The sequence below is a fragment of the Maritalea porphyrae genome, from assembly GCF_030159895.1.
Lineage (GTDB): Bacteria > Pseudomonadota > Alphaproteobacteria > Rhizobiales > Devosiaceae > Maritalea > Maritalea porphyrae.
Genome location: NZ_BSNI01000002.1, coordinates 113,923 through 168,348, shown reverse-complemented (window position 1 = coordinate 168,348; position 54,426 = coordinate 113,923). Strand labels below are relative to the sequence as shown.

General features: G+C 50.4%; 65 protein-coding genes and 1 tRNA gene (2 of these 66 cut by a window edge). 33 read left to right on the top strand and 33 right to left on the bottom strand.

Features of this window, described 5'->3' with window-relative positions:
• Positions 1-996 carry the 5' portion of a multidrug effflux MFS transporter gene (locus QQL65_RS04280; protein WP_284362282.1) on the bottom strand. The gene continues 201 nt to the left of window position 1, outside the view, so the window shows 996 of its 1,197 coding nt (coding positions 1-996); the start codon lies at positions 994-996; the stop codon falls past the left edge of the window.
• 276 nt (positions 997-1,272) lie between these two features.
• Here QQL65_RS04280 and ispG point away from each other — a divergent pair, with 276 nt between their 5' ends.
• Positions 1,273-2,493, top strand: a complete 1,221-nt coding sequence (gene ispG / locus QQL65_RS04275; RefSeq protein ID WP_284362281.1) for a flavodoxin-dependent (E)-4-hydroxy-3-methylbut-2-enyl-diphosphate synthase — start codon at positions 1,273-1,275, stop codon at positions 2,491-2,493.
• On the opposite strand, the gene QQL65_RS04270 is transcribed toward ispG, so the two are convergent.
• Together QQL65_RS04270 and QQL65_RS04265 are read right to left on the bottom strand one after the other, a co-directional pair.
• The gene (locus QQL65_RS04270; RefSeq protein ID WP_284362280.1) at positions 2,490-3,053 is read right to left on the bottom strand and encodes a class I SAM-dependent methyltransferase; all 564 of its coding nucleotides are present in this window, start codon (positions 3,051-3,053) and stop codon (positions 2,490-2,492) included. The two genes, ispG and QQL65_RS04270, sit on opposite strands and share 4 nt — an antisense overlap.
• Positions 3,054-3,953 carry a polyprenyl synthetase family protein gene (locus tag QQL65_RS04265; RefSeq protein WP_284362278.1) on the bottom strand — a complete coding sequence of 300 codons (900 nt, stop codon included), beginning with the start codon at positions 3,951-3,953 and terminating at the stop codon, positions 3,054-3,056. It abuts the gene before it with no gap.
• A 213-nt stretch (positions 3,954-4,166) separates the two neighbouring features.
• On the opposite strand from QQL65_RS04265, the gene rpmF reads away from it, so the two are divergent.
• From rpmF to fumC, 3 genes are all read left to right on the top strand, one after another.
• Entirely contained in the window at positions 4,167-4,349 is a 183-nt protein-coding gene (gene rpmF, locus QQL65_RS04260) for a 50S ribosomal protein L32 (protein ID WP_284362277.1), read from the top strand.
• A gap of 939 nt (positions 4,350-5,288) precedes the next feature.
• Positions 5,289-5,696 carry a hypothetical protein gene (locus QQL65_RS04255; protein WP_284362276.1) on the top strand — a complete coding sequence of 136 codons (408 nt, stop codon included), beginning with the start codon at positions 5,289-5,291 and terminating at the stop codon, positions 5,694-5,696.
• Positions 5,697-5,710: 14 nt separating this feature from the next.
• Positions 5,711-7,102: a class II fumarate hydratase gene (gene fumC / locus QQL65_RS04250; RefSeq protein ID WP_284362275.1), complete on the top strand. Its 1,392-nt coding sequence runs from the start codon at positions 5,711-5,713 to the stop codon at positions 7,100-7,102.
• Here fumC and QQL65_RS04245 read toward each other — a convergent pair.
• Both QQL65_RS04245 and gloB read right to left on the bottom strand, forming a co-directional pair.
• Positions 7,099-7,371: a hypothetical protein gene (locus tag QQL65_RS04245; protein WP_284362273.1), complete on the bottom strand. Its 273-nt coding sequence runs from the start codon at positions 7,369-7,371 to the stop codon at positions 7,099-7,101. The two genes, fumC and QQL65_RS04245, sit on opposite strands and share 4 nt — an antisense overlap.
• A gap of 134 nt (positions 7,372-7,505) precedes the next feature.
• On the bottom strand, positions 7,506-8,270 hold the full coding sequence (gene gloB, locus QQL65_RS04240; RefSeq protein WP_284362272.1) for a hydroxyacylglutathione hydrolase: 765 nt from the start codon (positions 8,268-8,270) through the stop codon (positions 7,506-7,508).
• Positions 8,271-8,395: 125 nt separating this feature from the next.
• Here gloB and QQL65_RS04235 point away from each other — a divergent pair, with 125 nt between their 5' ends.
• The 3 genes from QQL65_RS04235 to QQL65_RS04225 all read left to right on the top strand — a co-directional run bounded on the left by QQL65_RS04235 (position 8,396) and on the right by QQL65_RS04225 (position 11,290).
• On the top strand, positions 8,396-9,142 hold the full coding sequence (locus tag QQL65_RS04235; RefSeq protein ID WP_284362271.1) for a methyltransferase domain-containing protein: 747 nt from the start codon (positions 8,396-8,398) through the stop codon (positions 9,140-9,142).
• Between the two features lie 119 nt (positions 9,143-9,261).
• Positions 9,262-10,347: a histidinol-phosphate transaminase gene (gene hisC, locus QQL65_RS04230; protein ID WP_284362270.1), complete on the top strand. Its 1,086-nt coding sequence runs from the start codon at positions 9,262-9,264 to the stop codon at positions 10,345-10,347.
• 13 nt (positions 10,348-10,360) lie between these two features.
• Positions 10,361-11,290, top strand: a complete 930-nt coding sequence (locus tag QQL65_RS04225; protein WP_284362268.1) for a prephenate/arogenate dehydrogenase family protein — start codon at positions 10,361-10,363, stop codon at positions 11,288-11,290.
• Between the two features lie 19 nt (positions 11,291-11,309).
• Here the strand turns inward: QQL65_RS04225 and QQL65_RS04220 are convergent, their stop codons facing one another.
• Entirely contained in the window at positions 11,310-12,257 is a 948-nt protein-coding gene (locus tag QQL65_RS04220; RefSeq protein ID WP_284362266.1) for a DUF2125 domain-containing protein, read from the bottom strand.
• Positions 12,258-12,398: 141 nt separating this feature from the next.
• Here QQL65_RS04220 and QQL65_RS04215 point away from each other — a divergent pair, with 141 nt between their 5' ends.
• Positions 12,399-12,920 carry a gamma-glutamylcyclotransferase gene (locus QQL65_RS04215; protein ID WP_284366208.1) on the top strand — a complete coding sequence of 174 codons (522 nt, stop codon included), beginning with the start codon at positions 12,399-12,401 and terminating at the stop codon, positions 12,918-12,920.
• A gap of 9 nt (positions 12,921-12,929) precedes the next feature.
• On the opposite strand, the gene QQL65_RS04210 is transcribed toward QQL65_RS04215, so the two are convergent.
• The 4 genes from QQL65_RS04210 to ftsE form a co-directional block, all read right to left on the bottom strand.
• Positions 12,930-13,286 carry a hypothetical protein gene (locus QQL65_RS04210; protein ID WP_284362265.1) on the bottom strand — a complete coding sequence of 119 codons (357 nt, stop codon included), beginning with the start codon at positions 13,284-13,286 and terminating at the stop codon, positions 12,930-12,932.
• A 135-nt stretch (positions 13,287-13,421) separates the two neighbouring features.
• Positions 13,422-14,210, bottom strand: a complete 789-nt coding sequence (locus QQL65_RS04205; RefSeq protein ID WP_284362263.1) for a lysophospholipid acyltransferase family protein — start codon at positions 14,208-14,210, stop codon at positions 13,422-13,424.
• A gap of 18 nt (positions 14,211-14,228) precedes the next feature.
• Positions 14,229-15,161: a cell division protein FtsX gene (locus QQL65_RS04200; protein ID WP_284362262.1), complete on the bottom strand. Its 933-nt coding sequence runs from the start codon at positions 15,159-15,161 to the stop codon at positions 14,229-14,231.
• Positions 15,148-15,807 (bottom strand): cell division ATP-binding protein FtsE, encoded by a 660-nt coding sequence (gene ftsE / locus QQL65_RS04195; protein WP_284362260.1) that lies wholly within the window; start codon positions 15,805-15,807, stop codon positions 15,148-15,150. Before ftsE ends, QQL65_RS04200 begins: the two co-directional genes overlap by 14 nt.
• Before the next feature lie 139 nt (positions 15,808-15,946).
• Between ftsE and QQL65_RS04190 the strand changes: the two genes are divergently transcribed.
• The 3 genes from QQL65_RS04190 to QQL65_RS04180 are packed head-to-tail and all read left to right on the top strand — an operon-like array spanning position 15,947 to position 17,985.
• Complete coding sequence (locus tag QQL65_RS04190; RefSeq protein WP_284362259.1) at positions 15,947-17,062, top strand: zinc-ribbon domain-containing protein; 1,116 nt, start codon at positions 15,947-15,949, stop codon at positions 17,060-17,062.
• A 43-nt stretch (positions 17,063-17,105) separates the two neighbouring features.
• Positions 17,106-17,513: a response regulator gene (locus QQL65_RS04185; protein ID WP_284362258.1), complete on the top strand. Its 408-nt coding sequence runs from the start codon at positions 17,106-17,108 to the stop codon at positions 17,511-17,513.
• Between the two features lie 25 nt (positions 17,514-17,538).
• Positions 17,539-17,985, top strand: coding sequence for a GNAT family N-acetyltransferase (locus tag QQL65_RS04180; RefSeq protein WP_284362256.1), 447 nt, complete (start codon positions 17,539-17,541; stop codon positions 17,983-17,985).
• A gap of 3 nt (positions 17,986-17,988) precedes the next feature.
• Here QQL65_RS04180 and lysA read toward each other — a convergent pair whose 3' ends face one another.
• Positions 17,989-19,257 (bottom strand): diaminopimelate decarboxylase, encoded by a 1,269-nt coding sequence (gene lysA / locus QQL65_RS04175; RefSeq protein WP_284362255.1) that lies wholly within the window; start codon positions 19,255-19,257, stop codon positions 17,989-17,991.
• 1 nt (position 19,258) lies between these two features.
• On the bottom strand, positions 19,259-20,653 hold the full coding sequence (gene argH / locus QQL65_RS04170) for an argininosuccinate lyase (RefSeq protein ID WP_284362253.1): 1,395 nt from the start codon (positions 20,651-20,653) through the stop codon (positions 19,259-19,261).
• A gap of 26 nt (positions 20,654-20,679) precedes the next feature.
• Between argH and QQL65_RS04165 the strand changes: the two genes are divergently transcribed.
• On the top strand, positions 20,680-21,363 hold the full coding sequence (locus tag QQL65_RS04165; protein ID WP_284362252.1) for a TlpA family protein disulfide reductase: 684 nt from the start codon (positions 20,680-20,682) through the stop codon (positions 21,361-21,363).
• Here the strand turns inward: QQL65_RS04165 and QQL65_RS04160 are convergent.
• From QQL65_RS04160 to QQL65_RS04150, 3 genes are all read right to left on the bottom strand, one after another.
• The gene (locus tag QQL65_RS04160) at positions 21,360-21,947 is read right to left on the bottom strand and encodes a sugar O-acetyltransferase (RefSeq protein ID WP_284362251.1); all 588 of its coding nucleotides are present in this window, start codon (positions 21,945-21,947) and stop codon (positions 21,360-21,362) included. The two genes, QQL65_RS04165 and QQL65_RS04160, sit on opposite strands and share 4 nt — an antisense overlap.
• Positions 21,948-22,025: 78 nt before the next feature.
• Positions 22,026-22,493 (bottom strand): Cys-tRNA(Pro) deacylase, encoded by a 468-nt coding sequence (gene ybaK / locus QQL65_RS04155; protein WP_284362250.1) that lies wholly within the window; start codon positions 22,491-22,493, stop codon positions 22,026-22,028.
• A 90-nt stretch (positions 22,494-22,583) separates the two neighbouring features.
• Complete coding sequence (locus QQL65_RS04150; protein ID WP_284362249.1) at positions 22,584-22,775, bottom strand: hypothetical protein; 192 nt, start codon at positions 22,773-22,775, stop codon at positions 22,584-22,586.
• 240 nt (positions 22,776-23,015) lie between these two features.
• Here QQL65_RS04150 and QQL65_RS04145 point away from each other — a divergent pair, with 240 nt between their 5' ends.
• The 3 genes from QQL65_RS04145 to QQL65_RS04135 are packed head-to-tail and all read left to right on the top strand — an operon-like array spanning position 23,016 to position 24,902.
• Positions 23,016-23,720 (top strand): hypothetical protein, encoded by a 705-nt coding sequence (locus QQL65_RS04145; protein WP_284362247.1) that lies wholly within the window; start codon positions 23,016-23,018, stop codon positions 23,718-23,720.
• On the top strand, positions 23,720-24,349 hold the full coding sequence (locus QQL65_RS04140) for an N-acetyltransferase (protein ID WP_284362246.1): 630 nt from the start codon (positions 23,720-23,722) through the stop codon (positions 24,347-24,349). The genes QQL65_RS04145 and QQL65_RS04140 overlap by 1 nt, the downstream gene beginning before the upstream one ends.
• Complete coding sequence (locus QQL65_RS04135) at positions 24,336-24,902, top strand: TetR/AcrR family transcriptional regulator (RefSeq protein WP_284362245.1); 567 nt, start codon at positions 24,336-24,338, stop codon at positions 24,900-24,902. The genes QQL65_RS04140 and QQL65_RS04135 overlap by 14 nt, the downstream gene beginning before the upstream one ends.
• On the opposite strand, the gene QQL65_RS04130 is transcribed toward QQL65_RS04135, so the two are convergent.
• From QQL65_RS04130 to QQL65_RS04115, 4 genes are all read right to left on the bottom strand, one after another.
• Complete coding sequence (locus QQL65_RS04130) at positions 24,899-25,579, bottom strand: rhomboid family intramembrane serine protease (RefSeq protein ID WP_284362244.1); 681 nt, start codon at positions 25,577-25,579, stop codon at positions 24,899-24,901. The genes QQL65_RS04135 and QQL65_RS04130 overlap by 4 nt on opposite strands.
• A 91-nt stretch (positions 25,580-25,670) precedes the next feature.
• Positions 25,671-26,249, bottom strand: coding sequence for a cob(I)yrinic acid a,c-diamide adenosyltransferase (locus QQL65_RS04125; RefSeq protein ID WP_284362243.1), 579 nt, complete (start codon positions 26,247-26,249; stop codon positions 25,671-25,673).
• A gap of 9 nt (positions 26,250-26,258) precedes the next feature.
• A complete protein-coding gene (locus QQL65_RS04120) occupies positions 26,259-26,450 on the bottom strand; it encodes a twin transmembrane helix small protein (RefSeq protein ID WP_284362242.1) in 192 nt (63 codons plus the stop codon).
• Between the two features lie 26 nt (positions 26,451-26,476).
• The gene (locus tag QQL65_RS04115; RefSeq protein WP_284362240.1) at positions 26,477-27,382 is read right to left on the bottom strand and encodes a LysR family transcriptional regulator; all 906 of its coding nucleotides are present in this window, start codon (positions 27,380-27,382) and stop codon (positions 26,477-26,479) included.
• Positions 27,383-27,484: 102 nt separating this feature from the next.
• On the opposite strand from QQL65_RS04115, the gene QQL65_RS04110 reads away from it, so the two are divergent.
• A complete protein-coding gene (locus tag QQL65_RS04110) occupies positions 27,485-28,462 on the top strand; it encodes an NAD-dependent epimerase/dehydratase family protein (protein ID WP_284362238.1) in 978 nt (325 codons plus the stop codon).
• Here QQL65_RS04110 and gluQRS read toward each other — a convergent pair.
• Positions 28,459-29,343, bottom strand: coding sequence for a tRNA glutamyl-Q(34) synthetase GluQRS (gluQRS, locus tag QQL65_RS04105; RefSeq protein ID WP_284362236.1), 885 nt, complete (start codon positions 29,341-29,343; stop codon positions 28,459-28,461). The two genes, QQL65_RS04110 and gluQRS, sit on opposite strands and share 4 nt — an antisense overlap.
• A 38-nt stretch (positions 29,344-29,381) precedes the next feature.
• Here gluQRS and QQL65_RS04100 point away from each other — a divergent pair, with 38 nt between their 5' ends.
• The 4 genes from QQL65_RS04100 (at position 29,382) to QQL65_RS04085 (ending at position 32,195) form a co-directional block, all read left to right on the top strand.
• Positions 29,382-30,041, top strand: a complete 660-nt coding sequence (locus QQL65_RS04100; protein WP_284362235.1) for a DNA-3-methyladenine glycosylase family protein — start codon at positions 29,382-29,384, stop codon at positions 30,039-30,041.
• Positions 30,038-30,718, top strand: coding sequence for an alpha/beta hydrolase (locus QQL65_RS04095; RefSeq protein WP_284362234.1), 681 nt, complete (start codon positions 30,038-30,040; stop codon positions 30,716-30,718). Before QQL65_RS04100 ends, QQL65_RS04095 begins: the two co-directional genes overlap by 4 nt.
• A 96-nt stretch (positions 30,719-30,814) precedes the next feature.
• The gene (locus tag QQL65_RS04090) at positions 30,815-31,372 is read left to right on the top strand and encodes an HNH endonuclease (protein ID WP_284362233.1); all 558 of its coding nucleotides are present in this window, start codon (positions 30,815-30,817) and stop codon (positions 31,370-31,372) included.
• 415 nt (positions 31,373-31,787) lie between these two features.
• Positions 31,788-32,195, top strand: a complete 408-nt coding sequence (locus QQL65_RS04085; RefSeq protein ID WP_284362232.1) for a hypothetical protein — start codon at positions 31,788-31,790, stop codon at positions 32,193-32,195.
• 33 nt (positions 32,196-32,228) lie between these two features.
• Here QQL65_RS04085 and QQL65_RS04080 read toward each other — a convergent pair whose 3' ends face one another.
• Together QQL65_RS04080 and QQL65_RS04075 are read right to left on the bottom strand one after the other, a co-directional pair.
• Positions 32,229-32,735 (bottom strand): disulfide bond formation protein B, encoded by a 507-nt coding sequence (locus QQL65_RS04080; protein WP_284362230.1) that lies wholly within the window; start codon positions 32,733-32,735, stop codon positions 32,229-32,231.
• A 27-nt stretch (positions 32,736-32,762) separates the two neighbouring features.
• A complete protein-coding gene (locus QQL65_RS04075) occupies positions 32,763-33,344 on the bottom strand; it encodes a YqaA family protein (protein ID WP_284362228.1) in 582 nt (193 codons plus the stop codon).
• A gap of 133 nt (positions 33,345-33,477) precedes the next feature.
• On the opposite strand from QQL65_RS04075, the gene QQL65_RS04070 reads away from it, so the two are divergent.
• Positions 33,478-33,562 (top strand) — tRNA-Leu (locus tag QQL65_RS04070).
• A gap of 60 nt (positions 33,563-33,622) precedes the next feature.
• Here the strand turns inward: QQL65_RS04070 and QQL65_RS04065 are convergent.
• The gene (locus QQL65_RS04065; protein WP_284362226.1) at positions 33,623-34,177 is read right to left on the bottom strand and encodes an NADPH-dependent FMN reductase; all 555 of its coding nucleotides are present in this window, start codon (positions 34,175-34,177) and stop codon (positions 33,623-33,625) included.
• 336 nt (positions 34,178-34,513) lie between these two features.
• Between QQL65_RS04065 and QQL65_RS04060 the strand changes: the two genes are divergently transcribed.
• The gene (locus QQL65_RS04060; protein ID WP_284362224.1) at positions 34,514-36,544 is read left to right on the top strand and encodes a methyl-accepting chemotaxis protein; all 2,031 of its coding nucleotides are present in this window, start codon (positions 34,514-34,516) and stop codon (positions 36,542-36,544) included.
• Between the two features lie 42 nt (positions 36,545-36,586).
• On the opposite strand, the gene QQL65_RS04055 is transcribed toward QQL65_RS04060, so the two are convergent.
• A complete protein-coding gene (locus QQL65_RS04055; protein WP_284362222.1) occupies positions 36,587-37,699 on the bottom strand; it encodes a serine hydrolase domain-containing protein in 1,113 nt (370 codons plus the stop codon).
• Positions 37,700-37,814: 115 nt separating this feature from the next.
• Between QQL65_RS04055 and QQL65_RS04050 the strand changes: the two genes are divergently transcribed.
• Together QQL65_RS04050 and QQL65_RS04045 are read left to right on the top strand one after the other, a co-directional pair.
• Entirely contained in the window at positions 37,815-38,402 is a 588-nt protein-coding gene (locus tag QQL65_RS04050; RefSeq protein WP_284362221.1) for an ArsR/SmtB family transcription factor, read from the top strand.
• Positions 38,403-38,478: 76 nt separating this feature from the next.
• Entirely contained in the window at positions 38,479-39,591 is a 1,113-nt protein-coding gene (locus QQL65_RS04045; RefSeq protein ID WP_284362220.1) for a D-alanyl-D-alanine carboxypeptidase family protein, read from the top strand.
• Positions 39,592-39,607: 16 nt separating this feature from the next.
• Here QQL65_RS04045 and QQL65_RS04040 read toward each other — a convergent pair whose 3' ends face one another.
• Positions 39,608-39,829, bottom strand: a complete 222-nt coding sequence (locus QQL65_RS04040) for a tautomerase family protein (RefSeq protein ID WP_284362218.1) — start codon at positions 39,827-39,829, stop codon at positions 39,608-39,610.
• A gap of 144 nt (positions 39,830-39,973) precedes the next feature.
• On the opposite strand from QQL65_RS04040, the gene QQL65_RS04035 reads away from it, so the two are divergent.
• Entirely contained in the window at positions 39,974-40,657 is a 684-nt protein-coding gene (locus QQL65_RS04035; protein WP_284362217.1) for a winged helix-turn-helix transcriptional regulator, read from the top strand.
• A gap of 4 nt (positions 40,658-40,661) precedes the next feature.
• Here the strand turns inward: QQL65_RS04035 and QQL65_RS04030 are convergent, their stop codons facing one another.
• The 5 genes from QQL65_RS04030 to QQL65_RS04010 all read right to left on the bottom strand — a co-directional run bounded on the left by QQL65_RS04030 (position 40,662) and on the right by QQL65_RS04010 (position 43,681).
• Entirely contained in the window at positions 40,662-41,711 is a 1,050-nt protein-coding gene (locus tag QQL65_RS04030; protein ID WP_284362215.1) for a bifunctional transcriptional activator/DNA repair enzyme AdaA, read from the bottom strand.
• 60 nt (positions 41,712-41,771) lie between these two features.
• Positions 41,772-42,002: a sulfurtransferase TusA family protein gene (locus QQL65_RS04025; RefSeq protein ID WP_284362214.1), complete on the bottom strand. Its 231-nt coding sequence runs from the start codon at positions 42,000-42,002 to the stop codon at positions 41,772-41,774.
• Complete coding sequence (locus tag QQL65_RS04020) at positions 41,992-42,456, bottom strand: CAP domain-containing protein (RefSeq protein ID WP_284362213.1); 465 nt, start codon at positions 42,454-42,456, stop codon at positions 41,992-41,994. Before QQL65_RS04020 ends, QQL65_RS04025 begins: the two co-directional genes overlap by 11 nt.
• A gap of 116 nt (positions 42,457-42,572) precedes the next feature.
• A complete protein-coding gene (locus QQL65_RS04015) occupies positions 42,573-43,049 on the bottom strand; it encodes a DUF1203 domain-containing protein (protein ID WP_284362212.1) in 477 nt (158 codons plus the stop codon).
• An 80-nt stretch (positions 43,050-43,129) separates the two neighbouring features.
• A complete protein-coding gene (locus tag QQL65_RS04010) occupies positions 43,130-43,681 on the bottom strand; it encodes a DUF924 family protein (protein ID WP_284362211.1) in 552 nt (183 codons plus the stop codon).
• Between the two features lie 184 nt (positions 43,682-43,865).
• Between QQL65_RS04010 and QQL65_RS04005 the strand changes: the two genes are divergently transcribed.
• The gene (locus tag QQL65_RS04005) at positions 43,866-45,182 is read left to right on the top strand and encodes an NAD(P)H-dependent oxidoreductase (RefSeq protein ID WP_284366207.1); all 1,317 of its coding nucleotides are present in this window, start codon (positions 43,866-43,868) and stop codon (positions 45,180-45,182) included.
• Here the strand turns inward: QQL65_RS04005 and QQL65_RS04000 are convergent.
• Complete coding sequence (locus tag QQL65_RS04000; protein WP_284362210.1) at positions 45,165-46,202, bottom strand: zinc ABC transporter substrate-binding protein; 1,038 nt, start codon at positions 46,200-46,202, stop codon at positions 45,165-45,167. The genes QQL65_RS04005 and QQL65_RS04000 overlap by 18 nt on opposite strands.
• 146 nt (positions 46,203-46,348) lie before the next feature.
• Between QQL65_RS04000 and QQL65_RS03995 the strand changes: the two genes are divergently transcribed.
• The 6 genes from QQL65_RS03995 (at position 46,349) to QQL65_RS03970 (ending at position 52,138) form a co-directional block, all read left to right on the top strand.
• Entirely contained in the window at positions 46,349-47,164 is an 816-nt protein-coding gene (locus tag QQL65_RS03995; RefSeq protein ID WP_284362209.1) for an ATP-binding cassette domain-containing protein, read from the top strand.
• Positions 47,157-47,969: a metal ABC transporter permease gene (locus QQL65_RS03990; protein ID WP_284362208.1), complete on the top strand. Its 813-nt coding sequence runs from the start codon at positions 47,157-47,159 to the stop codon at positions 47,967-47,969. Before QQL65_RS03995 ends, QQL65_RS03990 begins: the two co-directional genes overlap by 8 nt.
• Positions 47,970-48,365 (top strand): Fur family transcriptional regulator, encoded by a 396-nt coding sequence (locus QQL65_RS03985; protein ID WP_284362206.1) that lies wholly within the window; start codon positions 47,970-47,972, stop codon positions 48,363-48,365.
• Positions 48,365-49,024: a 5-formyltetrahydrofolate cyclo-ligase gene (locus tag QQL65_RS03980; protein ID WP_284362205.1), complete on the top strand. Its 660-nt coding sequence runs from the start codon at positions 48,365-48,367 to the stop codon at positions 49,022-49,024. Before QQL65_RS03985 ends, QQL65_RS03980 begins: the two co-directional genes overlap by 1 nt.
• 117 nt (positions 49,025-49,141) lie before the next feature.
• Entirely contained in the window at positions 49,142-50,098 is a 957-nt protein-coding gene (locus tag QQL65_RS03975; RefSeq protein WP_284362204.1) for a sensor domain-containing diguanylate cyclase, read from the top strand.
• Positions 50,099-50,305: 207 nt separating this feature from the next.
• Complete coding sequence (locus QQL65_RS03970) at positions 50,306-52,138, top strand: DUF4214 domain-containing protein (RefSeq protein WP_284362203.1); 1,833 nt, start codon at positions 50,306-50,308, stop codon at positions 52,136-52,138.
• Between the two features lie 53 nt (positions 52,139-52,191).
• Here QQL65_RS03970 and purU read toward each other — a convergent pair whose 3' ends face one another.
• Entirely contained in the window at positions 52,192-53,076 is an 885-nt protein-coding gene (purU, locus tag QQL65_RS03965) for a formyltetrahydrofolate deformylase (RefSeq protein ID WP_284362202.1), read from the bottom strand.
• A gap of 438 nt (positions 53,077-53,514) precedes the next feature.
• On the bottom strand, positions 53,515-54,201 hold the full coding sequence (locus QQL65_RS03960; protein ID WP_284362200.1) for a GntR family transcriptional regulator: 687 nt from the start codon (positions 54,199-54,201) through the stop codon (positions 53,515-53,517).
• 110 nt (positions 54,202-54,311) lie between these two features.
• Here QQL65_RS03960 and uxaC point away from each other — a divergent pair, with 110 nt between their 5' ends.
• Positions 54,312-54,426 carry the beginning of a glucuronate isomerase gene (gene uxaC, locus QQL65_RS03955; RefSeq protein WP_284362198.1) on the top strand. The gene runs 1,292 nt beyond the window's last position, so the window shows 115 of its 1,407 coding nt (coding positions 1-115); its start codon is at positions 54,312-54,314; its stop codon lies off the right edge, out of view.

Below are 54,426 nucleotides of genomic sequence, written 5' to 3'. Positions count from 1 at the left end.
ATCTTCCAATGCTAACACCATCGATGTTGGAATGATTAGCCCCATGAAGCCGTTGGCAACAATGAACATGGCGATCATGATCGGCAAGGTGCCCATGCCAAGCGCGAAAATGCTGAGCAAGCCGCCGACCATAATCGCATAGCCAATGGTGGCCACAAAGATCAGCTTCTTCGGCCCGGCAATGCCCATCAGGTTTGCCGCAAACTGCGAGGTGACGAAAAAGCCAGCTGCATTGGCGGCAAAAGCGATAGCGAACTGGGTTGGGTCGAGGCCGAAATGCTCCATATAGACGAAGCTTGCGCTGCCCAAAAACGTGAAGAAACTGGCCATGCCCAACCCACCAATGAAGGTGAGGCTGAGATAGTTCATGTCTTTAAGCAAAATGCCAAAGCTTTGAAACATGGTGCGCATATCAAAGGGACGGCGGTCAGAAGGCTTGAGCGTTTCTGGCAGCAATGTGCCAACCATCACCAGCGACAGGATCGTGCATGCCGCAATGGCAAAGAATACGCCGCGCCAGCCAAAAGGTTCCATAACGAATGAGCCAAGCAATGGCGCAAGCATTGGCGAGACCGAAAATACCAGCATCAAAGTTGACATCATGCGGGTGGCTTTTTGGCCGGTATAGAGATCGCGAATAATGGCGCGCGGGATCGACATTGGGCCAGCGGCGGCAACCCCTTGAATGAAGCGCAATACAATGAGGGTTTCGATGTCTTGTGCGTATGCGCAGCCGATTGATGCAGCGAAAAACAGCCCCAATCCCAAATAGATCGGAAGCTTGCGGCCAAACATGTCGCTCAAGGGCCCCCAGAATAATTGCGCAACGCCAAAGGCCAAAAAGTACACGGTCAAGGTCAATTGAGCAGAGGAAATCGGTGCACCAAGGTCGGACGCCATGGTGGGCATAGCGGGCAAATACATATCGATGGCAAATGCGCTAATGGCATTCATAAGGCCCAATATCAGGGAGTATTTGACAATTTCGAGATTCATTATTGCGACTTTCAAAATTTGTTCTTGGAGGGAACGCAACGCGGCCAACCTTTTGGGGTTGATCACGTGAAAACAATGTACTGAGGTGGTGACTCAACAAAGAGAAATCAATGAAGGAGGGGCACCTAACCATCAAATCGAACGATGGGCAAGTGGGTGAGATGAAGTTTTTTACCATCTGGTCGGCACCAAAACGTGATTGCAATGAGGCGCAATGTCCGGTTGCTCGCAACAGGCGAAACCATTATATCTCGCGATAGGTTTTTAGGAGAGATTATGTCGGGTCCCATAGAACGCAGAAATGCCGTTGGCGTGATGGTTGGCAATGTGAAAGTGGGCGGCGACGCTCCAATTGTTGTTCAGTCGATGACCAACACGGACACTGCCGACATTCAAAAGACAGTTGAGCAGGTGGCGGATTTGGCGCGTGCTGGGTCTGAGATCGTGCGCATTACTGTGGACCGCGACGAATCTGCGGCGGCGGTGCCTCACATTCGCGATAAGTTGCTGGCGCGTGGCGTTGATGTGCCACTTGTTGGTGATTTCCACTATATCGGCCACAAGCTTTTGTCTGAACATCCTGCCTGTGCCGAAGCGCTCGCCAAATACCGCATTAACCCGGGCAATGTTGGCTTTAAAGCCAAGCGCGACACGCAATTCTCGCAAATGATTGAAGTCGCCAACACCTACGACAAGCCAGTGCGCATCGGGGTGAATTGGGGGTCGCTTGACCAAGAATTGCTCACCAAATTGATGGATGAGAACGCAGAGAATGGCTCGCCCTGGAGTGCGGCGCGTGTGCAACGCGAAGCGATTATTCAGTCCGCCTTGTTGAGTGCCCAACGGGCTGAAGAATTGGGCATGGGGCGAGATAAAATCATCCTTTCGACCAAAGTGTCGAACGTGCAGCACCTGATCGACGTTTATGCCGATTTGGCTGCGCGCTGCGATTATGCGCTGCATCTCGGGCTTACCGAAGCGGGCATGGGCGCAAAAGGCATTGTCGCTTCCTCGGCCGCGCTTGGGATTTTGCTGCAACAAGGCATTGGCGACACGATTCGGATTTCTCTAACCCCAGAGCCGGGCGGCGATCGCACCTTGGAAGTTGAAGTGGCGCAGCAGCTTTTGCAAACTATGGGCTTCCGCCAGTTCTTACCTGTTGTGACCGCCTGTCCGGGTTGCGGGCGCACCACATCGACCGTGTTCCAAGAGCTGGCGCGCGATATCCAAGATCACCTCAATACCTCGATGCCGATCTGGCGTGAGAAATATCCAGGTGTTGAGGGGATGAGCGTTGCGGTGATGGGTTGTATCGTCAATGGGCCGGGTGAAAGCAAGCATGCCGATATTGGCATTTCATTGCCTGGCACCGGCGAAACACCTGCCGCCCCCGTATTTATTGACGGGGAAAAAGCCAAGACTTTGCGCGGCGAAGATATTGCTGATCAGTTCAAACTGATGGTTGCTGAATATATTGAAGAGCGATTTGGCGGCTAGCGTTTTTTCGCCATCACCCAAAAGGAATCGTCTTTTTCCATCTCTGCGTAGATTTGCGCGTCGATCAGCTCAAAATATGGGGCTAATCTGTCGGTGACGTATTTGACCGACCGATAGTGAAAAGTCATCCCATGCATTTCCATCACTTCGTTGCCATGCCAAAAGCTATGAAAGATCAAGCCACTTGGGTTGAGAGCAGCGGCTTGATTTTTGAAGCTGTTGTCTAGCGCCTCGTCGGCGAGATGGTGCAATACTTTGTTGGAATAGATGCCGTTGAATGTGCGGTCTGTGTCGATTTCAACGGCGTCTAATTCAATCAAATCCGCATCTGGATTGGCCTTCTTGTAACGCTCCAAAAAGTAAGGTGCGTTGTCCGAACCTGTGACATTGTAGCGCTTGGCTAAGATATCAAGATCGACGCCGGGCCCCATGCCCAATTCGAGGACGCGTGCGCCCTCAGTCAGATGTTCATCCAAAATGGCGATCAGTTCCGCGCCATCATAGCCTTTTGCCATTTCGATATAGTCTTCGGCGTTTTTTGGGTCATCATAGAAGGGCATTTATGCCTCCCGCCTTGCGAAGTGCGTCACCAATTCGCGCATAAGATTTGCTTTTTCGCCAAACCCGTCAAGTTCGTAGAGCGCGCCTTGCAGTTCCTCATTCAGCGCCTCACGTGCATGGTCCAGCCCGTGGCTTGCGATCAGCGTCGACTTACCTTGCGCGGCGTCTTTGCCTGCGGTTTTGCCCAGTTCTTCAGAGGATTTGGTGGCGTCCAAAATGTCGTCAGACAGTTGATAGATACGGCCCGCCGCTTCAGCGAATCGGGTGAGGGTCTCTAGTTGTTCGTTGGATGCTTCTGCCATTATCGCGCCCATGCGCACCGATGCGCGAATAATCGCGCCGGTTTTCATGGCGTGGATCAGGGAAACGGTTTTCGGGTCATAGCCTTGGCGTTCCCCCTCTATGTCGCGCATTTGCCCGCCGGCCATGCCACCAACACCCGCGCCTTGCACAAGTTCAGTGATCAGTTGTGTGCGGATGTTAGCGTCTGGGTGGGTGCGTTCATCGGCTAAAAGTCCAAACGCATGGGTGAGCAAACTGTCGCCCGCAAGAATCGCGGTGGCGGGGTCGAACGCAACATGTACGGTGGGTTGGCCGCGACGTAGCTCGTCGTCATCCATATCCGGCAAATCGTCATGAACAAGTGAATAGCAATGTACATATTCAACCGCAGCGCCAGCACGCACCAGATCGCCATTTGATGGCCCGACCAAATCCGCAGTTAGGCGTACCAAAGCTGGGCGCAATCTTTTGCCCCCGTTGAGCGCACCATGGCGCACGGCGTTGACCAAGCGATCTGGTGCTGGATAAGGTGTTGATAAGGTGTTGGCACTTAGCTCGTCGTCTAAAAACGCTTCAATGGCGCTGGTGCTAGAATCGATGGCGTGTTTTAGCGACATAAAAGCTCTTTCAAAGCAGCTTGTGAGCGTTGCATCTTGTAAAACTGGTTCTAGCGGTGATTGCGGTGCTTTTCAACAATTGCAAGCGGCGCATTTTTTACTAGCCAACTGCGGCTTAAAGGCGTATATAGCCGCCAACTGACAAGAATTTGATGCTAAAGCGGCCCCGCGTTTGAAATGATGAGGGGCGTTTTTGTTGAATGGAGAGACAAAATGGCAGTACCTAAGAAGAAGATATCTGGCATGAAGCGCGGTAACCGTCGCTCTGCCGATGCGTTGAAAGCCAACACATATGTGGAAGATAAGGATAGCGGCGAGTTGCGTCGTCCTCACCACATCGATCTGAAAACCGGCATGTATCGCGGCCGTCAGATCCTTACACCGAAAGAAGCCTAAGGCTTTATTTTCGTTGTGAATGAGTTTTGAACCGTCCCTTATTTTTTAAGGGGCGGTTTTTTGCGTTTCACAAAACTTATCCCCGCTCTCTGACCTTGTGCGATGATGCTTGCACCTTTTCTTGAAACCGTTCAGGACATTGACGAATGTCGGGCGGTGAGGGTTGTTGGTGTGGCGTTGGGTTCTTTCCTTCGTCATGCTCGGGCTTGACCCGAGCATCCATGTTGCGGTGCTGTGTGGTAAAGCCGCTGCAAAGCTAATAATGCTTTGCCACTTGTCCGCTCATCATGGACCCTCGGATCAAGCCCGAGGGTGACGACAGGAGAGTTGAGCTAACGGCGCCAATAGGTCCCGCATCAGCCTCTCGTGGCGTGAATGCCACTTAGTTGTGCGGGACGGTGCGAGAGAGACATAATCTCCAACCATACCACCCCGGACTCGATCCGGGGTCACAAAACATCCTTCAAAGAAAAGGGGATGGTTGAAAGGCAAGACGTTTGCCTTTCGCTTGAGAGTAAATGTCCAGTCTGACGCCGAAGGCAGATGTCAGTCATTAGTGGGTTGGTTCCCATTGGATCAGTGATGATCTGCAATCTGGAGCAGCAATGTTCAGAACCACGGATTGTGATGCATTTAAAGAGGATAGAAGGGTGAGCACCTCGGGGCATTATCTTTTCAAGCAGCAAGCCATTTGCGCGAGGCGTTTTACGTCTCATTACTAACTACACAGATGACGAGACCAAAAACGCCTCGCGTCCTGACATTTTTTCGTGCCGCCGTTGGTCGCTGACGCTACCGACCCCGGCACCCCCGCCAATAATCCCTCCAAAGCAAATAGCTTGTGGAGCTATGGCTGTTTGCTGATGCGCAATTACCTTGCCTCCTGCGCGAAATCACGAAATGATGTTGAGCAAATTTCCCACAAAAGAGGATGGGCTGATGATTTGGAAAATCCCACTGCTCGCATTGCCGCTGATCATTTATAATTTGGTTGCTTTCGATTTTGTCGGGGACAAGTCAAATGGCTGGGCGTCACCGGTAATGTCAATCGACATGGTTTCCGGTGCGGTATGGACCATGAGTGTTGGCGATTTGTTGGTGGTGTTTGCTCTGATCTTGTTGTTCATCGAAGTGATTAAATCTACCAAAGTTGGTAACGCATCGATCATGGATCACATGCTCTCAACCTTTGTATTTATTGCCTATTTGGTTGAATTTTTGTTGGTGCCTGCTGCTGCAACTTCGTTGTTCTTTACATGCTTGGCCATGTCGCTTGTGGACTTGGTTGCCGGCTTCTCGGTGTCCATTCGCTCGGCGTCTCGCGACGTAAATTTTGGTGGTCATTAGCAAAGGGATAAGCCATGGCATATCGCGTTGAAACGGATTCAATGGGCGAAATTGAGGTGCCGCAGGACGCTTATTATGGGGCGCAAACCGCACGCTCTATGATGAACTTCAAAATCGGGATTGAAAAAATGCCGATTGAAGTAATTCACGCTTTCGGCACCTTGAAAAAGGCGGCGGCGCTGACCAATCATGAGTTGGGAACGTTGGACGCACAGATAAAAGACTTGATCTGTTCTGCTGCGGACGAGGTGATTGCCGGAAAGTTGGACGCGCACTTCCCCTTGGTGGTGTGGCAGACGGGATCTGGCACTCAATCCAATATGAATGTGAACGAGGTGATCTCAAACCGTGCCATTGAACTGGCGGGCGGGGTGATGGGCAGCAAAGACCCAGTACATCCAAATGATCACGTCAATAAATCACAGAGTTCAAACGATACTTACCCAACGGCCATGCATATTGCGGCGGTGATCAAGATTGAGAGTCAGTTATTGCCAGCCATTGTTGCTTTGCGCGATGTGCTTGGAAAAAAGGCAGATGAGTTTGCTGACATCGTAAAGATTGGGCGCACGCATTTGCAAGATGCGACGCCATTGACATTGGGCCAAGAAATGAGTGGCTGGGTGGCGCAGCTTGATCTGGCCATCAATGCGATCAAAGCAACGATGCCGCAAATGAAACAGCTAGCGTTAGGCGGCACAGCGGTTGGCACAGGTTTGAATACGCACCCAGACTATGCACCTAAGGTGGCGGCGAAAATTGCTGAATTGACGGGCCATGATTTTGTTACCGCAGATAATAAATTTGCATACCTTGCAGCCCATGATGCGTTTGTTGGGACCCACGGTGCACTAAAGCAATTGGCTGTTGCGGCGATGAAGATCGCCAATGACGTGCGCTGGTTGGCCTCTGGTCCCCGGAGTGGATTAGGTGAGTTACAACTGCCCGAAAATGAGCCAGGCTCCTCAATTATGCCGGGCAAGGTGAACCCAACTCAATGCGAAGCGTTGACCATGGTTTGTGTGCAAGTGATGGGCAATGACGCAGCGATCGGTATTGCGGGCAGCCAAGGCAATTTTGAATTGAATGTTTATAAGCCGGTCATGGCTTATAATTTGCTGCAATCGGTGCGGTTGCTGGGTGATGCGCTTAACAGCTTTAACAAAAACTGTGCGGTAGGCATTGAACCGATCCGAGAGCAGATTTCAGATCATTTGAATAATTCACTGATGTTGGTGACCGCGCTTAATCCACATATTGGCTATGACAATGCGGCCAAAATTGCCAAACATGCGCACAAAAATGGGCTGACCCTACGTGCGGCTGCGATTGAGTTGGACCTCATGAGTGGCGAGGCGTTTGATTTGGCGATTAAGCCTGAGGAAATGGTTGGTCCTAAAGCCTAGGCCTCAAGTGCGCGTAGATAGCCTTTGGGCATGCGCACAATCTTGCGCTCATTATTTTGCGCATAGGCGGTTTGTGCTTCCCCAACGCTTGCGCGGCGTTTCGCCCGATATATTGGCGCACCAGTTTTGCCTGCGATCACTTGGGCTAAGAAGCTGGCATCGGGGCGATAATTGCCATTGAGTGAACGGCGACGCGGCGCGGGCTCCAAAACCAGCGGGAGGTTTTGTGCCGAATTGGGTCGGGATGTGCCGTTTTGGTCCGTACTCATGACGCGCTCCGTTAAAACAGCGAGCCATGTTTCATTTTGATACAGAATTGTTGGCTCACACCCATATTATTGCAATGAGCGTGCCAAATATAAAGGATTTGTTAACTTTTAACCCCAGAAAGGCGGCAATATGGTTAAAACTGGTCCTTGGCTTTTCGAAGCGCTGCGAAGGTTTCAACCGGGTCTTTGCCGGATAGGCCAAGCTTTTCTGCAATCAATGGCTGATCAGCACGCAAGAACGGGTTCGCAAGCTTTTCACTGCCAAGGTTCGTGGGCAAGGTTGGTTGACCAGAATTGATTTGGCTTTGTGCTTCTTTAATGCGTTGTTCAAGGGCCTTGTTGTCAGGATCAATTGTTGATGCAAACGCACCATTTGAAAGCGTATATTCGTGGCCGCAATAAAGCTGGGTTGCGTCTGGCAAGTCTCTAAGGCGTTTCAAACCGGCCCACATTTGATCCGGTGGGCCGTCAAACATGCGACCGCACCCGAGGGAAAACAGCGCATCGCCCGCAAACAAGGTAGGCTGTTCAGGCAGGAAATAAGCGATATGACCATATGTATGCCCGGGGCAGGAGATGACCGTAAGATGCCCGTCACCAAATTTGAGCATGGCGCCGGGCTCTACTTCTACATCGAGTTGCTTGATGTCCTTGGCTTCAGATTTTGGCCCAAAAACGGTGAGGTCAAAATGTTCGCGCAACGGGTCAATGCCCTGCACATGGTCCCAATGATGATGGGTGACAAAGATTTTCGTGGGCGTTAGATCAAGATCTCTAAATGCGTCTAAAATTGGCTGAGCGTCCGGCGCATCGATCAGCGCCACTTCACCGGTGACATCGCACTCAATGATAAGGGCAAAATTTGTTTCTAGCGCTGGAATTTGGTGGATCTTAAACATGACGAATTTGCCTTAAATGGGGGTGGCCAAGCATTGCATTGAAATGAGACTTTAATAAATGGGAACTTGAATGCATAGTGCGCTAAAGGCTCGGGGCGTTCGCACAACAGGAAGATTGGCATCACATGTTTGTGGCCATAGATGAATTGCTGCAATTTTATCGCTCCCCGTTGGGGCGGATTTCGCGCCGCTTGATCCAAGAGGTGATGGCGAAGATGACCGATGGGGCGACCGGGCACCGGGTGGTTGGTCTTGGTTATAGTGCGCCGTACCTTAATCGCGTCACTCAAGGTGCAGAACGGGTGATGGCATTTATGCCCGCGCGACAAGGGGCGCAGGTTTGGCCCAAAGAAGGGCCAAGCGCCACCGCGCTGGTCGACCCGTTGGAGTTGCCGCTAACTGATAGTGCGGTCGATTTGGTGATCGCCAATCATTTGTTTGAATATGCACGCGAGCCTGAAGAGTTGATGCAGGAGTTGTGGCGGGTAACGGCACCGGGCGCGCGTTTGCTTATTGTGGTGCCGCGCCGCCGTGGTCTTTGGGCACAGCGGGACAATACGCCATTTGGGCATGGTCATCCGTTTTCGCGCAACCAACTGCATCGCTTATTGCAGGATCATTCATTCACCCCCGAGATTTGGCGAGAGGCGCTGTATCTGCCACCGAGCAATTGGGCGCCGGTGCTTAAATCCGCGCGACTGTTTGAGAGCTTGGGCCGGTTTGCTGGCCCGGCGTTCGCTGGCGTGATGGTGGTGCGGGCGCGCAAAGAGATGTTCCCCGCGGTAACCCGTAAGAGACGCGACCGAAAAATGGTCAGAATGCCAGAATTTGCTCCCCAACCTGCTTATCCGGTGCATTCAAACCGCAACTAGACTAGCAATTCGTCCAAAGCGGAACCAAAAAGCAAACAGATTGCTTTGCGCAATCGGCTCAGTGCCCTTATGGTGCGGCGCTGCAAATATAGTTTCAACCAACCAACGAGCAGTTTAACGTGACAGACCGTCCAGAAGTTAATCCTTCGATTATGGAAATCGCTGCTTATGTGCCTGGCAAATCAAAAGCTGCGCCAGGCATTGAGCCGATCAAATTGAGTGCAAATGAGTCTCCTTTGGGCGCGAGCCCGAAAGCGGAAGAGGCTTATCGATATCATGCGCACAATTTGGCGATTTATCCGGACGGGTCAGCAATGGAACTGCGTACCGCGATTGGCGAGGTTTATGGCCTTGACCCCAACCGGATTGGCGTTGGGTCTGGCTCCGATGAATTGTTGCACCTTATTGCTCAGCTCTATATTGAAGCGGGTGATGAAGCGGTGATGAGCCAATATGGATTTTTGGTTTACCCAATCGTGACCCGTGGGGCAGGTGGCACGCCTGTTTTTGCGTCAGAAACCGATTTGAAAACAGATGTGGATGCCATGTTGGCTGCGGTGAGCGAAAAAACCAAAGTGGTTTATTTGGCGAATCCCAACAACCCAACGGGCAGCTATTTGACGGCGGACGAGTTGGATCGGCTGCATGCTGGATTGCCCAAAAATGTGTTGCTGGTGATTGACGCGGCATATGCTGAATATGTGGATGCGGCAGACTATAAGCTCGGCATTGATTTGGTGAACAACAATGAAAATGTTGTGATGACGCGCACTTTCTCCAAGATCGGATTGGCGAATTTGCGGGTGGGTTGGCTCTATGGTCCAGCACATTTCATGGATGTGTTTCACCGTTTGCGCGGTCCGTTCAATGTGAACGGCGCAGCGCTTGCCGCGGCGCAAGCCGCAGTGCGCGATGTGGAATTTACGGCCAAGTTGAAAACCCACAATAAGCGTTTGCGCGACTATTTGGTTTCAGAGCTGCAATCCAATTGGTATCGCACCCGTCCAAGCCAAGGCAATTTTGTGCTCACCGAGTTTTCTGAAGAAGAGGGCCGGACCGCAAAAGACGCATTTGAAACATTGTTGGGAGAAGGATTGGTCGTGCGCGAAATGGCATCTTATGGATTGCCGCACGCGCTACGCATTTCCATTGGTCATGAAAAAGATATGAAAAAGCTCGTGCAGATATTGCAGAGCATGAATTAAGAATCGAAATAAGATGTTTGAAAAAGTTGCACTGATCGGGATCGGGCTTATCGGCTCATCGATCGCACGCGCGATTAAAGAGAAAAACTTGGCAGACCATATTGCCATTTCCACGCGCTCACAAAAAACCCTGGACCGGGCCAAGGAATTGGGTCTGGGCGACAGCTACAATATTGATCCAACCGAAGTGGTGCGTGACGCAGATTTGGTGATTATTTGCGCGCCAGTTGGCGCATATGAGGCAATCGGCAAGCAAATCGCGCCACATTTGAAAACTGGCGCCATTTTGTCTGACGTTGGCTCAGTGAAAGAACATGTCGTCAAAGCCCTTGAGCCACATGTGCCGGATGGCGTTCACTTCATCCCCGGTCACCCAATTGCGGGCACCGAGAATTCGGGACCTGAAGCGGGCTTTGCGTCCCTGTTTGACGGCAAGTGGTGTATCCTCACGCCAATTGAAGGCACCGATCAAGATGCTTTGCACCGGTTGCGTGATTTATGGGTCGCATTTGGCAGCGACGTGGAAATCTTGGACGCCAAACACCATGATATGGTGCTGGCAATCACAAGCCATGTGCCCCACTTGATTGCTTACAATATTGTGGGCACGGCGGACCATTTGGAAAGTGTGACCAAATCGGAAGTGATTAAGTTCTCTGCTGGTGGTTTCCGCGACTTTACGCGGATTGCTGCGTCAGATCCTGAAATGTGGCGGGATGTGTTTTTGACCAACCGCGAAGCGGTGATGGAAATGCTCGGGCGGTTCTCTGAGGATTTGTCGATGCTGCAGCGCGCCGTGCGTTTTGGTGATGGTGAGATGCTTGAAGAACTGTTCACACGTACACGTAATATTCGCCGCTCAATCATTGATGCGGGTCAAGAAACGGACGTTCCTGACTTTGGTCGTCACGTGAGTGCTGTTGAGGATGAAAGCGGGGCGTAACACGTCCCGCATCGATGCTTTAGAACAATGCAGGCACAAAGAACAGCGGCGCGACGCCAATGCTGACAGTGCCTGCATTTGCCTGCCATAGAGATTTATACTCACCCTCGTCGTTTGCCACGCCAAAAATAGTCGGTGCAAGGATGCCATAGGCTTCAGGATCAAACAATTCCACAAGCCCTTTGGATTGGGTGGTGACTTGACCATTTAGCTGGCCCGCTGCATCGAGATTGAGCTTGCCATTGGCGGTAAAGCGCATATCGGTGGCGCTGAATTCAAGCCCATGCACCACCAGTTCACCTTGTTGGCTTTGCCATTGGCGCAGCATGTTCGGATATTGCCAATTGGTGACATTGCGATCAAGATTTGTCGCCTCGAGTTCAACCGCGAGGTTGGCTTTTTGAGTGTTGAGCTCAATCAGATTAGCTTCGCTCACACGGAAAAAGGCTTGTACGCCGGTTTCCGCATCCTGTGTTGCGATCAAATGGGCTTCGACGTTCTTGGCGTTTGCCAGCTCAATCGGGGTGATCAAAGTGTCGGACCATTTCAAATTGTCTGCGATGGCTGAAACACGCTCAAGTTCCAAGCTCCAGTTCAATCGGGCACTGAGTTGGAGGCTTGTGAAATCCAATTCGCGTTCGCTGCCAGTGAACTCATTACGCGAGTTTATCGGGCTTTGAGCAAAAGCGATAATGTGGGTGGGGCTATAAACGCGCACCGTCGCCTTGATTTCTTGGACCAAATATTGGTCGTCGCCATCAATGATATTGGCATTTTTGCACGTCACGTCATAGCGAAATGGGAAGCCGGAAATAGACCGTTCGTCGCATGAAATCTGAGGCTGGGCATTCGCAGATGCAAATTTGTCCAACTCGGTCGAGATCTGATTTGCACCGAAAAACCATGCACCCGTATAGGCAACAACGACGATCAGCACGATGGCAATAAGGAATTTGAATTTGGTCATAAAATGGGTCTAACCCGACATTGCTTGCTTGTCACTCAAAATGGCGTGAGCCTGATAAAAACGGGTTGTTGCCGCTCGTTCGAGTTGCTCTTATAAGAGCCAACTGGTGTGGATGATGTGCAAAAGAAATATGGTTTTAATATGAGCTATTGGGTATTTGGCTACGGGTCGTTGATCTGGCGTCCGGGATTTGAATATGTGGATGCACATCAAGCACTCTTGCGTGGGCTCCATCGCCAATTGTGTATTTACTCCTTCACGCATCGTGGCACCGAAGATCGTCCCGGGTTGGTTTTTGGTTTGGACCGTGGTGGGGCCTGTCGGGGGATGGCGTTCGAGGTTGATCGTGGCATTTGGAATGATACCCACGCCTATTTGCGGGAGCGAGAACAGGGCAACGATGTTTATAAAGAAAGCTGGCGGCAGGTAGAATTAGCTGATGGCCGCACGGTCGAAGCGCTAACATTTGTGGCAGATAGGTCGCATCGGCAATATGCGGGCCGATTGGCGCGTGAAGAACAATTGCGGCTGGTTAGGCAAGGGGTCGGCAATTCAGGCAAAAATCCTGAATATGTGATCAACACTTACGCGCACCTGCACGAAATGAACATCAAAGATGAGGGCCTTAAATGGCTCCACGATTCGCTTGTGAAAGATAGTTAGGCCGCTACCTTAAGCGGCATGGCGCTCCGGGTCTCGATGGGCTGCCTCCAAATCCCATATCATGGTCAGTGGTGGCATTTCATCGTCGGCCAATTCAAGCACATAGGCATCATCTGCGATATGCACAGCCTTCAAAAAGGCACGTCGGCTTTGTTCGTCATGGATCAGATTATCACCGGTACCAACCCACAAGGCATCTTCGCCCAATTCGTTGTGTTTGGACAAAAGGCACAGTTGATTGCCCGCCATATTGAGGTCAGCCAACTTGGTTCTTGTAAGAGTATAGGTGCGCCCGGTGCGGCCTTGCCAGTCCGCTACCGAATGATCGGAATTGCGTAGATTGATTAGTCGAATTGCTTCTGACATTTCAAATTCCCCGATTTTAGTTGCCCCGTGATAAGAGAACAAAAATAGAACAAACGTCTATTGTTGTCAATCCATGAAATGGGTCAATACTATATATATGGGAATCTATCAGACAAATGTCAATATATGGTGTATTTAGCGTTTGTGTGCGTCAATTCGGGCTTGCATCGCTGAATTGATAGGACGACTTATGCCGGCATCAATATCCTGCATTAGCATCTTGGTCGTTTCCGGTTCGATCCGTTCCTGAATTGTCTGGTGAAAAGTCTCCATGTCCAAACCAGCAGGGATTGGTTCGAGATATTTGGCGCGGGCGGTGCCGGGCCATAGAATTAGGGAGTTGCGTGGCCAATAAAGGCCTGACGTGAGGGCAACGGGTACCACCGGCACTTCTAGGGCCTCATACATTTTGGCAAGGCCCCACTTATATTTTGGCTCATCAAGCGGGGCGCGGCGCGTGCCCTCAGGATAAATAACAATTCGGCAATCGCGCTCTATTGCTTGTTTGCCCTGATCGACCATTTGCGGCAGCGCAGATTTGCCGTTTTTGCGATCAATCGAAATGGTGTGGAAATTCCGCATGCACCAGCCAAAGAAAGGAATGTCGAGCAATTCCTTTTTGGAAATGAATGTTGGTCGACCATTAGTTGCGGGCAATAGAGCAAAAATGTCCCAGTCGGACATGTGTTTTGACGCAATGATAAATGGGCCATCGGGCAGATTTTCTTGGCCGGTGATTTCGGTTTTGATGCCGACGACCCAACGCAGGAAGAATAGATTGCCAAGATACCAAGCTTTTACAACCCACCAGCCGGTCATTTTGCGGCCAAACAGCGAATAGATGCCAAAAGGAATAGCCAGAATTGCTGTGTAGCCGATGAACAGCACATAGAAAATCATCGACCGAATGGCTTGGAGAATCATGGAAGTTGCCTTTGTTACTTAAGGGGCGATCTGGGCTAAAAAACGGTGCACAGTGACGCGAGAGGTGATGGCGGTCAATATGGCAATGGTGACAACGGTCAGAATTAGCCCCAATAGACCCAACCAACCCAATGTGAACTGGCCAAATAACAGTTCAACTTGCGTCGCGCTTTGATCTGGCAGGATTGCGTTTGTGATGGTGCTGGCCACAAAGAAAAATACAATCGAACAGGCACCACCCACAAGACCGCCCTGCAGACCGATTGCGAGGAATCGCTCCTGGAATGCGCCTGCAATATAAGTGTCTGATGCGCCAATAAAGTGAAGTACATCAACGATTTCGCGGTTGGTCGCCATCGCGCCGCCAGTTGCAAAAACAATTGCAAGCACAGTAGCTGTGAGGATGAGGATTAGGGCCAATGTACCCGATAAAACGACTGTTCCCGCCATGGCATTGAGCTGCTGTTGCCACAATTCATGAGTGTCGATAGTTGCTTCTGGGACAGCGTCCGTCAACTTGGCGGTAAGTGCTTCAAGATCAAATAGGCTTGGGTCGCCCAGTTGAACAATGACCAAGCGCGGCAAGTGGAATGCGCTAATGTCAAACTGTTCGCCTAGCCAAGGGCTCAACAGTTTTTCGCTGTCGCTTACCGTCAGTTCAAAAGCACGCGATACACCTGGCGTTTGCTCCGCCAAGCTGATGGCTGTGCGGATATTGGAGAGCATTTGCTCATCTTCGACCGGTTGCAACTGAATTGTAAGCTCGCGCCCCACCTCAGATGACCAAGCAAGGGTTGAATTTTGTACCAGATAAACCGCACCAAATGTGACGCAGCTCAGAAACGTCATGATGGCGACAAGCAATGCCAATGTGCGCCCAGCGATGGATTGGCGCGGCACGATTGGAAATGGGGTTTTGGGCTTGGGGAGCAATTGGCTAATGAGAGACATTTATGCCTCCGTCTTTCAGCTGCAGGCGTGGAAATTTGAACTTGTTGAGCAGATGCAGCTCGTGGCTGGCTAGGATGATTGTGGTGCCCATGCGGTTGAGTTCAACAAACAAATGCAGCAAACGCTCAGACAATTCAGGGTCCACATTGCCGGTTGGTTCATCGGCCAACAATAGATCAGGTTTTGCGATCACCGCGCGGGCAATGGCTGCACGTTGTTTTTCACCACCGGACAAAAGTTCTGGGCGCACATGCATTTGATGGCCCAATCCCACCCAATCGAGCAGTTCTTCAACGTTGGATTTGTAAGCTGATTCGGGTTCGCCCCGCACAACCAGCGGCAATGCCACATTTTGGAAGGTGGTGAGGTGCTCAAGCAGACGAAATTCTTGAAACACGATGCCAATATGCTGCCGCATCTGCATCAATGCCGATTTGTCCAGACGGTTGGTGTTTTTGCCAAACATTTCCATTTCACCCGATGTAGGGCGCATGGACAGCAGCAAAAGCCGCAAAAGCGAGGTTTTGCCTGACCCTGAGGGGCCTGTAAGAAAGTGAAATGACCCCGGATCAATGTTGAAATTGAGGTTTTTTAAGATCTCTGGACCGGCTCCGTAGTGAAGCCCGACATTTTTAAATTTGATCAAGACCTGCTCCCGAATCACTATTTGGAAACCATATTATCAGCGATGCACAATTTGGCGCTTAAACGTTGCTGGTTTTTTCGGAGTGTTAACATAATCAGCGGTACATTTGGGGCGGAAGTTTTGCATCGGTTCGCATTAAATGATCATTGTTTGTCCAAATTGCAGCATGCGATATGAAGTTGCCGCGCAAGCGATCGGCGATAATGGACGAAGTGTGCAGTGCGCAAACTGCCAGCGATCTTGGCACGCGCAAGCCTTAAAAGAAGATGATTTTGATGCGCTGTTGGGCGATGCGCTAAACGAGCCACCTAAGGAAAAGCCAAAAAAGCAGAAGAAAACAAAGGTTACCGAAGCGGACGAGGACGCTTTGGATATTGCGTTTGTGGCCGAAGAAGACAAAGCCGCGGCTGATGAAACGCAAGCGGATGCATCGTCTGAGGGCAATGATGCGAACAAAATCGGCAGCTTTGAATTACCAGATGACGATGATGATCCGTTTGGCGATGATGATGATGGCAGCAAAGCGCGCGCAGCGGTAGAAAGTGCGATTGGCGCGGCGCAGGACGTAATGAACGCTATAAATGAGGACAACGAGGTTGAGTTGTCATCTTATGCAGCACGTCGCCGCCAGCAAATCGAGCGCATGAAACGCTCGCGACGGATTGCGAAGCGTCGGCGCGAAATTGCCAAAGCATTGCCAATGGCCAAATTGCGGCGCAATATCAGCTATGGCGCGTTTGCAGCGTCATTGTTGGTTGTGGCCATCTTATTTGGTTTTAGCACCAAGGTTGTACAGATTTATCCAGATATGGCCGGCTTCTATCGTCTGTTTGGCCAAACCGTAAATGTGGTCGGTCTTGAGTTTGCGGACGTGAAGACGGACCGCGTGTGGAGCGATGGGCATGAAGTGCTCACCGTGCGCTCAAAAATTGAGAATGTCACTAATCGAATGATCTATCTGCCACCAATTCGAGTGGCGCTGATCGATGAAAATGGTGATGTGATTTATGAGTGGAACACGACGCCAGGACTGGCGGTTTTGGAAGCACGCGGCATTTTCGAGTTTAAGACCGAATTGTCGTCGCCACCAAATGACGTGCGACGGGTGAAGCTGAAATTCTTGGATTGGCAATATTCAGGCGGCGTTACCAATCAAGCAATAGAACCGGGGTTCAATCCCGCGGCCAAACCGAGCGGTGCGACCGGGGAAGTTGGCGGCATTGGTGCCGTCCTAGCAAAGAAAAGAAATAACTAAACGCGAAACGGCGTGAAAGAATTGAGTACAGGAGAGTAGCAACATGGCAAAGATATTATTGGCAGAGGACGACCCAAGTGTTCGTGGCTTTGTAAGTCGTGCTTTGGAAATGGATGGCCATGAAGTTGTGGTGACCGAAGATGGTGGCCTAGCTGCTGAAGCGGCGCTGGAGCACAATGGCGAATTTGATCTGTTGCTTTCTGATATCAAAATGCCGGTGATGGACGGCATTGCTCTGTCGCTTAGTATCGCTGCGCAGTACCCCGACATTACAATTTTGCTGATGACTGGCTTTGCTGATCAGCGTGAACGTGCGCACGGGCTTGATGCATTGGTGCACGATGTGGTGCCAAAACCATTCACGCTGGCTGACATTCGCGCCAAAGTGGCTGAAGCGCTCGAGGGCCGTGAAGTGGAAAAAGAAACGCTTGCGAAGAAGTTTGGGGCGTAATCACTCAACGCGGGAAATGCATCAATTGTTGGTTCGCGAGGCGCAGCAACATGACTTTAATGACCTCTTGTCTCTGATCTCAGTGTTCCCGCACCAGGATCACAAGCAAGATGAAGAGCTTATTGCTCAACGGTTTCATGAAATACTAGAAGATCGTCGGATGCATTTGTTGGTGTCGGAAGCCGAAGGAAGTGTTGTTTCAACCTGTACTTTGGTGATTTTGCCCAATATGACGCGTCGCGGCCGACCATACGGTTTAGTTGAGGTGGTTGCTACTAAGCCGGAATTTAGAAGAAAAGGCGCCGCAACCGCGGTTTTAAGTGAGGCGCTGCAACGGGCTTGGCGGGCGGATTGCTACAAGGTGATGTTGCATTCTGGCAAACGCAATCTGGAAGCCCACAAGTTTTATCAGCAATGTGGATTTGAAGAATCGAGGCTGGGTTTCCAAATGGAAAACCCAAGCCTTATTTGATTGCTACTCCAACCACTCCGGCACACTGTCCAATTCGATCAATGCGTCGAGGTCCTGGCGCTCGCGAATGACGTGGTAGCGGTCACCATCCACCAACACTTCTGCGCAAAGTGGACGTGTGTTGTAGGTGCCAGACATAACCGCGCCATAAGCGCCTGCACTCATAATGGCGATATAGTCGCCTTCTGCAACTTCAGGCAATTGACGGTCGCGGGCAAGGTAATCGCCTGTTTCGCACACTGGGCCAACCACATCACCGCGCTTCTCAAGTAGATGATGATTTTCCACCAGCGGCATCACGCCGTGATGCGCTTCGTAGAGTGTTGGGCGGATCATGTCGTTCATGCCCGCATCAACAATTACGAAGGTTCGTTCAGCGCCTTCTTTGACATATTCAACCTTGGTGACAAAGATGCCCGCATTGCCTGCGATCATGCGGCCCGGCTCAAGCACCAGTTCGCAGCCCAGATCTTTGACATTTTTGAACACCACTTGCGCGTAGGCCATCGGATCGGGCGGTATCTCGTTTGAGGTGCCATAAGGAATGCCCAAGCCGCCGCCAACATCCACATGGCGGATATTGTGCCCCTCTGTGCGCAATTCCCCCACCAATTCGGCCAACAATTTGAATGCATTATCGAACGGCTCAAGCTCGGTGATTTGGCTGCCGATATGCATGTCAATGCCAGTAGCGTCCAAATGCTCAAGCTCTGCGATGCGCTTATAGACTTCTGATGCACGCTCAAACGGAATGCCGAATTTGTTTTCAGCCTTGCCGGTTGAGATTTTCGCGTGCGTTTTCGCGTCCACATTTGGGTTGATGCGCACAGAAACTGGCGCAATCTTGCCAAGCGATTTGGCCACTTCATTAAGGCGCTCAAGCTCCGCTTCGCTCTCTGCGTTGAAGCATTTAATACCTGCCTCTAGCCCCAGTTCCATTTCCGCATGGGTTTTGGCCACGCCAGAGAAAACGATTTTGTTTGCCGGAATGCCGGCTTTCAGCGCGCGTTTGAGTTCGCCAAGGGACACAACGTCTGCGCCTGCGCCCATATTGGCCACAAGCTTGAGCATGGCTTGGTTTGAGTTCGCTTTCATGGCGTAAGCCACAAGCGTATCCACGCCCTTAAAGGCTTCCTGCATTACGCGGATATGGCGGGTGAAGGTGGCCGTTGAATAAACGTAAAATGGCGTGCCGACTTCGCCAGCCAATTCGGTCAGGTCAACGTCTTCGGCATGTAGTTTGCCGCCCTTATACTGGAAGTGGTGGACCATCTTATTCTTCTTCGCTTGACGCTAGTTGCTCTTTCCAACGCGCGGCTTGTTCGCGTACGTTTTTTGGCGACGTGCCGCCATAAGAGGTGCGGGACTTCACCGAGTTTTCAACGCTGAGGACCTTAAAGACGCGGCTGTCGATGCGTTCATCAACTTCCTTGAGGTCTTCGATGGTCAAACCGTCAAGGTCGCAGCCTTTTTCTTCAGCCTTTGCAACAGCGGCGCCGGTGATGTGGTGAGCGTCGCGGAATGGAACGTTTGCTTCGCGCACCAACCAGTCGGCCAAATCAGTAGCGGTTGAAAAACCAGAACCAGCCGCATCGCGCATGGCTTCGCGGTTCACCTTGAGGTCGTTGATCATGCCTGTCATCGCAGCAAGCGCTAGACCAAGGCTATCGAAGGCGTCAAAGGCAACTTCTTTGTCTTCTTGCATGTCTTTTGAATAGGCAAGCGGCAAGCCCTTCATCACGATCATCAACGATGTTAGCGCGCCCATGATGCGACCAATTTTGGCGCGGATCAATTCAGCGGCGTCCGGGTTGCGCTTTTGCGGCATGATAGACGAGCCGGTTGAGAACTTGTCTGATAGGGTCACAAAGCGGAATTGCGCGGTGGACCAAATTACCAATTCTTCAGATAGGCGGGACAGGTGCATGGCGCAAATTGACGCGCAGCTTAAAGCTTCAAGCACAAAATCACGGTCCGCCACAGCGTCTAGCGAGTTTGCCGTTGGGCGTTCAAAGCCAAGAGCCCCTGCTGTCATTTCCCTGTCGATTGGGAATGAGGTGCCAGCCAATGCAGCCGATCCCAGAGGGCATTCATTAAGGCGTTTGCGTGCGCCATAAAAGCGGGATACATCGCGGCCAAGCATTTCAACGTAAGCCAACATATGGTGACCAAAGGTGACAGGTTGGGCGCTTTGCAAGTGCGTAAAGCCAGGCATTACGGTGTCTGCTTCTTCTTCAGCACGCTTCACCATTTCAAGCTGCAGCGTTTTGATTTGCCCTATGAACATGTCGATGGTGTCGCGGACATAGAGTTTGAAATCGGTCGCGACTTGGTCGTTGCGCGAGCGGCCCGTGTGCAGTCGCCCTGCAGGTTCGCCGATAAGGTCTTTGAGCCGCGCTTCCACATTCATATGAATGTCTTCAAGCGCGCGCGAAAAAGTGAACGATCCGGCATCAATTTCTGATCGCACTTGATCTAGACCTTTGATGATCGCGTCCTTATCTTCTTTAGTGAGAATGCCAGCGGCCTCAAGCATGGTGGCATGGGCTTTTGAGCCTTCTATATCTTGTTTATAGAAGCGCTTGTCGAAATCGATGGAGGCGTTTATTTCCTCCATGATGGCGTCTGGCCCAGAAGCGAACCGGCCGCCCCACATTTGATTGCTCATACTGACCTCTCTTTGAAGGAGAAATAATGTCCCAGGATCCGCACAACGAAGCCGAAAAAAAAGCTCCAAACAAGTGGAACATGGGCGTCATTGTTGGTGTTGTGGTAGCTATAGCGACCGCGGTTTGGGTTAGCAATGGCGGCGGCGGACAAAATGGTTCGGCTGGCACTGGTGGATTCACGCCGAGTCCGGCAATTGCTACGGCGTTGGATGAGGCCGCAGCAGGCGAACTGGCGGCCTTTCGCGCCACGGCAAAAGGCGAGGGATATCCCGAGATCAAGTTCGTTGCTGACACTGGCGAAAGCGTTGGCTTTGACCATTTCAACGGCAAAGTAACATTGGTGAACTTTTGGGCCACTTGGTGCGGCCCATGCCGGGCAGAAATGCCAGCTCTTGATGCTTTGCACGCCAAATATCAAGATCAAGGTTTTCAAGTCGCCACCATCAATTTGGATGTGGGCGAAGATGGTTTGGATAAGGCAAAAGCCTTTATGGAAGAGGTGGGGTTGAAAAACTTGCCGCTGCACGCTGATCCAACATTTGAAGCATTCGAAGTTCTGAAAACGCGGGGCACCGCGCTTGGCCTGCCCGCTACATTGCTGATTGGGCCCGACGGGCATGAATGGGGCGTGTTGGCTGGCCCCGCTGAATGGAACAGCGAAGATGCGCACGCATTAATCGAAGCGGCGTTGGCGCTGGTGAATAGCTAAAGCTCTTTTATCACCCGCGCTGGGGAGCCAACAGCTACGCAATCTGATGGAATATCTTTGGTGACGACAGCGCCTGCGCCGATTGTTGTGCGGTCGCCAATGGTCACGCCGGGCACAATGATCGCACCGGCACCAATCCAGCATTGATCGCCGATGGTGACAGGTGCTGCTTTGTTGACAAAGTTCATCCGTTCTGGCTCGTCCGGGTAGGGGTAAACGCATCGCTCGTGCGCATGAATCGGGTGCCCTGCGGTTAGGATTTGAACATTCGGCGCGATCAGGGTTTCAGAGCCGATGCGCACAAAGTGATTGTCCATTATTGAGCAGTTGCGATTGATAAATGTGCGCTCGCCGATCTCAACCATTTCCCCATATTCCACATAAAAGGGGCTTTCCACCCAAAACTCGTTTGGCGCTTTGCCAAGAATTGCACGCAATATCTCCATGCGATTTGGGTCGTCATAGTCTGCATTGTTGAACTTGTTCACAGCTGCGCGGGTGCGCCCGGCATGTGCGATCAGATCAGGATCGCCTGCCAGAAATGGTTCGCCAGCGAGCATTTGATGTTTTGCGGATTTTGACATGGAAGCGCCTAAAGGACTGGAATTGGTATTGTTGTCTGTTTTAGGCTATAGCGCGTGATTTGAAAAGCGGATTTGTCGCTAGGTTAGCTCGAGGGTTTTCGCGTTTGCCGCGCGCGTGAAGTCTTGAGGTGCAATTTCGATTTGCAGTCCACGTTTGCCGCCGTTGAACAGAATCGTTTCGTGCAGCAGGGCAGTTTGATCAAGCAGAACTTGGCAGCGGGAGCGCTGACCCAAGGGGCTGATGCCGCCGATGACGTAGCCGGATAGTTTTTCGGCTTTTGACTTGTCGAGCAGGCTGATCTTTTTCTCGTTGAGTGCTTTGGCCGCCAGTTTGAGGTTCATTTCTTTGTTGGTCGGAATTAATGCCGCGCCTGTTTGCGCACTGGTGCCAAACATAAGGCATTTGAACAGGCGCGCAGGGTCAACGCCAAGCGCATCAGCGGCCTGCATGCCAATATTTTGCGCGGTTGGATCATAGGCATATTCGTGCAGGCGATAATCAATACGCAGCTTGTCGAGCAGTTTGGTGGCAGGTGTTGCGGACATGGAAGTGACTTGGATTAAGAGTGCGCGGATGGGTTGGCTTAAGCGCAACTATGGCGCAAGGCGCAATGCAATTGGGTATTGAAGGGGTGCTTAGGCTGACTTATCGACCACGGTGCCAGTGCCCGGTGCAGGCATTGCTTTGGCGTTCTGCAGCCCTTTTTCAAGCATATTGACCGCTTGTTGCTGCATGTCGTGGGCGGATTTCATCATCAACAATTCGGCAGATTGCTGGCGTTGTGCGGCCTGCATTCCAACAGCTTGATTGACCAATGACATATCCATCTGAAGCGCCTTTCTAGCTTTTCAGTCGCGCACAGTGTCGCCGATTTAGCGTTAATGGCGGGTAAACAGATTAAATCAAATTGTTCGAGTTGAGAATTTTGCTTTGCCTGATGTTTGGTTTTTTGCGGCCATTAACCCTTGCTCGAATTGTTTTCCGATCACTTTCTCGCTCTTTTTCCTTGCAGATAGAGATATTGCTACATATATAACTTACTAGTAAGTTATTTATTATGAGGAACCATGACCCAAACAAATCAAAGTGCGAAACACAACGAAAAGCGTGGCGTGGAAGGTGATGGATCGTCCGTGCACGACCATTCATCTGCGGCAGATAAGTCAAACAATTCAGTGCAAATAAGCTGGAACCCGCCCAAACCGCGAACAGGTGCGTTGGGTGGATGGGATCGTTTTGTTGGTCCCGGGGCGACAGATGCAGAAGAGGTGCTGCAACTGATTTTGGGTGGTGCCATCGCAATTGGCGGTGTGGCCCTGTTCTGGTTGGCGCAAGGGCAAACGGCGAGTATTTGGCAATGGCTATTTGTTGCTGTTTTAGCGTTCGATATTGGTGGCGGCATTGTCACCAATTCCACCTCGGCCGCGAAACGCTGGTATCATCGCCCCGGTCATGGGCGCTTGCAGCACTTTGGATTTGTTGCCGCCCATTTGGTGCATATCGGATTGATGGCATTTCTGTTTGCGGATGCGCCAATATCTTACGCGTTGGCGCTTGGCGGTATGCTGATGTTGTCGACCGTGCTGGTCTTGTTCTCGCCCCTCTATCTGCAGCGACCAATGGCAGTCGGCTTGGCTATGGTTGTCATAATGGCTGGGCAATTACCGCCATTTGATATCGCCGGATTGAATTGGTTCATACCCGCCTTGATGCTTAAACTCATTCTTGGCCATGCGCTGAAAGAAGCGCCATTTCAGCCCGGTGATCGATAATGGCTGAGATTAGGGTGGAACCGCTAGCGGCAGCAAAAATTGAGGCTGCCGCACAGCTGTTGGCAAGCAGTTTTCTCGATGATCAAGGCATGGTGGTTTTGTTCCCCAAGCAAACACCGGATCAATTGAAAAACGCAATGCAAAGTTGGTTCGTCGCCACACTGAATTTGTGGGAAGCCCAAGGGCAAACGATGCTCGCTGCCTATGATGGTGATCAGCTGGTTGGCGTGTTGCTCAGCGGTCATAGCGCGCTGAAGGTCTCGGGGTTTGCGCAATTGAAATGGTCATTGACGGTTGGATGGCTTTGCGGCTTAGGCGCTGTGGTGCGCACCGCGCAGCATGATCAGGAGCGGCAAAAGCAGTTCAATTCAGCATCAGCGCATATTGTTGAATTTGTTGCCGTAGACGCGACCAAACGAGGGCGCGGGATAGGGCGCGATCTGTTCGTCGCTTATCATCAAATGATTGGCGAAGGGGCGTCTATATGGCTTGAAACATCGCGACAAGAAAACTTGTCGATTTTTACAAAGCTTGGCTATCGCGAACGGTCCAGGTCATTTAGTTTGGGCGCGAAGTTTGTTCAAATGGTTCGCCCGCCACAAAGGAAAGACTGTATTGCCTCGTCCTGATCGCTCACATGAACGTATCCCACAAATCCTGTCGGCTGCAGCGAAGGTTTTTGCCGCCGACGGTGTGCAGGGCGCGCGTATGGACGATGTGGCGAAAGAGGCGGGTTTATCTAAGGCCGCGATTTATCTCTACTATAAGAACAAAGATGCGCTGGTACTGGCCCTGCTGGAGCAATTCTTTGCTGCGAATTTGGAGGCGCTAAAGCTTATTCCGCAAGGCAATAGTGCAACGGATCGGTTGTGTCTTTGGATCGATTTGGTCAGCGCTGCCATGCAGCAGGGTGCGCATTTTCAAACCGTTGGATTTGAATTTTTGGCTATGGCTGGGCGGGACACAGATGCGCGGCAAAAGGTTTTGGAGTTTTACCAGGAATATCAAAGCGCAATTGCCCAGTTGTTGGTTGATGACGGTATGTTGCCAAGCGATGCGGCGAACAAGGCGCAAGAAATTGTTGCGCTGCTTGAAGGCATAAACCTGTTGTGGATGGCGCAATCTGGCGACATGGATTTTGCACGCTTGGCAAAGTCGGGCGTGACGGCGCTGCTCAGCTAGCGGCCAAATAATCCAACGGCGCTGCGTTTCATAAAGAACACCAGGGTTGCGCCTGCAATAACCCCGCCAATATGCGCCCACCAAGCGGTGGGGCCACCATCTGGGAACAGCACGAAAAATATCTGCATGGCGATCCAAAGCCCTAAAACCCAAAGCGCTGGAATGGGAATTGGCAACGGAACAACAATTTTAGCCAGCACATAGATCCTGACTTTGGGGAACAGAATAATATAGGCGCCGATGACACCAGCAACAGCCCCTGATGCACCAACCAGCGGTGCCGTGCTCGCTGGGTCGGCAAGCATATGGGCCAAACCGCCAGCTGCCGCGCATGCAAGATAAAAAATCAAATAGCGGATGTGCCCCATCGCATCTTCGATATTGTCACCAAAGACCCAAAGGAAGAGCATGTTTGAAAGCACATGCATCCAATCCGCATGTAAAAAGGCATAGGTGACCAATGTGGTTTGATCAGGCAAAAAAGGCACTTGATCGATCATTGGCTCACTAAGCCAGCCGGGCACCACAGCCATGGTAATCAGCACAAATTCTTCGCCGGCAGCGGGAAGCACATATTGAATGGCGAAGAAAATAAGGTTGAGCACGATCAGGGTTTGATTGACCCATGGGCGCTCCACATAGATTTTGGGGTTGTGATCATAAAGTGGAATAAACAAAAACTAACCCCATTATCTATTTGCCGCCGTCGCGAATTTGCATTCGCGTCCCCGGCACCCCCGCCATCATCTATTTACCGCCGTCGCGACGCTATTCTCTAAACCGACCGGGCTGCCACAAGACATCGCGTGCGCCATCATCATTTGTGACACGAGACAAAACAAACAGCAAATCAGACAATCGATTGAGGTATTTCACCGCAATTGGGTTGGTTTCTGGCTCTGCATCCATCAAGGCAACGCCAATGCGTTCGGCACGTCGCACCACGGTGCGGGCCAAATGAAGGTGAGCGGACAAGGCACTGCCACCGGGCAGGGTGAAACTTTTGAGCGGCTCAAGTCGTTCGTTATAGCGGTCGATTGTTGTCTCAAGCCAATCCACTTGGCTTTGCACAGCGCGCAATGGCTCGTAGCTCAACCCTTCGTCTGGACCAGGCGTCGCGAAGTCTGAGCCCACATCAAACAGATCATTTTGGATGCGCGCCAACACTTCATCAAGGTCATGGTCGCTGCCTGTATGTAGGCGCACTAGGCCAATGGTTGAATTGGCTTCGTCGATCGTGCCATAGGCTTCCACCCGAATATCAGCTTTTGAGCGGCGGGGGCCGGAAACCAAACCTGTGGTGCCATCATCGCCCGTGCGGGTGTAGATTTTGTTGAGTTTGACCATTTGACCCTCTTAGCGTGGCGCAAAGAAAACGGCGGCGATGACCAAAATTACCAAGGCCACAAACTGGGCAATCACACGTGCGCGCATCAGTTTTTGCGACAGGTTTGGATTGCCGCCACGGAACATATTGAACAAGCCGGCAAAGAGGATTAGGGCGACCACGCCCAAGGCGACGAAAATAAGGATGCTGATCGGTTGCATGTGCTCGAATCTTTTTCAGTCAACGTTTAGTTGCGAGTATAGGCGGTTAGTTCGGCAGCTAACAGGTCATAAATGACGCGGATGCGTTTTGCCTTATGCACCTCGCGGTGCGCAACCAGCCACATTTCCATTGAGGGGATTTTAAGGTCGGGCACAACATGCACCATCCCTGGGGTCTTTTCGATCAAGTTGAATTGGGCAAAACTAACGCCAAGACCTTGTTTGACCATTTCCCAAATTAGCGTTTGGCTGTCTGTACGCAGCTTGAAATTGTCCCGCTCGAGCGGAAAGCCAAGCGACTTTGACACGCGGATAATATCGTCTTGACGATCAAGGCCAATAATCTCGTGGTCATAAAGGTCTTCAGGTTTTTGTGGTGTGCCATGTTCATCAAGGTACGATTGGTGCGCGCAAGCGCGAAGGGGCACTTCGCCGATTTTTTTGCCCACCACATCAAGCTGGCCGGGGCGGAACATCCGGATGGCAATGTCAGCTTCGCGTAGGAGTAGATTTTCTACCGCATCCGAGGGCACGATTTCTAACTCGATCATTGGGAACTGTTGGCGCGATTTTTTCATGATTGCGGGTAGGATATTGTGCGAGATGATTTGCGATGCGGTGATCCGCACCGTGCCTTCAAGCACTTCAGTTGCGCCGGTGACGGCCAGTTGTGCCTCAGCTAGTGCCGCTTTGGCGTGGCGAACCGGGTCGACCAATTGATGCGCGATCGAGGTGGGGTTCAGGCCGCGCCCTGTGCGGTCGAAAAGAACAGCGTTTAGGCAGCTCTCAAGTTCTTCAATGTGCCGGCCAATAGTGGGCTGAGATGCACCCAATGCGCGCGCGGCCGCTGACAAAGACCCTCCATCCATTACCGCCAAAAATGAGCGCCACAGAAACCAATCAGGTTCGGACGGTAGATTTGTCTTATTCATAATTGAATATCTCAACTGCAGTTTTAGCGAATTTCAATTTGAAAATGAATATATATCTTGGGTGTCAGTCAAGCAAACGAATTTGAAATCAAGGAGAATAACATGACTGATACAGTAACAGTTTTGGGCATTAACGGCCGAATTGGTCAGTTCGCTGCAAAAGCATTTATTGAAAGCGGGTGGAATGTGATCGGTTTTGGTCGATCAAACCGAGCCCAATTTGAAGGGTTTGAATTTTGTCAGGGCGATGGATTTGAACTGGCCGATGTGAAACGCGCAATTGCAGATGCCGACGTTGTAATCCATGCGCTAAATCTGCCTTATGATAGGTGGGAACGCGAAGCTGAACAGCTCAATAAGGTTGTTATTGAGGCGATGAAAGGCACAGGAAAGATATTGATTTTTCCCGGCAATGTTTACAATTTTTCTGCCGACACACACCGCATGACCCCAGATGCTCCGCAAACCCCGGAAACGGCAAAGGGCGAAATTCGCAAGCGCATGGAAGATGATTTGCGCGATGCTGCTGAACAGCATGGGTTCAAAGCGCATATTTTGCGCGGGGGCGATTTCTATGGTCCGGGTTCCGAAGGGAGCTGGTTTGACCTCGGGATCGCGATGAATTTCAAGAGGCGCCAAATCACACAGCCATGCGATGGGGAAACAAAGCATTCCTGGGCTTACTTGCCAGACTTTGGCCGTGCCTTTGAAAAAGTCGCAGCAAAACGCGATGAGCTGGGAGCGTTTGAAAACTTCCATTTTCACGGTCATTTTGTCACTGGCAATGAAATGGCAGATGCCATTCAGCGGGTTGTACCTGAGCCATATGCGGTGAAGAAACTACCATGGTGGGCATTCTCCATCATGGGACTGTTCCAACCTGTAATTCGGGAAGTGATCAAAATGCGCTATTTGTGGCAATCGCCACAAGAGTTGATTGATCCCAAGCTGGATGCGATTTTGGGTGATGGCTTTGGCACCAGTTTCGAACGTGCTGTGGCCGAAACGACTTTGTCCTATTTGCCCGAAACTGAACTTGAAAAGCTTAAAGGCATGAAGCGCGCACCAGTGTTGGCTTAGTCTTCGCCGGCGCTTTCATCTTCTTCATCTAACCCAAGCTGGGCGCGGATTTGTTCTGGCGTCCAGCCTCGTTTCTTCAAGGCTTCTAAGCTGAGTGATTTCTTTGATTTGGAAAGCTTGTTGCCCTCGTCGTCAAGGATAAGCCCATGATGGTAATATTGCGGTTCTGGCAATTGCAGCAACTCTTGCAACACGCGGTGCACTGCGGTGGCAAAGTATAGGTCTTTGCCGCGTGTGATGTGGGTGATGTTTTGATCCGCATCGTCCACGACAACGCTTAAGTGATATGAGGTTGGCGTATATTTGCGCGCCAATACCACATCCCCCCATGCCGCTGGGTCAGCCTTAATGGTTTCAGCATGGCTCAACTCTTCGTCGAGCTCTTGCCAAGTTATATCACCGACTTTTTGGATCGCTTTGTCCATATCCAAACGCCATGCAAAAGCCTTGGCTTCAGCCATATGCTTGTCGCGGGTGAATGGGCTCATATGTTTGCAGGTGCCGGGGTAAACGGGCGCACCATCTGGGTCTTTGGCGCCGGTGGCAGCGTCTTTGATTTGTTTGCGTGAGCAGAAGCAGGGGTAAATCAACCCATCGGCCTTTAGCTGATCAAGCGCCTTTTGATAGTCGTCAAAATGATTAGATTGACGTCTAGGTTCTTCATCCCAAGCAAAGCCGACCCAGTCCAAATCATTGAGCATTTGCTCAATGCCTTCTTCGGTACAGCGAATGGTGTCGATGTCTTCAATACGCAACAGCAATTTGCCATCGGCCTTTTGTGCTAGTTCTTGCGTAAGAAGCGCAGAAAAGGCGTGGCCAAGGTGCAATTGCCCATTGGGGCTGGGGGCAAATCGAAATATGGGTTGATCAGAAATGTTCATGGCGCTCTAGTTGCCATGCGCCAACAAGAAAGACAAACATGAATCGCACAAGCCAAGATGATTTTTTGCGTCACGATGATGTGTTGCGCAGCCATTTGAGCGCTTTGGTGGTTCAAGATCCAACCCTTGGCGATGTGGTGGCGCTGTGCGATCCGGTGCCGTTGCGGTTTGAGCCTGGTGGCTTTCGCGGGCTGTCGCGCATTGTGATTGGCCAGCTTTTGTCGGTGCAGTCTGCAGCAGCGATTTGGGACAGATTTCGTGCGGTAATGGGCGACGTTGATGCCGCGCGTTTTTTGGACTTGGACGAAGTAGCATTTGACGGTGTTGGGCTTTCAAATGCGAAATATTTGACATTGCGCGCCATTGCAAAAGCCGAGCTTGGACAAACGCTACGTTATGATTTGATTGAAACCATGCCAATGTTCGAGGCGATGAAAATGCTCACTGCCATCAAGGGTATTGGGCCTTGGACCGCGGAGGTTTATTTAAGCTTTTGCGTTGGTCACCCAGACATTTTCCCAGCTGGAGATTTGGCTTTGCGAAAAATTGTTGCGCACCATATGGGTTGCGATGTTACACCCAGCATAAGCGAGACCATGAAATTGACGCAAAAATGGTCACCCTATCGAGGTGCGGCGGCGCGATTGATGTGGCGCTATTATGCGGTGATAAAGAATAAAGAAGGCATATTGATATGAGCGAATTATTTGGCCCAAAACTTGAACCTGCCAATGGCCTTCCACCGAAAAAGCTTGTGATCTTGCTGCATGGTTATGGGTCTGACGGTAAGGACATGATTGGCCTTGGCAACTTTTGGAATCAAGGGTTTCCTGACGTTGAGTTTTTGGCGCCCAATGCGCCAAACCCATGCTCTGTGAACCCGTTTGGCTTTGAGTGGTTCCATCTGGATTTGGAGCGTGGCCACGCAAATTATGAGGCAGGGGCCGAGCAAGCCTATCCGATTATTCGCGACTACGTTTTGGAACGCACCGCTGATGCGGGACTTGAATTGAAAGACGTGGTGCTTGGTGGGTTCAGCCAGGGTGCGATGATGGCGCTATATACTGGGCTTCGTTTTGAAGAGCCGCTTGCAGGCATTTTGTGCTTTTCGGGCAAAATGGTCGATCCAGAAACCATTGGCGATGAGATGGAAACGTCACCACCGGTTTGCTTGGTGCATGGGGAAGATGATGAGGTCGTTCCAGTTGCCGGCAGTTTAGAAGCCAAAGAAGTGTTAGAAGAGTTTTACGTCAATGTGTCGCTCAAGGTAACGCAAAAGACCGGGCATTCAATCGCTATGGACGGCCTGCAATTCGCCACAGGGTTTTTGAGCCATGTGTTTAAGCCAGACGATCAGATCGCTGTTGAAGAGTAAATGAAAAGTTAACAAGCCTTCACACGGCTGACATCTTACGGCACAATGATGGCACGTGAATATTTAGTGGAGTGATTCTCACCAAAGGAGGAAGGTGTGACAATCCATGTGTCACCCGAAGCTCTTCCAGCGCTCGTGTTGAATGCGGACTTTCGTCCGCTGAGCTATTATCCATTGTCATTGTGGTCGTGGCAGGACGCTATCAAGGCGGTTTGCTTGGATCGGGTCAATATTGTCTCTGAGTATGATCGGGTGATCAAAAGCCCGAGCTTTGAGATGAGACTGCCCAGCGTGGTCAGTCTAAAATCCTATATCAAACCAGCAAGCAACCCGGCCTTTACGCGCTTTAATTTGTTCTTACGCGACAGATTTGAATGCCAATATTGTGGGTCAAATAGTGACCTCACTTTTGATCATTTAATCCCACGTTCGCGCGGTGGGCGCACCACTTGGCAAAATGTGGTGACCGCTTGTTCGCCTTGCAATTTACGCAAAGCCAACAAGATGCCAAAAGACATTGGCATGTGGCCAAGCCAAACGCCATTCCAGCCCACTTCATATGATCTGCAAGCAAACGGGCGAAAGTTTCCGCCAAACCATTTGCATGAAAGTTGGATGGATTATCTTTATTGGGATATCGAACTCGAACCTTAGAACGCGCCCTGAACCACACAATTGGTCTGCAAATGGACGTGTCCTGCGCTTCCGGTGCTCACGTACTAAATGTACGTTGCGCGCCGGTTCTTGGGCGCCATCATTTTCGACTCAAATCTGAAATTCATCTTCGCGCTTTCCTGTGGTGAAAGTGTCTGTTTGGAGCGTCCGCCACACAAAAACGACCTCAAGCTTCTCGCATTAAGTAACCATCACGCTCGTCAGACTTCTCGAACTGCTGTTAATATTGATCTACAATTTGTACGGCGATTGTAGAAATTGGAGCTGAACCTTGGTCATAGAATCTCGTTTCTGGCGTGAAGATCTTGCCGAATATGTAAAAGAATTCAAGCCGGTGAAAAACCCGGCCCGAAGGACCGAACGCGTGCTTGTTAATTTCGAAAAAGACGTGACTATGGCGCTCTTCATGGTCAGGCGGCTAGCAGAGGATGGAAAATTTTCAACGAAGTTCAAAAACCATCGTGCAAAAATCCTAAGATTCGCATTCAATGGTAGGCCACATAGGTTGCGATACAAGGATTTGGATGAATACGAACTTGAAAATGAGCAACCCATATTGAAAGGTGCAATTTTCGTATGCAATCAGTTTATTCATGCACATTGCACTCAAGCGCTTGTGAAAGAAGATCGTAATTGGGCGGGTCTATACACGAATTCAGATTTTGAAAAACGCAAATGGATCTATTTTGTTCCCATTCTCGAGATAGTGAAAATACTTGAGATGGCAGTTGAGGATTTTCCAAGCAGCGTTACTTGGCGCTATGACCCTGTGGCTGAAGACTGGCTTAGCGAAACAGATTGAACTAGAGGTCCGACTAGCAGTAGAGTTTTCGTCTTAACCCTGCTTGTTCGCGTGGAAATTGATGTGGCCCGCATAAAGGGTGATGCAGGTCAGGATCAATGACACGATGGCATTCATGCCTGCAAAGCTGAGGCCGAAGAAGCGCACTTGTGCGCGGTCACAAGGGATCACCACAGTTTCGTTGATGTTTTCAAGTGCTGAGAAATCATTGATGCCCGCGCCAACGCCGGTGCAGGTGTCAGGGCCGGGCCACCAACTCCATTCAACGCCAGAATGATAGCCAGCCGTCCATGTGCCATAGCCAAAAATCAAGGCGGCAGCACCTAGCAAAATGGTGCGATAGTTGGCGTTGAGTCGATCCCACAAAAAGATGCCCATCAATAGAATTGGAATGGCGATGTAGTATGGATTGCGCTGCTCGTAGCAAAGATCGCATGGGATATAGCCGCCAATATACTGAAACGCATAGGCGCTGGTAATTGTCGCTGCGGCAAGCGCTGTTGCGCCAATGGTTAGGTTTTTAGCGTTCAACTCAAACACGAATGTCCCCAATATCTTTGGTGGCGATCAAAGCACAAATTTGATGGCCACAAATCCGCCAATTAGCAATGCGCAGCCAATGAAAAACATGAGGCCGAGGCGTTTTTCGATAAAGTCTTTAATTGGTGGACCAAAGAAAAACAGCAAGCCAGCAACGATGAAGAAACGTAAGCCGCGCGCCACGATAGAGGAGAGGATAAATATGGGCAGATTAAGGCCAGTTGCGCCGGACGCAATTGTAATCACTTTGTAGGGAAAAGGCGTCAACCCAAATACAAAGACGATGAGCAAACCCCATTCGTTGAAGGCGGCTTGGAAGTCCTCAAATTTGTACCAATAGCCATAAAATTCAAGGATTGGGCGTGCGAGCGCTTCGAGCAGTGCGGCGCCAATGTAGTAGCCGAGCAGGCCGCCAAGTACCGAAGTGATGGTGCAGATAAGTGCGAACCACCATGCGCGTTCGCGTTTGGCCAAGACCATCGGAATAAGCATGATATCAGGCGGGATCGGGAAAAATGAGCTTTCGGCGAAAGAAATTGCGCCCAATGCTTTGGGGGCGTGTTTGGAAGCGCCGAGCGCTAAAACCCAGTCATATAGGCGTCTAATCACAAGCAAAAATCCTCAAATTCATTCAAGGACAAGTCGCCCTTTTGGCTCACAGATGTAATCAGTTTGAATTTCGTGTCAATCAGTGATTGACGCGGTGACTTTTTTGGGTATATTCCGCCCCCATCACCTTAGTGCGGGTGTGGCGGAACTGGTAGACGCGCGGGATTCAAAATCCCGTTCCTTCGGGAGTGGGGGTTCGATTCCCTCCACCCGCACCAAACAAAAACCCCGGTCAGCTTTGCTACCGGGGTTTTGTTTTTTCCAATTGGCTTTTTTACCTATTTATGAAGCGCAGCCCATTTTTGCATGCCGTCAGCAAAAGCTGTAAGGCGTTGTCCCAACTCGGGAGCAATCGGTTGATCACCGTGCGGCAACTGATTTCTGATGTCATTTACGAAAACCATCGGGCGCTGCATTGTGTGCGAACCAATGGACACAAGGGTGTGGCGAAGGCTGGCTTGCGCATAACGGGTTCCCCAAATGCCGGTGGTGCCACCTAGAATAGCGACGGGCTTTTCATCCAATGCTTTGCTGATTGAAATCCAATCGAGCACGTTCTTCAAAACGCCAGGAACTGATTGGCAATATTCCGGCGTGGCGATAACAAGTCCATCTACCGCTTCGATCTGCGCGCAAAGGTCAATCACAGATTTTGGCCGATTTTCAATAGGCTTGAGGTCCTCATTGAACAGCGGAATGTTGGGCAGGTTGGTATATAGCTCTAGTTCAACTTTGCCTTGGCCAATTGTCTTAAGCGCTTCAAGCAATTGAAAGTTGTAAGAGTTCTGTCGCAGGCTTCCTGCCAATCCCAAAAATCTTGGTGCGTTCGTCATCGCTCTACCTTTTTGACTGTTTGGGCCTGTTTAATGCAGTTCAATTTAGAAAGCAAATTCTTTTTTTATTGCTCTTTTTCGATGTGCGAATGTCCGCGACGCGAGGTCGCAGCGGCTGCGGCAAAAATTCGCTAATGGTTTATGCTTACTTAAGGAGTTTTAGCGCAAAGTGGGCCCGACATAGTCAACTAGGCGTTGGATTGTTTATTGGACGCTGGTGTTGTTCGGGGCAAAATGAACACACCCGTTGCAAGCAAAACAAAGCCTAGTGATTTTTTGGCTTGAAGCATATGCGTGGCAGGCGCGCTTCAAGCTTTGTAAGCTGGGGTATAAGGCATGCACAAACTCAAGATTTCTGCGCGGATTTATTTGCTGGTGGCGCTGTCGATGTTGACAGTTGGTCTTCTGGCTTATCTGGGCATTACAAACATCAACAACACACGTACTACCTTGCGGTCGCAAGAGTTGGTATCGCTCACAGATTCAACAATAGCCATTGTTCAAGCGAACTATGATCGCGCTGAAGCGGGCGAAATTACCGTCGAAGAAGCGCAAGCTGCGGCATTGCGTGCCATCGAAGATATTCGATATCGCGGCAATGAGTATTTCTTTGCAGTGAATGATGAAGGCGTGATGATTATGCATCCATTTGCCAAGCAATTGGTGGGTGGCAATCAACTTGGATTGAAAGATGCAAATGGCAAGCCAATTTTCGTTGAAATGATTGCTTTGGCGAAAAAAGAAGGCGCCGGCTTCATGGAATATGTGTGGCCACGCGGAAAAGAAAAAACGCCAGTTGATAAGAATAGCTATGTGAAACGGTTTGAGCCTTGGGGCTGGATCGTGGGTACAGGCGTCTATGTTGATGATTTGCGGGCCGCAAACCAAGAAACGATTATGCAGCAGTTGGCGCTTACCGCCGCTATTGCAGGTGCATTGCTCATCCTAGCCTTCTTTATTGGTCGCTCTATCACCAAACCCGTAGAAGCCCTGACACGTACAATGGGTACGCTGGCATCGGGGGATCATGAAGTTGATGTGCCTGGCGCTGACCGCTCTGATGAAATTGGAGAGATGGCGCGCGCTGTTGAAGTGTTCAGAGAGAACGGTTTGAAAATGGCGCAGCTCAGCGAAGAAGATGTTGAGCGCCAAGCGCAAACGCGCGAAGAACGTGCCCAGATGATGCAAAATCTACAGGCAGCCTTTGGTAAGGTTGTCGATGCCGCAGGCGAAGGTGACTTCTCGCATCGTGTTGATATGGAATTCCCAGATCCTGAACTCAATACACTTGGCACGAGCGTAAACGGCTTGGTGGACACTGTTGAGCGCGGCTTGCGTGAAACTGGTGAAGTCTTGGCAGCTTTGGCCAAGACTGACCTTACATTGCGTGTAGAAGGTGAGTATCAAGGCTCGTTCTTGAAACTGAAACAAGACACCAATGCGGTGGCGGATCGTCTGACTGAGATTGTTGGTCGATTGAAAGAGACTTCAAGCGGGCTGAAAGCGGCGACAAGTGAAATCCTAACGGGCGCGAATGATCTTAGTGAGCGCACGACCCGTCAGGCCGCAACCATTGAAGAGACTTCTGCTGCAATGGAGCAATTGTCTGAGACGGTTGCCGACAATGCGCAAAAGGCTCAGATGGCGACACAGAAAACCGCACAAGCATCTGAGCTTGCTTCGGCTGGTGGTGAAGCGATGACCCATGCCACAACGGCAATGGAACGCATTACGTCTTCTTCTTCAAAGATTTCGAATATTATCGGCATGATCGATGATATCGCTTTCCAAACCAATTTGCTGGCGCTTAACGCTTCTGTTGAGGCCGCACGAGCGGGTGAAGCGGGTAAGGGCTTTGCGGTTGTGGCCGTAGAGGTTCGACGGTTGGCGCAATCTGCAGCGGAAGCTTCGTCTGAAGTGAAGGTGCTGATTGAACAAAGCGCAGGCGAAGTGTCTGAGGGTACCAAACTGGTTTCCGGTGCGTCTGAGAAACTTGACGAGATGTTGGCGGCGGTACAAGAAAACGCCACCCTGATGTCGGAAATTGCGCAGGCTTCTAAAGAGCAATCAAATGCGATTTCAGAAGTTGGTACTGCGGTGCGTCAGATGGATGAAATGACGCAACACAATGCGGCGCTGGTTGAAGAAACCAACGCAGCCATCGCTCAAACTGAAAATCAGGCAAATGATTTGGATGACATTGTTGAAGTGTTCCGCATTAGCGGTAGCGCAACACCATCCAAAGTCATGTCGAAACCTGCGCCAGTTGCTGCACCATCGGCACCGGCACCTCGTGCTGCACCAGCTGCTAAGGCGTATGGTACACATGGCAATGCGGCGATTAGCGACGATTGGGCGGAGTTCTAGTTCGAGCTAAGCTGATTATCTAGATTATTGAGGCGGGGGAGCTTATTGCTTCTCCGCCTTTGCTATTTGCGTTGCGATTTCATTGAACAAGGTTGCAAAAGCGTTCTCAGAACTTTCAACTGTGCCTGTGTTGGTGACAAAGGCTGCGACCAAATCATATTGTGGCGCCACGGCCAAAAAGGCATACCACATGGTGTTGGAGCCATTGTGGAATATGGCCTCGCCTTGCAGAGGTGGCTGCAGGGGAACCAAAACCCAACCGGCAGCGTAGTTTTCATTTGAAATTGTGAGGTCGGATGCGGTGTGCAAGCGTTTGCTTGTTGAAGCTGACAGAAACTGGGTGTCGCCTTTTGCGGCTTGAAGATGCATTTGGCCATATCGCGCTAGGTCCTCAATGCTCATATGGACTGTGCCTGCTGGCCCCATTATTGGCGTATTATCGGCAACGTGTTTTGTCGGGTCCACTGGGTTTGTGAAAAGCCATAAGGTTTTTGTGTGTCCCCAAGGCTGCTCACCCATAGGTGCACCAAATCCGGCACTTTCAAGCCCAAGCGGATCAAATAATTCCTCGTGCATCAGTTTTTCCCAGGATTTCCCAGTGACTTGCGTGGCTATGGTGCCGGCAATTGTGTAGCCAATATTTGAGTATTCGAACTTGGTGTTTGGTGCATGTGCAGGCGCTTTTGCTAAGGTCTTGAAAACGGCGGTTCGCCGCGCTTCATCCACTTCGTTTTGGCTTTCAAATTTGTTGTTAAGTAAGGTTGTGGGACCAAAATTGGCGCTTGCGCCGGAAGTATGGTGCAACAGGTCGATCAATTTGACATTGTGCCAAGCTGGATCGATTTCTTGAATTTTGCTGGGCAGAAGTTCGGCAATTGGGTCGTCAAAGCTGAAATAGCCTTTGTCGACCAATCTACCGATCATTGTTGCCGTCATGGATTTGGTGATCGAACCAATATGCCACTTGTCGTTCCTTGTGACTTTGCTTTCACCGTTCTTTTGGCGGTTTCCGGTGGCGCCTAGTGCAATGACTTCCCCTTTGTGCATCACAATCCCAGCATTGCCGATTTGATCGGCGTCTTGCAAAATAGCGGGAAGACGGTTTTCAAGCATGGATTGCATATTGGTCTGGTCTTGTGCGTGTACAGCGGACATAGGCATACTCACTAGGGTCAATGCGGCCAGGGCCTTGGGCAGATTAATCGGTAAAAAGCGGGGAAACATCTGGATGGGGCTTTCACTTTATTAAAAATTATGAAAAATATTTAATATGAGCAATGCGCCTTTTCAAGATGTGACCCAGAAATTTGTTTTGAGCGAACCTGCACAATTGCGAGCGCTTGGTGCGCCCACAAGTCGTTTGGTCTTTCAGGGATTGTTGCAATTGGGCCAAGGCTCAATCAAGGAAGTAGCCGCACTGATTGGCAAGACACCGCATGCGCTTTACCATCACATGGACAAATTGGTTGCGGTAGGGTTGGTGCTTGAAAATGGCGAACGCCGCTCAGGTGCGCGTATTGAAAAGCTTTATCGACCCGTGGCGCATTTACTTGAAACAGACCCATCTAACCGCGATAGGGACTATTTAGAGGCCGTTGCAGATAATGCTGCGGCTGGCTATCGGCAGGCCGAGCGCGAGTTGCGGCGCGCATTGCTTTCTGGCGAAGCGCATATTGGAACCGACAAAAAGAACGCCCTTGCTTTGCAATTTTCAGTGCCCTTAAACGCGCAACAGCGCCAAGACTTGGTGCACCGCATTGAGGCGTTGGTTGAGGATTTTACTTCTGGTCTAGACATGGATGAAAACGGCCAGCACTATTTGGTAACCCTCGGTTTAAGCCCTGAACCAAACAAATAGCGCTCCCACCATCATCAATTTGCCGTAATGGATTTGCATCCAACAATTTCAGTGGCTACAAGTTTGCAACAACAATATGAGTTTTGGGTTGGATATGCGCGGATTGCGTCGAGTTTTTGCTGGAATTGCTTTGTGGATGGGGTTGAGCAGCGCAGCTTATGCTATTCCACAATTGCTAATTGATATGCAAAGCGGCGAGGTTCTTTTTGAAGAAGATGCCGGTATTGCGTGGCACCCTGCATCTTTGACAAAGCTGATGACTGCCTATGTGGCGTTTGAAGCCATTGCGGCAGGCGAAGTCGATTTGTCAACGCCAGTGATAATGTCCGAAAATGCGCTCAAAGAACCACCAAGCAAAATGGGTTTTCCAGTTGGAACGGCGGTTGCACTTGAAGATGCGCTTTATATGCTGGTTGTAAAATCGGCAAATGATGTGGCGGTGGCGATTGCTGAAACCATTGCTGGCGATGAACAGCGATTTGTTAGCCTGATGAACGCACATGCCCGCAATTTGGGGCTAAGCAATACGCATTTTGAAAACCCCAATGGGTTGCATGATCCAGAAATGGTGACCAGTGCGCGCGATTTGGCCATTCTGTCGGTCGTGATCCGGAATCGTTACCCGCAATATGACGGCCTTTTTGAAACGCGTACGATTGAATTTGGGCGTTCGAAGCTGGCGTCATACAATATTTTGCTGACGAAGTTTCGTGGCACAACGGGTATGAAAACTGGCTATGTGTGCGCTTCGGGCTTGAACATAGTGGCCACCGCCGAGCGACGCGGGCGCAAATTAATGGCCGTGGTTATGGGGGCGTCCTCGGCGCGGGAACGTGGAGAGTTGACCGCGTTGTTACTCGAACGTGGGTTTGACAATCGCTACAAAGGCACAGGTAAATCTGTTACGCGGGTTGCAAATTTGGCTTCTACGCCTGTGGATATGCGCCCTAAAATTTGCGGCAAAGACGCAAAGTCTTACGTGAATGGACGTGCGGCGGCGTTTCCGTTTGGACTGGAGGGCCAGCCAACTTATTTGGGTGACAAGATTGAACCCAAACGCGTGCGGGTAAACACATTAGGCAAACTGGTGAATGTTGAACTGCCGCGGCCACGTCCGGCCTATAGCTATGTGCCGAAAACGGCGATCATTGAACTGCCGCGCCCAAGGCCGCAATATTTGCGGCCCTGAACCTAATCGGTTGCGATTAGGCCGCGCCACGTGCCATGTTTTGGACATCGCCGGACTGTAGCGGTTGGCCACCAATTGCCCAATCGCCACTTTTAACTTCTAGAACTCTGACCCAGGTGACGCTGCGCAGGTTTTCGCCCTCTATTGCGACCACTGCATCGGTGACATTGGTGATTAGGGATTGTTTTTGTTCAGGGGTGAATACCCCTTCAATTACGTTGATATCAATGAGCGGCATTGTTGTCTCCATCTGGTTAGAGCACAACGTTAAAAGGGATGGTCGCTAACACCCTAGTGTAGAAAGTGAAGCGATGTCGGTACTGTTTATGTACTGGACTGAAGCGGGTGCACTCGACATACTCTTGGCAGTTAGGGGGGCAAAATGGCCCAAAACAGCTACAATCAATTTTGTCCTATCGCTATGGCATGTGAAATATTGGAGCCGCGCTGGACCCTGTTGATCATGTGCGAGATGTGGTCTGGGTCGATGCGCTTTAATGAAATTCGGCGCGGTGTTCCCCGGATGTCTCCAACCTTATTGTCCAAACGACTTAAGGAAATGGAGGCACATGGACTGATTTCTCGTCGTGAAGATGTGGCAACAGGCGGTATCACTTATAAGATTACACCGGTTGGCAACGAGTTGGGGCCGATTGTACACGCGCTTGGGCAGTGGGCGCATCGAAATGTAGATACAGAGGTGACCCTAGAGCACTTAGATGCGCGGCTTTTGATGTGGAATATACGGCGCAAAGTCGATCGTCATGCGCTACCGATGCATCAAAAGACAACCATTCAATTCATGTTTCCAGAATTAGAAGACGACCAAACAAACTACTGGTTGATCGCCAAGCCCGGTTGTGACGTTGACATTTGCTGGAATGACCCAGGGTTTAATGTTGATCTTTTTGTCAGCGCCGAACTGAAAGCGATGACCTCGGCATGGTTGGGGCTATCGCGTTTGGATAAAGAGATTGATGATCAAAAGATTGACCTAATTGGCGATGAGCAGCTTGCTAATTCTATTGGTACTTGGTTGGTGCCCAGCTCTTTGGCAAACTGTTAACGGGTTACAAATACTGACGCTCAAGTTCGATCAGCTTCTGTTTGCGCCACAATCCGCCACCATAACCGGTGAGTGAGCCGTCTGCCCCAATAACGCGATGGCAGGGGATAAGTATGGCGATTTGATTAGCACCATTGGCGCGAGCAACCGCGCGCGTTGCCGTTGGTTGGCCAATTTGTGCAGCCAATTGTGAATATGACTTTGTGTGCCCTGCGCGGATTGTTTGCAATGCATTCCAGACATTTTTGGTAAAGTCCGACCCATGCAAAACTAGTGGTGTATTGAACTGATCGGATTTGCCGTTAAAAAAATCAGACAGTTCATTTTTAACTTGTTTTGTTGGCGTGTTTTGACCAACGCCAATATTACCTTTGACGGTTTTCATTAGCCTTTTGAGCTCATTGGGCAAAGCTTTTCGATCGGCAAACTCAAGCAAGTGCAGGGCGTTATCGTCGCTCACTGCGATCATGGCACCTAATGGCGTGTCAATCCAATCAGCTTTGAGTATCGCGTCAGACTTCAGTTTGCCTGGGGAGATGCCCAGCAATTTTGCAAAACGTGTGCGGAACGCGCCGGGCGATGCGTAACCTGCATCAAGCTGTGCTTCAATGACTTTGCCACCATCAGCTAGCGTGGTGAAACCGTCGCGCATCCGGCTCAGGCGTGCCATCTCCAAGAATGTGATGCCAAACTGTCGTTTGAACGCGCGCCGAACCGTTGATGGATCTAAGCCGAATTTGACGATGTCAGCCTCGCTCCAGCGGCGGGATGGATCAGCTTCAAGTGCTTTGGTCAGCGTTTGAATTGCTGGGTCACCATTGGCTTCTGGGGCCAGTGGCTTACATCTCTTACAAGGGCGATAGCCTGCTTCAATCGCGGTGCCGATTTCGTCGTAAAATGTGCAGTTTTCCCGTTTTGGTTTGCGGGCCGGGCAAGTGAGGCGGCAAAAAATGCCAGTGGATGACACGCCAACATAAACGCGTCCATCGTATGATGGGTCACGGTTAAGTAGGGCATTGTAGAGTTGGTCATTGTCTGGAAGTTGGTAAAGCATGGTGCCAATCTAGCGCAGATCGGGGATGCTGTCCGCCCGATTTCGGGCGTCTATTTCAGACTAGGCTTTTTGGATTTCAAAATGCAAAATGTCACCGTCTTGGCTTTGTTCTAAAAGCTGATGACCCGCTTTGTTGCACATATTGGGGATATCTATTGCCGCCAACGGGTCGCTGGCCAAAAGCACAAAGCTTTGCCCGGATTGCATCATGCTGAGTTGTTTTTCGGCTTTAATAACGGGCAGCGGGCAATTCAGGCCGATCGTGTCGATGAGAATTTTATCAGTTTGCAACGACCAATACCCAGTGGGCCCCATAGCTTGAATTTGGATTGTAGTTAACCGCAAGACCTGCTTTGCCTGCACTTGGAATGAGCAAGGTTTTGGCGTCGCGGCTGGAGCCGCGCCAGCCTGAAAAGGTTTCGGCGAAATTTGTATATCCAGCACTAAACAAAGCTGAACCCTGAGAGCGTTCGGCCACGAGTGCCGCTGCCCCATTATTGTTGCCATCGCTTGCATAGCGTGCGGCGGCTTCAGTCGCGAGGGCGTTCAATTCAGCGGTCAAAACGAGTTGGGACAAATTGTTTGCGGCCCGATATTGATTGATCAAGCCAATCGCTTCTTGCCGATCAAGTTGCGCACCAGGGCGTGCCATTGAGGCTGTTAGTCCAACGGGTAAAGGCGAGGTGGTGCCCAGGCAACCGGCCAATGGCAAAAACAAACTAAGTACAAAAAGAATTCTAAGCATGATGCCCCCGCAAGGCTTTGATCAGTTGAACGCTCTTACCAGAGCATAATAAAAACAGCCAGAGGGAACTCTGGCTGCTGCCCATGTTTGAACTAAAAAAGGGGCGGAATTTAGATCTATTCCGATCGATCAATTCGGGTTGTAAAACAGGTGTAAGCCGCAGACCTAAGATGGATGAAGGCAACGTCATTGTGAGAGAAGATCATATCAGTGACGGATTTGAGTTCCGACACATTTACAATCTGTCCGGTGCGATAATCGATCTTTTCGTCGTTTGAATAGCCGCGAATCATGAATTGTTCGCGCGTCTCAACAACAGGTGGCAATTGGTTAGCTGCGCCGGCAAACGGATCGCAAGGCTCGCCACAAATGAAGATGGGGCCGGTTTCAGTGAAATGGCCTGTGGTTGAAAATGGTTTGTATGCGCCGAGCAGGACGGGTTTGCCTTTTTCAATGTTTTTCAGGCAATGGCGGCACGGGGCGCTACCATCGGAAATGCGGCGCTCAAGCGTTTGCCCATAAGCATCGGTTCTGCCGTCCCACCAGTTTTGGGCGTCTGCTGTTGGAATTGGGGTGAACTTGATGTTTGGCATATTAGGGTCTCCTCAAGATTTATTGGTGGAGACCCAACTATGTTTTGGCGCTTTGCGCGACCCGGTTTTGACAAATGCCCTTATTGGCCGAAGCTATCGTGGTCGCCGGATAAGAATTCATCCTCTTCTGGTGTATTCTTACGGCCCAACACGGCGTTGCGATAAGGATAGCGACCAAATTTCTCAATCATGTCGCGGTGCTTGATTTCATATTCTTGGCTGTTCTCACCGGGCAAGGCACCAAATAGTTTCATGGCTTCATCATGTACGGCTAAGCTTTCGCAATGCATATAGGGCATATAAGCAAAGGTTCGCCAATCCTCAGGCAGTTTTTGATCGTCGCCGCGAATGACCATTTCTTGCGCTAGAGTGAGGGCGATTGGATCGCAGGCAAAAGCACGTGGGTCCTTGCGGTAGATCTGGCGGGTAAATTGATCGAGCACGATGATTTCAGCCAAGCGGTTTTCTGGTGATGTACGCCACCAAAATAATTCACCTTTGTGCGCTGCGGCATGCGTGTCGCTGAATTTGTCGACGATTTCTTTGTCGAATTCCTCGCCACCTGAAAACCAGTCTTTGGGTCCGTGGTCCTTGAACCAGAATTGGATAATATCTTGCGGCTTTGCGATCATTGTTGATCCCCAAATTTGATTTGCTTTGGGCTCAAACTGCCCCTCATTCGCTTCATAAACAAGTGTTGGCTGGTGACAATTTGTTGATGCCAACTATCGCCAAGTGGCGATTGCTGGGATAAAAGGCAGCCAAACGAACACCAAGGTGCTTTCTATGTCGCATTCGCCATCTTCAGTTTTTCAAATGCCCCCTGAAAGTTTGACGGGGTTGAGCCGCGATTTGTTGCGGTTGGAAAATGAAGGTAAAGAGGTGCTGATCGGATTGATTGGTGCCGGCGAAATGGGCACCGATTTGATTATGCAGGTGGCGCGGATGCGTGGCTTGCGGATCGGCGCAGTTGCGGTTCGCAATGCTGAGAACGCACTGAAAGCCGTGCAAATTGCCTATGGTGATCGGGACAATGCAGTCGTTTGCGAAAATGACGCTGCAATAACTAGAGCCATCGAAATGGGCAAAATTGCCATTTGCACCGATGCAGCACTGGTGGCGAATAACGAATTGATTGCACAAGTTGTTGAGGCAACGGGTAAGCCAAGTGTTGGTGCAGACATCGGGTTGCAGGCGCTGGAAGCAGGCAAGCACCTCATTATGATGAATGTGGAAGCTGACGTAACGGTCGGTGCCTATCTAAAGCGGCGTGCGCAAGAGCTTGGTTTGATCTACACCGTTGGCGCAGGTGATGAGCCTTCATCGATTATGGAGTTGATCGATTTTGCCAACGCGTTGGGTTTGCCGATCGTGTCTGCGGGCAAAGGCAAGAATAACCCCTTGAACGTTGATGCGGTGCCCGACGATTACGAGAAAGAAGCCATTGAACGCAATATGAACCCACGCATGTTGGTGGAATTTGTGGATGGTTCAAAAACCATGGTGGAAATGGCGGCTCTTGCCAACGCCACAGGAATGGTGCCCGACAAGCCGGGTATGCATGGTCCTCAAGCAACACTTGATACGCTTGAGGATATTCTGATTCCTGCAGCGGATGGGGGCATCTTGTCGGACGTTGGACGGGTTGATTATACGATCGGCAAGGGTGTGGCGCCGGGCGTTTTTGTGGTCGTGAAGGCACCGCATGAGCGCATTCATGAGCGCATGGCGGACCTCAAAGTCGGGCGGGGTCCTTACTTCACTCTTTACCGTCCATTCCATCTGACAAGTTTGGAAGTGCCGCTTTCTTGCGCGCGAGTTGCGCTTTATGGGCAGGTTGATATGCAGCCGCTTGATGTGCCAGTGGCAGAGGTTTGTGCGTTGGCCAAGAAAGATATGGCGGCGGGTGAGAAGTTCGATGCGATTGGCCAATATTGCTACCGCTCTTGGACGATGACTGCAGCTGATGCGCGCGCGGCCAAGGCAGTGCCATGCGGTCTAATCGAAGGCGGTGTTGCCACCGCCTCGATTAAAAAAGGTGAGTTGATCACTTATGCCAATTGTCAGCCTGACGCCGCACAAGCGATTGTTGGCTTGCGTGCCAAACAAGACGCATTATTGGGTCTTGCTTAGGCAGTCCACAAATCCTGTTGTCAGCTGATTGATCAGATCGAGATATAATGTTGCACCAGCCTCTAGGTTTGCGCCCAGCGGGTCCAGTTCGGCTGTTTGCACATTGGTGCCTTCGATGGCCAAGTTGACCAGCTTGGCATCGAATTGAGGCTCAGAGAAAATACAAGCAATATTGTTCTTATCGAGCGCTTTTTTGAGTTCTTTGAGGCGTTTTGCACCTGGTTTGATGTCTGGCGACAAAGTCACAACACCCACATTTTGGATGTCGAAACGCTTTTCGTAATATTGGTAGGCGTCGTGAAAGGTCACGAAGCGTTTGTCTTTAACTGTCGCCAATTGCAACGATGTGCTTTCGATCAACCTATCGAGTTCTTCAATTAGTTCATTGGCGTTCGCATGATATTGCGGTGCGTTTTCTGGGTCCATATCTGCCAAAGTGTATTTGATAATCGACACGATGGTTTTTGCATTTTCAGGGTCTAGCCAGATATGTAGATCGTGTGCGCCATGATCGTGCCCTTCATGCTCATCATGGCCGTCGTGCTCGCTGTGTTCTTCATGATGTTCGTCATCGTGGTCATGCGTGTCTTCATGGTCGTGGTCAGCATGTTCATCATCATGCGCATGTGCTTCGTCTTTGTGATCATCGTCGTGCTGCGCAAGGTTAAGCGCTCTGGCATCTAAGACGTTAATACCGGGTTGTTCGGCGAGCGCGATCGGAACAGCGTTTTGTGGCAAGGTTTCAATCGCTTTGGCCAAAAATGTTTCGAGGTGCTCATCGATCCAAAATATCACATCAGCATTTTGCAACTGCTTCGCGTCTGATGGCTTTAAACTGTAATTGTGCGGCGAAGCATTTGCAGGCACTAGATTTGTCACCTCGGCATTGCCTTGGCTGACATATTCTACCAGCGAATGGATGGGGCGAATGGAAGTGACAACTTGCAATTTGTCCGCAAAAGCGGTGGTGGCAGTGCTGGCCAAAAGCGTTGCAAGGGCGATGCAGTTAAGCGCGCGCATTTGATCTCTCTTATGTTTGATATGTTATACTATTACATGGATTGTGTTATGATATAACGTATGGCATAGAGGGTGGCAATAAGAAATTTTGGACCACGGCACAAAACATGTGACCTGCTGGTTGTAAGGACAAGGGGTGCCGCAAGGTGGCCAAAAAAGACCTATTGGTGTCGCTGAAAAATGTGGGCGTCGAGCGTGATGGCAAATGGTTGGTGCGCGGTGTTGATTTTGAAGTGCGCCGTGGCGAAATCGTTACGCTGATCGGGCCAAATGGTTCGGGAAAATCCACCAGCGTCAAATGCGCCTTGGGGGTGATTGACCCAACCGAAGGGCAGGTGAACCGCGCAACCGATTTGGTGGTGAGTTATGTGCCGCAGAAGTTCAATTTGGATTGGACGCTGCCACTTAGTGTCAAACGCTTGATGAATTTAACCGCCCATCATTCGCACGCCGATATTGAAGAAGCTCTGGAGCAAGTGGGTATTGCCCATCTGGCTGATGCAGAGGTGAGCCATTTGTCGGGCGGCGAGTTGCAAAGAGCCCAATTGGCGCGCGCCATGTTACGCAAACCGGACTTGTTGGTCTTGGACGAACCGGTGCAGGGCGTCGATTTTCAAGGTGAAGTGGCACTTTATGAGTTGATTGCGCATATGCGAGATCACCATAATTGCGGTGTTCTTCTGATTTCACATGACTTGCACGTGGTGATGGCGGCAACTGACACGGTGATTTGCATGAATGGCCATGTGTGCTGTCGCGGCGCCCCAAAGCAGGTGGCGCAAAGCGCAGAATATCAGCAACTATTTGGTGTGCGCCGATCCGAGGCGTTGGCAATTTATGATCACCAACATGATCACACGCATTTGCCCGATGGGCGGGTGAAGCATGCCGATGGCACCATTTGCGAAGATTGCGATCATTCGCACGGTGCTCATGATCATAAGGAGCATGATCATGCTTGATGACTTTTTTGTCCGTGCATTGGTGGCCGGTATCGGGTTTGCGCTGGTTACAGGTCCGCTTGGTGCGTTCGTCGTGTGGCGGCGAATGGCTTACTTTGGCGATACGATGGCACATTCGGCGCTATTGGGCGTTGCCATCAGTTTGCTTTTGAACATCAACATGATGGTTGGGGTGGTGGCTGCCGCTTTGCTGGTTAGCGGCGCGCTGTTGGTTCTTGAAAAGCGGGGTGTGTTTTCGTCCGATGCCTTGCTCGGTATCCTATCTCACTCGACCTTGGCACTTGGTCTTGTGTTGGTGGGATTTATGAGTTGGGTCCGGATTGATCTAATGGCGCTTTTGTTTGGTGATATATTGGCCGTTTCTAAGTCAGATATTGCGCTGATCTATGGGTTTGGTGCCTTGATCCTTGTCGGCATTGCGTGGGGTTGGCGGGCGTTGATCGCCGCAACGGTAAATGTGGAACTGGCGCAAGCCGAAGGCATGCATCCGCAACGCGCACGCATAATGCTGATGGTGTTTCTGGCCATTCTGATTGCGGTGGCGATGAAGATTGTTGGTATATTGCTCATTACTGCTTTGCTGATTATTCCTGCAGCGGCGGCGCGAAGACTGTCGGCGAGCCCTGAGCAGATGGTGGTGATTGCTTCAATAATTGGCGTGATGGCTGTGGTTGGTGGGCTAAATCTGAGCCTTCTTTATGATACGCCATCTGGTCCGTCTATTGTGGTGGCGGCACTTGGACTGTTTTTACTTAGTTTAACACCGCTGGCCGTTATTTGGCGCAAGAACACAAAGGCATCTTAAATGGCGCAAGAGCAAAATCTGACCAAGAATCAATCGTTGGTGTTTGAAAAACTCTCCGCTGCTGACGGCCCAATGAGTGCCTATGATCTATTGGATGAATTGCGAGAACAGGGTCTGAAAGCCCCGCTGCAGATTTATCGAGCGCTTGAAAAGCTACAAGAAGTTGATCTGGTGCATCGGCTTGAAAGCATGAACTCGTTCGTTGCTTGCGCGCAGCCGCATTGCCACGCCAAAACGGGTCTCGTTGCCTTTGCAATTTGTGAGAAGTGCGGCACGGTCTCTGAGTTTTCCGACGATGTGGTGCAATCTCGTTTGGCAGATTGGGCGACAGAGCGAAACTTTACACCGACAAAGACCAGCCTTGAAATCAGAGGGCTTTGTCAGGGGTGTGGGTGATGACTTCATCGCCCGTATGCTACCGAGACGGCTTTAAAGAAAACTGGCGTGGTGAGCTGATCGAATATGATGCGGCGGCAGCAAAGGATGTTGCCGTTTGGCGCGAAGCTGAGCGCCAGCGGTTGATTGCGTGGCGGCAGGGTTTGCCCAATGATCAGCGGCAGGCAAATGCCGAAGATGTTTGTGCGCAGCTTTATGATTTTATCCAACCTTCAAATGACGATGTGATCTCAACTTATTGGCCCTTTAAGGGTGAGATGGATTTACGACCCTTTATGCGTTCAGCAATTGAGGCTGGAGCGACAATTGTGTTGCCCGTGGTTGAAAAGCGAAATGCACCACTGAAATTTCGGCGCTGGATGCCAAATGCGCAATTGGAGCGGGGCGTTTGGGGTATATTGCAACCTGTGGAGTTGACCACGTTCACACCAAATATCGTGGTTGCCCCGTTGGTGGGGTTTGATAATGCTGGGTATCGGCTTGGACATGGCGGCGGATATTATGACCGCACGCTTGCTGAATATGCGGTTCAGCCGCAAAAAATTGGCGTTGGTTGGCAAGCACAACGGCTTGAAACCATTCATCCACAACCGCATGACGTGCCGATGGATGCTGTTTTACTTTCTAGTGAATTGAAAAAACACAAGAAATTGGGTTGATGGTATCAAAATGTCCACATATTGGGGTGTATTTAACAGTTTAATCATATGATTGGAGTTTCTTAACTCCGATCAATTAGGCTGAAATTACTCTAATGTTCGAGTATGTGAGACAAAATGGAAGAGTTCGACCTTTTTGCGGATGATGTTGATGAGGTCAACACCATCGTTAAAACGCAAGAATCGCTGTTCGACACCGAACAGCGACTTGGCGCGATGCTTGACGCCATGCCGATTGGGCTTTTGTTTCATACTCACCAAGGCATCCTCTATGCAAATGATCAAGCGTGTAGCTTGCTAAGAGCGCAAAAAAGCGAGTTGGTGGGGCGCCACTTTCTTGATTACATTCGAGAAGCGGAGTTCTTGGAAGCCAATTCGCTGATGCAAAATGCATTTGAAGCCAATCAAAAAGCGGTTGAAGCGGAAAGCGTGATTGCTTGCCGAGGCAGTGCTGACAAGCTCATCAAGATCACAGCAAGCCGCTTACCTTGGGAAGGCACACCTGTTATTCAAGTCCTTTTTCAAGACATTACCGCGCAAAAACAAGCTGAACTGTCGCTACGTAAGCTTTCCATCACGGATGAACTAACAGGCGCATTTAACCGGCGTCACGTGTTCTATGAAGCGGATAGTTATATTCAGCAAAAAGATCGGCCGTTGGTGACCGTTGGCATGCTCGATGTGGATCATTTCAAGTCGGTTAACGACACCTATGGCCATGCGGTGGGGGATGCTGTGCTGAAAGAGATCACTCGGCTGGCACATGAATTTGTGCCCACCATAACCAATTGCAAGTCTGCCATGTTCGCGCGCATTGGTGGTGAAGAGTTTTTGTTCTTGTTGCCTGGGTTGGGCAAGGAAGCTGGCTACGCCATCGTGGATGAATTTCGCCGTTCGCTGATGCGCTTGCGTATCCCAACTGATGATGAACGTTTGGTCAGCATTACAGCCAGTTTTGGCGTGGCTGAATTTCGCGAGACGGATAAGAGCATCGATAAATTGCTAAGCCGCGCAGATGCCGCGCTCTACAAAGCCAAAGAAAATGGCCGCAACCAAGTTTGCCAGGCTGAATAGGCATAGTTTTTCCGCAACCAGTGTAATCTAATGATCATGACATTTTGGTGTCATGGTTTTGCCACCATCTGTGAGTATTATCTTTACTGTACAGGTGGGCGCTTGTCGGCTATCTGTGATGGCATAATTGATTGCTCAACGATGACCTGTTGCAGAATAATGCGGTGCGCAAAGGGGAGTTCGTAGAGATTTTTAAGTGAGAACCTTATGGCAAACTACGATACTTGGAACAACCTCTCAGCGGTTGCGAAAATCGCATCGGTCAATGCAAATGCAACGCATCTTACGAGTGGATACAAGCACAATACTTCTACAGTCACTTACAGTTTTCTAACACAAGATGATGGGCGAGTCTTCCAGCCCTATGTTCCAGCAGGTGAACCAACAAACTTTGAATCGTTTTCGTCCTACGAAAAGGCATTTACACGTACAATTATCGACTATTTGGAAGGTTTTCTGAACATTGACTTCCAAGAAGTCTCTGGCAGCGCAGGAACACTGGGATTTGGACGACACAACATGGATGCTGGTGGATATGCCGATTATCCAGGCATCTCCAAGCAAGCGGTGTACATTTCGAATGCTCGGGTGAACAATAGTATTGGTGACTATGGATTGGGTTCCATAGTTCATGAATTGGGGCATGCTTTAGGATTGAGTCACCCTAATGAATATACTGTTGGTGCAGCTGAGCGTTTAGATTTTGATATTGATACATCTGCACTGACCATAATGTCGTACAACAACGCTTATTACACCGATCCGCTAGCCGACGGCTTTTTCACTTTCTTTGGACTGTTGGATATTGAGGCGCTGATCAATATTTACGGGGTGAAACCGACCTTTGAGCATAATACCTATTCACTAAACATGAGTGGTGACGCTTCAAAAAGTGGCACAACATGGGATGTGCCGATTGCGATTCCGTTCGCTTTGGCAGACAGCGGTGGCTATGACATTATCGATGCCAGCACAATGTCATTGTCGGACGTTTCTTCTGCCCTGTTCGATTTTAGTCAAGGCTTGTTCCTTGACAAAGGGCAATTGGTCCAAATCAACTCAAACGAAACTGGTGAATGGATCGACTTGACCACGAGCGACAAAATTGCTCATTTGCAGATCCACCAAGATACGATCATTGAAGAATATATCGGAACCTCCTTGGGGGAGACCGTTGTTGGCAACAGCGCAGCGCAATCCATCAAAACGGGTGGCGGTGTGGACATAATCACAGGCGCAGGTGGCGATGATACTATTGATGGTGGTTCTGGCGAAGACACAGTGAAATATGACGGTTCGGCAACGCAATTCTCGATCACTTTGAACAAAGGGGCAGCCACATCCATTTTGGATCGCAAAGGTGATGCGGGAACAGACAATGTAGTGAATGTCGAGAATATTGATTTTTTAGTTGGTGCAAAAGATGTCGATTTGGACATTTTAGACGGGGTTGTGAATGTCTCAGAAGCTGACTTGACCGTGTTTATAGAAATGTACATTGCCTACTTCAATCGCGCGCCGGACGCTGAGGGGCTGTTTTATTGGGGGACACGGCTGAGCGAAGGCATGGAACTTAGCCAAATCGCAAAGAGCTTCTTTGTGCAGCCGGAAACTGTGGCGCTTTATCCTGACCCAAACGACACGTCAGGTTTTGTCACTTCTGTTTACAACAACTTCTTGGGTCGAGCGCCAGATGCCGAAGGGTTTGCGTATTGGGTCAACGAACTCGATACCGGTTCGATCAGCCGTGATATTTTCATGCTGGCGATTATTAATGGCGCAAAAGCTGATACGGGAAGTCCAGCGGATGTTGATTATATCACTGGCAAAGCGAAAGTTGGCTCTTATTTCTCGGTAATCAAAGGGATGAGCAATACGGATAACGCTAAATCTGCAATGGCGCTCTACGATGGCTCAGATGCGGGATTGGCTGCTGCCAAGAGTGCGGTTGATGGATATTATAGCTCGGCGATTGACGCGAACAGTGGTGAGTTGTTGATCAAATTGGTGGGCGTGATGGACGATCCATTTATTGTCTAACAGAGGTGCTTTACTGCCTCATAATTGAGGCGGTATTTTAATTGGCCTGATCCTTATCCCATTCGCTCAGAGGCGTAGCTATCTGGGCTGGCAGGGAAGACAATGGTTTTGTTGCCGGAGATGAAGGCGCGGTGGTGGATATGTGCATGGATGGCGCGGGCAAGCACTTGACTTTCCACGTCGCGCCCCAGCGCTACATAATCGGACGGGCTTTGCGCGTGGGTTACACGCACAATGTCCTGCTCGATGATTGGGCCCTCATCCAAGTCTGATGTCACATAATGGGATGTGGCACCGATGAGTTTTACGCCGCGGGCATAGGCTTGCTTGTATGGGTTTGCGCCTTTGAAGCTTGGCAAAAATGAGTGGTGGATGTTGATGATCCGGCCCGACATTTTTGTACACATTTCATCGGAGAGCACTTGCATATAGCGGGCCAGAACAATCAGTTCGGCGCCTGTTCTTTCGATGATTGCTATTTGCTGCGCTTCTGCATCAGCTTTTGTCTCTTTGGTCACTGGAATCAAGTGAAACGGGATATTGCGGCTCTCAACCAGATCACGATAATCATCATGATTGGAGATAACGGCGACAATGTCGATGGGCAATGCGCCAATGCGCCAACGGTACAATATGTCGTTCAAGCAGTGGCCAAACCGAGAGACAAATATCGCAACTTTCATTTTCTGCGTTTCATCATGAAAAGTGAATTTCATGTTCTTCGATGATGCGACGTCGGCGAATTCTGCCTGCAACTTTGCAAGATCTAGATCGCTTGAGCAGGTGAAACTAACGCGCATGAAAAAGCCACCATTTTCCATGTCGTCAAATTGAGCGCTGTCGGTGATGTTGCAATTATTTTCGGCCAAATAGGTGGCAATAGCGGCAACCACTCCGGGTTGGGACTTGCATTCAACGGTGAGGGCAAACTTGTTCATCGTTTGGTCTTTTCTTGTACAGCAGAATTTATAGCGGGTGCATTTAGAAGAGGAATACGATTGGGGGCAAGCCCCACTTGAGGGCTTTTGACAGTTCTGGCTCTAACAGTGATGTGTTTGAGGCGCGCATGCTGGTGATCCCGGCGCGATTCGAACGCGCGACCCCCAGATTAGGAATCTGTTCTTCCTTTGGGTTGTCTGGATATGAACCAAAACTCATGCCGAATGGAAGAGAAGTTTTAGTTGTTTGGTATCGGATTGGTGGACGAAATGGCGAAACAAAAAAGCATTCTTTGGGGAAGAGCGGTTCTGTCGCCGCGGAGTTGCAGCGAATGGTTGCTGGACAGGTTTCTATGGCCTTGATCTAACGAAATGCTCAAAGTCCAAAGACGTTTTTTTTGCTCTGACAACCAAGAACATGGCGGAGAGTTTTTGCCCTTAGGCAAAACACTCTTCGTTGTCCGATCGAATTTTTTCCAGATGCTCGCCAATTCCGCCTAAATGAGCGCGGAGTTTGCGTTCGGCCGTTTCAATGTCGTTTCCTTCAAGGGCGCCAACAATGCAGAGGTGTTCGTCAGCGACGTTGCGCCGATGTTCTTGAGACAGGGTCAAATATCGTACGCGATCGAGGTGAGCTTTTTGTTCTTGAATAAGCGCCCAAACATGGGCCTGCTCTGCGCATTCGCATATTGTGAGGTGGAAACTTTCATCAAGTTGGTGAAAGCGTGCCGGATCTTCTTGTTTATATGCAATCTCTTGAGCTGCGAGGTTTTCTTTTAGAAGAGAAGTGAGCTTTTTTGGCGCTAATTTAAATGCGGTGCGTAGACACTCCACTTCCAATGCTGTTCGCACAAAAACAGCGTTAAATACGGCCTTTTCAGAAATCTTTGTTACCCTTGTTGCCCGTTGCGGGCGCACAAGCAGCAGACCGATTTTTGAAAGGCGATAAAACGCATCGCGAACGGGTTGGCGTGAAACATTCAGTGTCGACGCAATTTCTGCTTCAGACATCTTAGTGCCTGGTGGCAACTCAAGTGAAATCACGGCCTGATAGAGCCGATTGAAGACCTCGTCTGTAGTGGTTGGTTTTTGCGCCGGCGCAAAAGACTCCAATTTCAGCCCCATCAATTTCTCCAAATCTCCGTGTTGAATCGCTTTTAACGCACTTTTTCGTTTGACTCAATTGGCAGACTAACATATTAGCAGATTAGATAGAGCCACATGGACCCACACCTATGCCACTGCTAAATCCGAATAGATTGTTTCCGACCGAGAACCGAACTCGTGATTTGGCACGCGGGCTCTATCAATCTATTGAAAACCTTCCGATCATTAGTCCTCATGGCCACT

Bases quoted from the DNA above. Each gene is read 5' to 3' on its own strand.
- ispG (WP_284362281.1), top strand. From the start codon at position 1,273: ATGTCGGGTCCCATAGAACGCAGAAATGCCGTTGGCGTGATGGTTGGC.
- QQL65_RS04270 (WP_284362280.1), bottom strand. From the start codon at position 3,053: ATGCCCTTCTATGATGACCCAAAAAACGCCGAAGACTATATCGAAATG.
- QQL65_RS04265 (WP_284362278.1), bottom strand. From the start codon at position 3,953: ATGTCGCTAAAACACGCCATCGATTCTAGCACCAGCGCCATTGAAGCG.
- rpmF (WP_284362277.1), top strand. From the start codon at position 4,167: ATGGCAGTACCTAAGAAGAAGATATCTGGCATGAAGCGCGGTAACCGT.
- QQL65_RS04255 (WP_284362276.1), top strand. From the start codon at position 5,289: ATGATTTGGAAAATCCCACTGCTCGCATTGCCGCTGATCATTTATAAT.
- fumC (WP_284362275.1), top strand. From the start codon at position 5,711: ATGGCATATCGCGTTGAAACGGATTCAATGGGCGAAATTGAGGTGCCG.
- QQL65_RS04245 (WP_284362273.1), bottom strand. From the start codon at position 7,371: ATGAGTACGGACCAAAACGGCACATCCCGACCCAATTCGGCACAAAAC.
- gloB (WP_284362272.1), bottom strand. From the start codon at position 8,270: ATGTTTAAGATCCACCAAATTCCAGCGCTAGAAACAAATTTTGCCCTT.
- QQL65_RS04235 (WP_284362271.1), top strand. From the start codon at position 8,396: ATGTTTGTGGCCATAGATGAATTGCTGCAATTTTATCGCTCCCCGTTG.
- QQL65_RS04225 (WP_284362268.1), top strand. From the start codon at position 10,361: ATGTTTGAAAAAGTTGCACTGATCGGGATCGGGCTTATCGGCTCATCG.
- QQL65_RS04220 (WP_284362266.1), bottom strand. From the start codon at position 12,257: ATGACCAAATTCAAATTCCTTATTGCCATCGTGCTGATCGTCGTTGTT.
- QQL65_RS04215 (WP_284366208.1), top strand. From the start codon at position 12,399: ATGAGCTATTGGGTATTTGGCTACGGGTCGTTGATCTGGCGTCCGGGA.
- QQL65_RS04210 (WP_284362265.1), bottom strand. From the start codon at position 13,286: ATGTCAGAAGCAATTCGACTAATCAATCTACGCAATTCCGATCATTCG.
- QQL65_RS04205 (WP_284362263.1), bottom strand. From the start codon at position 14,210: ATGATTCTCCAAGCCATTCGGTCGATGATTTTCTATGTGCTGTTCATC.
- QQL65_RS04200 (WP_284362262.1), bottom strand. From the start codon at position 15,161: ATGTCTCTCATTAGCCAATTGCTCCCCAAGCCCAAAACCCCATTTCCA.
- QQL65_RS04190 (WP_284362259.1), top strand. From the start codon at position 15,947: ATGATCATTGTTTGTCCAAATTGCAGCATGCGATATGAAGTTGCCGCG.
- QQL65_RS04185 (WP_284362258.1), top strand. From the start codon at position 17,106: ATGGCAAAGATATTATTGGCAGAGGACGACCCAAGTGTTCGTGGCTTT.
- lysA (WP_284362255.1), bottom strand. From the start codon at position 19,257: ATGGTCCACCACTTCCAGTATAAGGGCGGCAAACTACATGCCGAAGAC.
- argH (WP_284362253.1), bottom strand. From the start codon at position 20,653: ATGAGCAATCAAATGTGGGGCGGCCGGTTCGCTTCTGGGCCAGACGCC.
- QQL65_RS04165 (WP_284362252.1), top strand. From the start codon at position 20,680: ATGTCCCAGGATCCGCACAACGAAGCCGAAAAAAAAGCTCCAAACAAG.
- QQL65_RS04160 (WP_284362251.1), bottom strand. From the start codon at position 21,947: ATGTCAAAATCCGCAAAACATCAAATGCTCGCTGGCGAACCATTTCTG.
- ybaK (WP_284362250.1), bottom strand. From the start codon at position 22,493: ATGTCCGCAACACCTGCCACCAAACTGCTCGACAAGCTGCGTATTGAT.
- QQL65_RS04150 (WP_284362249.1), bottom strand. From the start codon at position 22,775: ATGGATATGTCATTGGTCAATCAAGCTGTTGGAATGCAGGCCGCACAA.
- QQL65_RS04145 (WP_284362247.1), top strand. From the start codon at position 23,016: ATGACCCAAACAAATCAAAGTGCGAAACACAACGAAAAGCGTGGCGTG.
- QQL65_RS04140 (WP_284362246.1), top strand. From the start codon at position 23,720: ATGGCTGAGATTAGGGTGGAACCGCTAGCGGCAGCAAAAATTGAGGCT.
- QQL65_RS04125 (WP_284362243.1), bottom strand. From the start codon at position 26,249: ATGGTCAAACTCAACAAAATCTACACCCGCACGGGCGATGATGGCACC.
- QQL65_RS04120 (WP_284362242.1), bottom strand. From the start codon at position 26,450: ATGCAACCGATCAGCATCCTTATTTTCGTCGCCTTGGGCGTGGTCGCC.
- QQL65_RS04115 (WP_284362240.1), bottom strand. From the start codon at position 27,382: ATGAATAAGACAAATCTACCGTCCGAACCTGATTGGTTTCTGTGGCGC.
- QQL65_RS04110 (WP_284362238.1), top strand. From the start codon at position 27,485: ATGACTGATACAGTAACAGTTTTGGGCATTAACGGCCGAATTGGTCAG.
- gluQRS (WP_284362236.1), bottom strand. From the start codon at position 29,343: ATGAACATTTCTGATCAACCCATATTTCGATTTGCCCCCAGCCCCAAT.
- QQL65_RS04100 (WP_284362235.1), top strand. From the start codon at position 29,382: ATGAATCGCACAAGCCAAGATGATTTTTTGCGTCACGATGATGTGTTG.
- QQL65_RS04095 (WP_284362234.1), top strand. From the start codon at position 30,038: ATGAGCGAATTATTTGGCCCAAAACTTGAACCTGCCAATGGCCTTCCA.
- QQL65_RS04085 (WP_284362232.1), top strand. From the start codon at position 31,788: ATGGCGCTCTTCATGGTCAGGCGGCTAGCAGAGGATGGAAAATTTTCA.
- QQL65_RS04065 (WP_284362226.1), bottom strand. From the start codon at position 34,177: ATGACGAACGCACCAAGATTTTTGGGATTGGCAGGAAGCCTGCGACAG.
- QQL65_RS04060 (WP_284362224.1), top strand. From the start codon at position 34,514: ATGCACAAACTCAAGATTTCTGCGCGGATTTATTTGCTGGTGGCGCTG.
- QQL65_RS04055 (WP_284362222.1), bottom strand. From the start codon at position 37,699: ATGTCCGCTGTACACGCACAAGACCAGACCAATATGCAATCCATGCTT.
- QQL65_RS04050 (WP_284362221.1), top strand. From the start codon at position 37,815: ATGAGCAATGCGCCTTTTCAAGATGTGACCCAGAAATTTGTTTTGAGC.
- QQL65_RS04045 (WP_284362220.1), top strand. From the start codon at position 38,479: ATGAGTTTTGGGTTGGATATGCGCGGATTGCGTCGAGTTTTTGCTGGA.
- QQL65_RS04040 (WP_284362218.1), bottom strand. From the start codon at position 39,829: ATGCCGCTCATTGATATCAACGTAATTGAAGGGGTATTCACCCCTGAA.
- QQL65_RS04035 (WP_284362217.1), top strand. From the start codon at position 39,974: ATGGCCCAAAACAGCTACAATCAATTTTGTCCTATCGCTATGGCATGT.
- QQL65_RS04030 (WP_284362215.1), bottom strand. From the start codon at position 41,711: ATGCTTTACCAACTTCCAGACAATGACCAACTCTACAATGCCCTACTT.
- QQL65_RS04020 (WP_284362213.1), bottom strand. From the start codon at position 42,456: ATGCTTAGAATTCTTTTTGTACTTAGTTTGTTTTTGCCATTGGCCGGT.
- QQL65_RS04015 (WP_284362212.1), bottom strand. From the start codon at position 43,049: ATGCCAAACATCAAGTTCACCCCAATTCCAACAGCAGACGCCCAAAAC.
- QQL65_RS04010 (WP_284362211.1), bottom strand. From the start codon at position 43,681: ATGATCGCAAAGCCGCAAGATATTATCCAATTCTGGTTCAAGGACCAC.
- QQL65_RS04005 (WP_284366207.1), top strand. From the start codon at position 43,866: ATGCCCCCTGAAAGTTTGACGGGGTTGAGCCGCGATTTGTTGCGGTTG.
- QQL65_RS04000 (WP_284362210.1), bottom strand. From the start codon at position 46,202: ATGCGCGCGCTTAACTGCATCGCCCTTGCAACGCTTTTGGCCAGCACT.
- QQL65_RS03990 (WP_284362208.1), top strand. From the start codon at position 47,157: ATGCTTGATGACTTTTTTGTCCGTGCATTGGTGGCCGGTATCGGGTTT.
- QQL65_RS03985 (WP_284362206.1), top strand. From the start codon at position 47,970: ATGGCGCAAGAGCAAAATCTGACCAAGAATCAATCGTTGGTGTTTGAA.
- QQL65_RS03980 (WP_284362205.1), top strand. From the start codon at position 48,365: ATGACTTCATCGCCCGTATGCTACCGAGACGGCTTTAAAGAAAACTGG.
- QQL65_RS03975 (WP_284362204.1), top strand. From the start codon at position 49,142: ATGGAAGAGTTCGACCTTTTTGCGGATGATGTTGATGAGGTCAACACC.
- QQL65_RS03970 (WP_284362203.1), top strand. From the start codon at position 50,306: ATGGCAAACTACGATACTTGGAACAACCTCTCAGCGGTTGCGAAAATC.
- purU (WP_284362202.1), bottom strand. From the start codon at position 53,076: ATGAACAAGTTTGCCCTCACCGTTGAATGCAAGTCCCAACCCGGAGTG.
- QQL65_RS03960 (WP_284362200.1), bottom strand. From the start codon at position 54,201: ATGGGGCTGAAATTGGAGTCTTTTGCGCCGGCGCAAAAACCAACCACT.